The 57671-nt window shown below is 68.7% G+C and carries 51 protein-coding genes (2 of these 51 cut by a window edge); 29 read left to right on the top strand and 22 right to left on the bottom strand.

Annotated features, from left to right (window positions below):
• From BLP38_RS08640 to BLP38_RS08605, 8 genes are all read left to right on the top strand, one after another.
• Positions 1-756, top strand: the 3' portion of a protein-coding gene (locus BLP38_RS08640; RefSeq protein ID WP_091356052.1) for a BMP family lipoprotein. Its footprint begins 369 nt before the window's first position; only the last 756 of its 1125 coding nucleotides appear in the window; its start codon lies off the left edge, out of view; its stop codon occupies positions 754-756.
• Positions 757-867: 111 nt separating this feature from the next.
• Positions 868-2382, top strand: a complete 1515-nt coding sequence (locus tag BLP38_RS08635; protein WP_091356050.1) for an ABC transporter ATP-binding protein — start codon at positions 868-870, stop codon at positions 2380-2382.
• Positions 2379-3689, top strand: coding sequence for an ABC transporter permease (locus BLP38_RS08630; RefSeq protein ID WP_091356046.1), 1311 nt, complete (start codon positions 2379-2381; stop codon positions 3687-3689). Before BLP38_RS08635 ends, BLP38_RS08630 begins: the two co-directional genes overlap by 4 nt.
• Positions 3686-4972, top strand: coding sequence for an ABC transporter permease (locus BLP38_RS08625; protein ID WP_091356042.1), 1287 nt, complete (start codon positions 3686-3688; stop codon positions 4970-4972). Before BLP38_RS08630 ends, BLP38_RS08625 begins: the two co-directional genes overlap by 4 nt.
• A gap of 50 nt (positions 4973-5022) precedes the next feature.
• Positions 5023-5421, top strand: coding sequence for a cytidine deaminase (locus BLP38_RS08620; protein WP_018188778.1), 399 nt, complete (start codon positions 5023-5025; stop codon positions 5419-5421).
• Positions 5418-6710: a thymidine phosphorylase gene (locus BLP38_RS08615; RefSeq protein WP_091356039.1), complete on the top strand. Its 1293-nt coding sequence runs from the start codon at positions 5418-5420 to the stop codon at positions 6708-6710. Before BLP38_RS08620 ends, BLP38_RS08615 begins: the two co-directional genes overlap by 4 nt.
• Before the next feature lie 23 nt (positions 6711-6733).
• The gene (locus BLP38_RS08610) at positions 6734-7849 is read left to right on the top strand and encodes an adenosine deaminase (protein WP_091356035.1); all 1116 of its coding nucleotides are present in this window, start codon (positions 6734-6736) and stop codon (positions 7847-7849) included.
• Between the two features lie 156 nt (positions 7850-8005).
• The gene (locus BLP38_RS08605) at positions 8006-8914 is read left to right on the top strand and encodes a hypothetical protein (RefSeq protein WP_091356032.1); all 909 of its coding nucleotides are present in this window, start codon (positions 8006-8008) and stop codon (positions 8912-8914) included.
• A gap of 70 nt (positions 8915-8984) precedes the next feature.
• Here the strand turns inward: BLP38_RS08605 and BLP38_RS08600 are convergent, their stop codons facing one another.
• From BLP38_RS08600 to BLP38_RS08570, 7 genes are all read right to left on the bottom strand, one after another.
• Complete coding sequence (locus tag BLP38_RS08600; protein WP_091356029.1) at positions 8985-9743, bottom strand: alpha/beta hydrolase; 759 nt, start codon at positions 9741-9743, stop codon at positions 8985-8987.
• Entirely contained in the window at positions 9740-10903 is a 1164-nt protein-coding gene (locus tag BLP38_RS08595; RefSeq protein WP_091356025.1) for a mannitol-1-phosphate 5-dehydrogenase, read from the bottom strand. The genes BLP38_RS08600 and BLP38_RS08595 overlap by 4 nt, the downstream gene beginning before the upstream one ends.
• Positions 10900-11340: a PTS sugar transporter subunit IIA gene (locus BLP38_RS08590; RefSeq protein ID WP_091356022.1), complete on the bottom strand. Its 441-nt coding sequence runs from the start codon at positions 11338-11340 to the stop codon at positions 10900-10902. Before BLP38_RS08590 ends, BLP38_RS08595 begins: the two co-directional genes overlap by 4 nt.
• Positions 11341-11419: 79 nt before the next feature.
• Positions 11420-13045, bottom strand: coding sequence for a PTS mannitol transporter subunit IICB (locus BLP38_RS08585; protein ID WP_091356019.1), 1626 nt, complete (start codon positions 13043-13045; stop codon positions 11420-11422).
• A gap of 29 nt (positions 13046-13074) precedes the next feature.
• Positions 13075-14742 (bottom strand): phosphoenolpyruvate--protein phosphotransferase, encoded by a 1668-nt coding sequence (gene ptsP / locus BLP38_RS08580; protein WP_091356016.1) that lies wholly within the window; start codon positions 14740-14742, stop codon positions 13075-13077.
• 7 nt (positions 14743-14749) lie between these two features.
• Positions 14750-15025, bottom strand: coding sequence for an HPr family phosphocarrier protein (locus tag BLP38_RS08575; protein ID WP_091356012.1), 276 nt, complete (start codon positions 15023-15025; stop codon positions 14750-14752).
• Positions 15022-15351 carry a PTS sugar transporter subunit IIB gene (locus BLP38_RS08570; RefSeq protein WP_065569862.1) on the bottom strand — a complete coding sequence of 110 codons (330 nt, stop codon included), beginning with the start codon at positions 15349-15351 and terminating at the stop codon, positions 15022-15024. The genes BLP38_RS08575 and BLP38_RS08570 overlap by 4 nt, the downstream gene beginning before the upstream one ends.
• 140 nt (positions 15352-15491) lie before the next feature.
• Between BLP38_RS08570 and BLP38_RS08565 the strand changes: the two genes are divergently transcribed.
• A complete protein-coding gene (locus BLP38_RS08565) occupies positions 15492-17384 on the top strand; it encodes a BglG family transcription antiterminator (RefSeq protein WP_091356009.1) in 1893 nt (630 codons plus the stop codon).
• Positions 17385-17822: 438 nt separating this feature from the next.
• Here BLP38_RS08565 and BLP38_RS08560 read toward each other — a convergent pair whose 3' ends face one another.
• Genes BLP38_RS08560 through BLP38_RS08550 form a run of 3 tightly spaced genes read right to left on the bottom strand, consistent with a single transcriptional unit; the run spans position 17823 to position 20886 of the window.
• The gene (locus BLP38_RS08560; protein WP_091356006.1) at positions 17823-18398 is read right to left on the bottom strand and encodes a GNAT family N-acetyltransferase; all 576 of its coding nucleotides are present in this window, start codon (positions 18396-18398) and stop codon (positions 17823-17825) included.
• The gene (locus tag BLP38_RS08555; RefSeq protein WP_091356002.1) at positions 18395-20059 is read right to left on the bottom strand and encodes a phospho-sugar mutase; all 1665 of its coding nucleotides are present in this window, start codon (positions 20057-20059) and stop codon (positions 18395-18397) included. The genes BLP38_RS08560 and BLP38_RS08555 overlap by 4 nt, the downstream gene beginning before the upstream one ends.
• Entirely contained in the window at positions 20056-20886 is an 831-nt protein-coding gene (locus BLP38_RS08550; protein WP_091355999.1) for a purine-nucleoside phosphorylase, read from the bottom strand. The genes BLP38_RS08555 and BLP38_RS08550 overlap by 4 nt, the downstream gene beginning before the upstream one ends.
• Positions 20887-20979: 93 nt before the next feature.
• Here BLP38_RS08550 and BLP38_RS08545 point away from each other — a divergent pair, with 93 nt between their 5' ends.
• On the top strand, positions 20980-22431 hold the full coding sequence (locus tag BLP38_RS08545) for an NAD(P)H-quinone dehydrogenase (protein ID WP_165971384.1): 1452 nt from the start codon (positions 20980-20982) through the stop codon (positions 22429-22431).
• A 10-nt stretch (positions 22432-22441) separates the two neighbouring features.
• Here the strand turns inward: BLP38_RS08545 and BLP38_RS08540 are convergent, their stop codons facing one another.
• The 3 genes from BLP38_RS08540 to BLP38_RS08530 form a co-directional block, all read right to left on the bottom strand.
• Entirely contained in the window at positions 22442-22888 is a 447-nt protein-coding gene (locus BLP38_RS08540; RefSeq protein ID WP_091355991.1) for a hypothetical protein, read from the bottom strand.
• A gap of 42 nt (positions 22889-22930) precedes the next feature.
• A complete protein-coding gene (locus BLP38_RS08535) occupies positions 22931-24712 on the bottom strand; it encodes an acetyl/propionyl/methylcrotonyl-CoA carboxylase subunit alpha (protein WP_091355986.1) in 1782 nt (593 codons plus the stop codon).
• 81 nt (positions 24713-24793) lie between these two features.
• A complete protein-coding gene (locus BLP38_RS08530; protein WP_091355983.1) occupies positions 24794-25450 on the bottom strand; it encodes a Maf family protein in 657 nt (218 codons plus the stop codon).
• A 41-nt stretch (positions 25451-25491) separates the two neighbouring features.
• Between BLP38_RS08530 and BLP38_RS08525 the strand changes: the two genes are divergently transcribed.
• From BLP38_RS08525 to BLP38_RS08510, 4 genes are read left to right on the top strand one after another with little or no spacing between them, the layout of a single operon-like run.
• Complete coding sequence (locus BLP38_RS08525; RefSeq protein WP_091355980.1) at positions 25492-26772, top strand: class I SAM-dependent RNA methyltransferase; 1281 nt, start codon at positions 25492-25494, stop codon at positions 26770-26772.
• 16 nt (positions 26773-26788) lie between these two features.
• Complete coding sequence (locus tag BLP38_RS08520) at positions 26789-27445, top strand: response regulator transcription factor (RefSeq protein WP_091355977.1); 657 nt, start codon at positions 26789-26791, stop codon at positions 27443-27445.
• The gene (locus BLP38_RS08515; protein ID WP_091355975.1) at positions 27435-28649 is read left to right on the top strand and encodes an ATP-binding protein; all 1215 of its coding nucleotides are present in this window, start codon (positions 27435-27437) and stop codon (positions 28647-28649) included. Before BLP38_RS08520 ends, BLP38_RS08515 begins: the two co-directional genes overlap by 11 nt.
• Positions 28646-29722, top strand: coding sequence for a hypothetical protein (locus BLP38_RS08510; RefSeq protein ID WP_091355971.1), 1077 nt, complete (start codon positions 28646-28648; stop codon positions 29720-29722). Before BLP38_RS08515 ends, BLP38_RS08510 begins: the two co-directional genes overlap by 4 nt.
• Positions 29723-29947: 225 nt before the next feature.
• On the opposite strand, the gene BLP38_RS08505 is transcribed toward BLP38_RS08510, so the two are convergent.
• Complete coding sequence (locus BLP38_RS08505; protein WP_091355967.1) at positions 29948-30175, bottom strand: acyl-CoA carboxylase epsilon subunit; 228 nt, start codon at positions 30173-30175, stop codon at positions 29948-29950.
• Entirely contained in the window at positions 30172-31761 is a 1590-nt protein-coding gene (locus BLP38_RS08500) for an acyl-CoA carboxylase subunit beta (RefSeq protein ID WP_425312251.1), read from the bottom strand. The genes BLP38_RS08505 and BLP38_RS08500 overlap by 4 nt, the downstream gene beginning before the upstream one ends.
• Before the next feature lie 138 nt (positions 31762-31899).
• Between BLP38_RS08500 and BLP38_RS08495 the strand changes: the two genes are divergently transcribed.
• The 9 genes from BLP38_RS08495 (at position 31900) to BLP38_RS08455 (ending at position 41437) form a co-directional block, all read left to right on the top strand.
• Complete coding sequence (locus BLP38_RS08495; RefSeq protein WP_091355959.1) at positions 31900-32682, top strand: biotin--[acetyl-CoA-carboxylase] ligase; 783 nt, start codon at positions 31900-31902, stop codon at positions 32680-32682.
• Positions 32683-32763: 81 nt separating this feature from the next.
• Positions 32764-33318 (top strand): PH domain-containing protein, encoded by a 555-nt coding sequence (locus tag BLP38_RS08490; protein ID WP_091355954.1) that lies wholly within the window; start codon positions 32764-32766, stop codon positions 33316-33318.
• A gap of 54 nt (positions 33319-33372) precedes the next feature.
• A complete protein-coding gene (locus BLP38_RS08485; RefSeq protein ID WP_091355949.1) occupies positions 33373-34500 on the top strand; it encodes a 5-(carboxyamino)imidazole ribonucleotide synthase in 1128 nt (375 codons plus the stop codon).
• A gap of 97 nt (positions 34501-34597) precedes the next feature.
• Entirely contained in the window at positions 34598-35065 is a 468-nt protein-coding gene (purE, locus tag BLP38_RS08480) for a 5-(carboxyamino)imidazole ribonucleotide mutase (RefSeq protein ID WP_091355943.1), read from the top strand.
• A gap of 25 nt (positions 35066-35090) precedes the next feature.
• Positions 35091-36551 carry an LCP family protein gene (locus BLP38_RS08475; RefSeq protein WP_091355939.1) on the top strand — a complete coding sequence of 487 codons (1461 nt, stop codon included), beginning with the start codon at positions 35091-35093 and terminating at the stop codon, positions 36549-36551.
• A 34-nt stretch (positions 36552-36585) separates the two neighbouring features.
• Positions 36586-37695 (top strand): glycosyltransferase, encoded by a 1110-nt coding sequence (locus BLP38_RS08470; RefSeq protein ID WP_091355936.1) that lies wholly within the window; start codon positions 36586-36588, stop codon positions 37693-37695.
• Between the two features lie 92 nt (positions 37696-37787).
• Entirely contained in the window at positions 37788-39689 is a 1902-nt protein-coding gene (locus tag BLP38_RS08465; protein WP_091355933.1) for an SH3 domain-containing protein, read from the top strand.
• 132 nt (positions 39690-39821) lie between these two features.
• Positions 39822-40685 carry an ABC transporter permease gene (locus BLP38_RS08460; protein WP_091355930.1) on the top strand — a complete coding sequence of 288 codons (864 nt, stop codon included), beginning with the start codon at positions 39822-39824 and terminating at the stop codon, positions 40683-40685.
• Positions 40685-41437, top strand: coding sequence for an ABC transporter ATP-binding protein (locus BLP38_RS08455; protein ID WP_091355926.1), 753 nt, complete (start codon positions 40685-40687; stop codon positions 41435-41437). Before BLP38_RS08460 ends, BLP38_RS08455 begins: the two co-directional genes overlap by 1 nt.
• A 36-nt stretch (positions 41438-41473) precedes the next feature.
• Here BLP38_RS08455 and BLP38_RS08450 read toward each other — a convergent pair whose 3' ends face one another.
• Together BLP38_RS08450 and BLP38_RS08445 are read right to left on the bottom strand one after the other, a co-directional pair.
• Positions 41474-42412 (bottom strand): glycosyltransferase family 2 protein, encoded by a 939-nt coding sequence (locus tag BLP38_RS08450; RefSeq protein ID WP_091355923.1) that lies wholly within the window; start codon positions 42410-42412, stop codon positions 41474-41476.
• Positions 42413-42488: 76 nt separating this feature from the next.
• Positions 42489-44321 carry a hypothetical protein gene (locus BLP38_RS08445; protein WP_091355920.1) on the bottom strand — a complete coding sequence of 611 codons (1833 nt, stop codon included), beginning with the start codon at positions 44319-44321 and terminating at the stop codon, positions 42489-42491.
• 209 nt (positions 44322-44530) lie between these two features.
• Between BLP38_RS08445 and BLP38_RS08440 the strand changes: the two genes are divergently transcribed.
• The 4 genes from BLP38_RS08440 (at position 44531) to BLP38_RS08425 (ending at position 48494) form a co-directional block, all read left to right on the top strand.
• Positions 44531-45661 (top strand): glycosyltransferase family 2 protein, encoded by a 1131-nt coding sequence (locus BLP38_RS08440; RefSeq protein ID WP_091355915.1) that lies wholly within the window; start codon positions 44531-44533, stop codon positions 45659-45661.
• Positions 45662-45764: 103 nt separating this feature from the next.
• Positions 45765-46910 (top strand): UDP-galactopyranose mutase, encoded by a 1146-nt coding sequence (gene glf, locus BLP38_RS08435; protein ID WP_091355912.1) that lies wholly within the window; start codon positions 45765-45767, stop codon positions 46908-46910.
• A gap of 50 nt (positions 46911-46960) precedes the next feature.
• Positions 46961-47740 (top strand): ABC transporter permease, encoded by a 780-nt coding sequence (locus tag BLP38_RS08430; RefSeq protein ID WP_091355908.1) that lies wholly within the window; start codon positions 46961-46963, stop codon positions 47738-47740.
• A gap of 1 nt (position 47741) precedes the next feature.
• Positions 47742-48494, top strand: coding sequence for an ABC transporter ATP-binding protein (locus BLP38_RS08425; protein WP_091355905.1), 753 nt, complete (start codon positions 47742-47744; stop codon positions 48492-48494).
• Positions 48495-48504: 10 nt separating this feature from the next.
• On the opposite strand, the gene BLP38_RS08420 is transcribed toward BLP38_RS08425, so the two are convergent.
• Complete coding sequence (locus BLP38_RS08420) at positions 48505-49677, bottom strand: glycosyltransferase (protein WP_091355901.1); 1173 nt, start codon at positions 49675-49677, stop codon at positions 48505-48507.
• A 27-nt stretch (positions 49678-49704) separates the two neighbouring features.
• On the opposite strand from BLP38_RS08420, the gene BLP38_RS08415 reads away from it, so the two are divergent.
• Both BLP38_RS08415 and BLP38_RS08410 read left to right on the top strand, forming a co-directional pair.
• Positions 49705-50583 (top strand): NAD-dependent epimerase/dehydratase family protein, encoded by an 879-nt coding sequence (locus BLP38_RS08415; RefSeq protein WP_091355897.1) that lies wholly within the window; start codon positions 49705-49707, stop codon positions 50581-50583.
• The gene (locus BLP38_RS08410) at positions 50580-51503 is read left to right on the top strand and encodes a lysylphosphatidylglycerol synthase transmembrane domain-containing protein (RefSeq protein WP_091355894.1); all 924 of its coding nucleotides are present in this window, start codon (positions 50580-50582) and stop codon (positions 51501-51503) included. Before BLP38_RS08415 ends, BLP38_RS08410 begins: the two co-directional genes overlap by 4 nt.
• An 18-nt stretch (positions 51504-51521) precedes the next feature.
• Here BLP38_RS08410 and BLP38_RS08405 read toward each other — a convergent pair whose 3' ends face one another.
• The 4 genes from BLP38_RS08405 to BLP38_RS08390 form a co-directional block, all read right to left on the bottom strand.
• Positions 51522-54077 (bottom strand): glycosyltransferase, encoded by a 2556-nt coding sequence (locus BLP38_RS08405; protein ID WP_231916602.1) that lies wholly within the window; start codon positions 54075-54077, stop codon positions 51522-51524.
• 581 nt (positions 54078-54658) lie between these two features.
• The gene (locus tag BLP38_RS08400) at positions 54659-55678 is read right to left on the bottom strand and encodes a rhamnan synthesis F family protein (RefSeq protein ID WP_157681083.1); all 1020 of its coding nucleotides are present in this window, start codon (positions 55676-55678) and stop codon (positions 54659-54661) included.
• Positions 55642-56628: a glycosyltransferase gene (locus BLP38_RS08395; RefSeq protein WP_091355882.1), complete on the bottom strand. Its 987-nt coding sequence runs from the start codon at positions 56626-56628 to the stop codon at positions 55642-55644. The genes BLP38_RS08400 and BLP38_RS08395 overlap by 37 nt, the downstream gene beginning before the upstream one ends.
• Positions 56625-57671: the 3' portion of a glycosyltransferase gene (locus tag BLP38_RS08390; protein ID WP_091355878.1), read on the bottom strand. It continues 885 nt past the right edge of the window; 1047 of the gene's 1932 nt are visible here — the last part of the coding sequence; its start codon lies off the right edge, out of view; the stop codon is at positions 56625-56627. Before BLP38_RS08390 ends, BLP38_RS08395 begins: the two co-directional genes overlap by 4 nt.

Here is a 57671-nt window from a genome sequence, read left to right as displayed (position 1 = left end):
GCCAAGGCCAACCCCAACCTGCAGTTCGCGATCATCGACGACTACGCGGACACCGACCAGGACGGCAAGACCGACGCCCCCAACATCAAGCCCCTCGTGTTCAACACGGCCGAGGCCGCGTACCTCGGCGGCTACGCCGCCGCGGCGTGGTCCGCGGAGGCCGGCGTCAACAAGGTCGGCACCTTCGGCGGCATCCAGATCCCGTCCGTCGCGGTCTTCATGGACGGCTACGCGCTCGGCGTCGAGAAGTACAACGAGGACAAGGGTGCGGACGTCCAGCTCTTCGGCTGGGACGTCGCGGGCCAGAAGGGCGCCTTCACCGGCGGCTTCGACGCCAACGACACCGCGAAGCAGACGGCGCAGTCCGTCCTCGACCAGGGCGTCGACGTCATCCTCCCCGTCGGCGGCCCCATCTACAAGAGCGCCGCGGCCGCCATCACCGACAGCGGTGACGACACCCTCATGCTCGGCGTCGACACCGACCTCGCCGTCGCCGACACGAGCGTGACCGACGTCACGCTGGTCTCGATCATGAAGGCCATCGACGTGGCCGTCTACGACACCACGGTCGCCGCCTCCACCGGTGAGTTCGACGCCGCGCCGTACATCGGCACGCTGGAGAACGAGGGCGTCAAGCTCTCGAGCTTCCACGACTTCGAGTCGAAGCTGCCCGCCGGTCTGACCGACGAGCTCGCCGCCCTCCAGAAGGCGATCGTCGCGGGCGACATCACGGTGGAGTCGAAGAACTCGCCGTGATCTGAACGACACACACTCGGGGCGGGCGGCGTGCAGCTGCCCGCCCCGAGTGCCGTTCACTCCACATTCGTTGGCGGGTGCTTCCTGACACCCGCCGGATAGGGTTCTCGTATGAAGCTCGAGCTCCGCGGAATCACCAAGAGATTCGGCAGCCTCGTCGCCAACGATCACATCGACCTCGTGGTCGAGCCGGGGGAGATCCACGCGCTCCTCGGTGAGAACGGCGCCGGCAAATCCACACTCATGAACGTCCTGTACGGCCTCTACCGCGCAGATGAAGGCCAGATCCTCCTGGACGACGTCGTCCAGAACTTCCGGGGTCCCGGCGACGCGATGGCCGCCGGGATCGGCATGGTGCATCAGCACTTCATGCTCATCCCCGTCTTCACCGTCGCCGAGAACGTCATGCTCGGGCACGAGAAGACGAAGGGTCTCGGACGGCTCGACCTGGCTCAGGCCCGCGACCACGTCCGCGCCGTCGCGGACCGCTTCGGTTTCCAGATCGACCCCGACGCCCTCGTCGGCGACCTCCCCGTCGGTGTCCAGCAGCGGGTCGAGATCATCAAGGCGCTCTCGCGCGATGCGAAGGTCCTCGTCTTCGACGAGCCGACCGCCGTCCTCACGCCGCAGGAGACCGATGAGCTCATGGGCATCATGCGCCAGCTGCGCGACGAAGGCACCTCCATCGTCTTCATCACCCACAAGCTCCGCGAAGTCCGCGAGGTCGCGGACCGCATCACGGTCGTTCGCCTCGGCAAGATCGTCGGCACGGCGTCGCCCACGGCGACGAACGCCGAGCTGGCCTCTCTGATGGTCGGTCGCGCGGTCGAGCTCACCGTGCAGAAGGAGCCTGCGAGCGTCCGCGAGGGCGGCCTCGAGGTGCGCGACCTCCGCGTCCTCACTCCCGGAGGCAGCATCGTCGTCGACGACGTCTCGTTCGACGTCCGCCCGGGAGAGATCCTGGCCGTCGCCGGCGTGCAGGGCAACGGTCAGACCGAACTGGTCGAGGCGATCGTCGGCCTCGCAGCCCGCACCGAGGGCTCGATCCGCCTCGACGGCACCGAACTGGTGGGCAAGAGCGTCCGCAGCATCCTCGATGCCGGGGTCGGTTTCGTTCCCGAAGACCGCAAGGAGGACGGCCTGGTCGGCGGCTTCTCCGTCGCCGAGAACCTGATCCTCGACCGGTCGACCGACCCGGCGTTCTCGCGCGGAGGTACCATCCGTCGCGCTGAGCTCGACGCGTTCGCCCGCGCCCGCATCGAGGAGTACGACATCCGCACGCGCGGACCGGAGACCCCCGCAGGCACCCTCTCGGGCGGCAACCAGCAGAAGGTCGTCATCGCTCGCGAGATGAGCCGCGACCTCAAGCTGTTCGTCGCCGCGCAGCCCACGCGCGGCGTCGACGTCGGTTCCATCGAATTCATCCACAAGCGCATCGTCGAGACCCGCGATGCCGGCATCCCCGTCATCGTCGTCTCGACCGAACTCGACGAGGTCACCGCCCTCGCCGACCGCATCGCGGTCATGTACCGAGGCCGCGTCGTCGGCATCGTTCCCGGGGACACACCCCGCGACACCCTCGGCCTGATGATGGCCGGCGCAACCGACCCGGAGGTGGCTGCATGAGCGGCACCACGCCCGGCGCCGCCGACGCGGCGCACCCCGCCACCCAGTTGCCGACGGCCAGCGGTCCGCTGACGGGGGAGAAGGAGCCGAAGGAGACGTCCCGGACGGACGTCTTCTTCCGCGAGCTCATGCGCGGCAGCGCGGTGACCACGATCCTCGCCGTCGTCCTGGCGCTGATCGTCGGCGGCATCCTCATCGCCGTGACGAACGAGGACGTCGAGGAGGCCAGCGGATACTTCTTCGCGCGCCCCACCGACACCATCGTCGCCGCATGGAACGCCATCTACAACGGCTATGAAGCCTTGTTCCGCGGCGCCGTCTTCAACCCGCGCGTCACCGACTTCGCCGCGCAGATCCGGCCGTTGACGAACTCGCTCGGATTCGCAGCCCCCCTGATCGCCGCGGGCCTCGGCGTCGCGCTCGCGTTCCGCGTGGGCCTGTTCAACATCGGTGCGCGCGGCCAGATGCTCGTCGGTGCGCTCTTCGCCGGGTTCTTCGCCTTCAACCTGGATCTGCCCCTGCTGGTCCACCTGCCGATCACGTTGCTCGCCGGCATCCTCGGCGGAGCGATCTGGGGCGGGCTCGTCGGCCTGCTGAAAGCACGCACCGGCGCGCACGAGGTGATCCTCACGATCATGCTCAACTACGTCGCGTACTACCTGCTGCTGTGGATGCTGCGCACCCCGGGCCTGCTGCAGGCGGAGGGGACCAACCAGCCGCAGTCGCAGCCGACTCCCGCGAGCGCGCAGTTCCCGGACCTCCTCGGTCCGATGTTCCCGCAGCTGGACTGGGGTTTTGTCATCGTCGTCATCGCGACCCTGTTCGTCTGGTGGCTCATCGAGCGCTCCAGCCTGGGCCTGCGCATGCGCGCCGTGGGTGAGAACCCTCACGCCGCACGCGCGGGTGGCATCAACGTCGAGCGCATCTACGTCTACGCCATGGTCTTCGCCGGCGGCCTCGCAGGCCTCGCGGCGATGAACCAGATCCAGGGCAACGTGACGACCGGCTTCGCCGCGACCATCGACGCCGGTATCGGCTTCGATGCGATCACCGTCGCACTCCTCGGGCGCAGCCGCGCGTGGGGGACCTTCGCCGCCGGCATCCTGTTCGGCGCCCTCAAGGCGGGGTCGTTCTCGATGCAGGCGCAGGGCATCCCGGTCGACATCGTGCTCGTCGTCCAGTCGCTCGTCGTCCTCTTCATCGCGGCGCCGCCGCTGCTGCGCGCCGTGTTCTTCCTGCCCAAGACCGAGATCGAGAAGGCGGACAAGGCGCGAGCCAAGGCCGCGAAGAAGGCGGTGTCGGCATGAGCGCTCCTGCTCCCGCACTCGAATCCGACGGCACGATCCAGCTGGACGTCGTCAAAGAACGGCACATCAAGGTGCCCCTCGTATTCGGTGTCGTCGTCGTCCTCATGGCACTGCTGTTCCTGCTGGTGCCGCGCGGCGTCACCACGACGTTCCGACTCGGCGACGCGACGTCCTCCATCGCGGTCCCCGACCTCGCCGTTCCCACGGGCGCGACGAGCTGGGTGATGGTCGTCATCCTGGTGGCGCTCGCAGCCCTCGCCGGGTGGAACGCCTGGAACTACCGCCGGACGCCCCTCTGGCTGACCACGGCCTTCGCCGTGATCGCCGTCGTGGCATTCATCGTGTGGGCGGCCGCCGGGGGGATCTTCCCCGTCACGAGCCTGCTGTTCGGTGCCGTCTCGCTGTCGGTCCCGCTCGTGTTCGGCGCTTTGGGCGGTGTCATCGGCGAACGCGTCGGTGTCGTCAACGTCGCCATCGAGGGGCAGCTGCTCCTCGGCGCGTTCTCGGCGGCCCTCCTGTCGAGCATCACCGGGAACCCCTTCGTCGGCCTGTTCGGCGCGATGATCGGTGGCGTCCTCGTCTCGTTCGTCCTGGCGGCGTTCGCGATCAAGTACCTCGTCGACCAGGTGATCGTCGGTGTCGTCCTCAACGTCCTGGTCACGGGCCTGACCGGCTTCCTGTACGGGGCGCTGCTCGTCCCGAACGAGGACACGCTCAACCAGCCCGAGCGCTTCGGTCGCATCGAGATCCCGCTGCTGAGCGAGATCCCGATCATCGGTCCGGTCCTGTTCAACCAGACCTTCATCGTGTACCTCATGTACATCACCGTCGCCGTCGTCTCGTGGGGTCTGTACCGCACGCGCTGGGGCCTGCGCCTCAGGGCCGTCGGCGAGCACCCGCAGGCCGCCGACACCGTGGGCATCAAGGTCAACATGACGCGGTTCTGGAACGTCTCGCTCGCCGGTGCGATCGCCGGCATCGGCGGCGCGTACTTCACGCTCGTCTCGGTGCCGCAGTTCGGCAAGGAGATGACCGCAGGACTCGGCTTCATCGCTCTCGCGGCCGTCATCTTCGGACGCTGGGACCCGATCCGCGCGACACTCGCGGCGCTCCTGTTCGGCTTCGCGACGAACCTGCAGAACCAGCTCACCGTGCTGGACACCCCCATCCCCAGCGAATTCATGCTCATGCTGCCGTACGTCGTGACGATTCTCGCGGTCGCCGGTTTCGCCGGCCAGATCCGCGGGCCCGCGGCAGCGGGCAAGCCCTACATCAAGGGCTGACACGGGATGCCGCGACCCGCGGCATCCGCTCATCTACAGAGGAAGAAGTCGTGACCGACATCGATTGGGACGAGCTGCGTTCGGCAGCCGTCGAGGCCATGGAGAAGGCGTACGCGCCGTACTCCCGTTACCGAGTGGGCGCCGCGGCGCTCGTGAGCGACGGGCGGATCGTGACCGGCTGCAATGTCGAGAACGCGTCCTACGGCGTCGGCCTGTGCGCCGAATGCGGGCTGGTCGGGAATCTCCACATGACCGGCGGCGGCGAGCTCGTCGCCTTCGTCTGCGTCAACAACGACGGCGAGACGATCATGCCGTGCGGACGCTGCCGGCAGCTGCTCAACGAGTTCGCGATCCCCGGGATGCTGCTCGAGACCGTCTCGGGCATCCGCACCATCGACGAGGTCCTGCCCGACGCGTTCGGGCCCCGCGACCTGGAGGCGGCCCGATGAGCGCGGTCGAGGCGTTCGACGCCGTCGACGTCATCCGCACCAAGCGCGACGGGGGAGCCGTCCCCGAGGACGCGCTCCGCTGGATGATCGACGCCTACACGCGGGAGTACGTCGCCGACTCGCAGATGGCCGCGTTCGCGATGGCCGTGCTCCTGAACGGCATGAGCCGCGACGAGATCCGCGTCATGACCGACGCGATGATCGCGTCGGGGGAGCGGATGAGCTTCGCCGGCCTCGGCAAGCCGACCGTCGACAAGCACTCCACCGGCGGCGTGGGCGACAAGATCACGCTGCCGCTCGCGCCCCTCGTCGCCGCGTTCGGTGTCGCCGTGCCGCAGCTCTCGGGCCGCGGCCTGGGCCACACCGGGGGCACGCTCGACAAGCTCGAGGCCATCCCCGGGTGGCGCGCAGCCCTCAGCAACGACGAGATGGTGGCGCAGATGCGCGACGTCGGCGCCGTCATCTGCGCTGCGGGGTCGGGCCTCGCCCCGGCCGACAAGCGGCTCTACGCGCTCCGCGACGTCACGGGCACGGTCGAGGCGATCCCGCTCATCGCGTCGAGCATCATGTCGAAGAAGATCGCCGAGGGAACCGACTCGCTCGTCCTCGACGTGAAGTTCGGTTCCGGCGCCTTCATGCAGGACGTCGACAAGGCCCGCGAACTCGCCCGCACGATGGTCGCCCTCGGCACGGACTCGGGCGTCGCGACCACGGCGCTGCTGACCGACATGAACACGCCCCTCGGTCTCGCCATCGGCAACGCCAACGAGGTTCGCGAGTCCGTCGAGGTGCTCGCCGGCGGCGGCCCCGCCGACGTCGTCGAGCTCACCGTCGCCCTCGCGCGCGAGATGCTCGCTCTCGCCGGCCAGCCCGACGCCGACGTGGAGGCCGCCCTGAAGGACGGCCGCGCCATGGACTCGTGGCGCCGGATGATCCGCGCGCAGGACGGCGACCCGGATGCCGCGATGCCGGCGCCCCGCGAGACCCACACCGTCACCGCGACGGAGTCCGGCGTCGTCACGCGGCTCGAAGCCCTCCCGTTCGGGATCGCGGCCTGGCGCCTCGGCGCCGGACGCGCCCGCGCGCAGGACCCCGTCATCCACGCCGCCGGCATCGACCTGCACGTGCAGCCGGGCGACACGGTCACCGCCGGACAGCCGCTGTTCACCCTGCTCGCCGACGATGACAAGCGCTTCGGGCGCGCCGCCGAGGCGCTCGAGGGTGCCTGGGAGATCGGTGCGGAAGCCCCGGCATCCACCCCGCTCGTCCTCGAGCGCATCACCGCCTGAAACCCTCACGACAGGACTGCACAATGGCCATCGATCAGCACGGTGACGCGAACCTCGAGGGCGTCTCGATCCGCTCTCTCCCCAAGGTGTCGCTGCACGACCACCTCGACGGTGCCCTGCGCCCGCAGACGATCATCGAGCTCGCCGATGAGGCGGGTGTCGAGGTTCCCGAGACCGCGGCCGACGACCTCGCCGACTGGTTCGAGGACCAGTCGGATTCGGGCTCGCTCGTCGAGTACCTGAAGACGTTCGACCTGACCATCGCGGTCATGCAGACCCGCGACGGACTGCGCCGCGTCGCGAAGGAGTTCGTCGAGGACCTCGCGGCCGACGGCGTCATCTACGGCGAGGTGCGCTGGGCTCCGGAGCAGCACCTGGGCGGCGGCCTCAGCCTCGACGAGGTCGTAGAGGCCGTGCAGGAGGGCATCGAGGAGGGTGAGGACTCGGTCGAGGGATCGGGCCGCGACATCCGCGTCGGCCAGCTCATCAGCGCGATGCGTCACACCGACCGGTCGCTCGAGATCGCCGAGCTCGCCGTCCGTCACCGCGGACGGGGCGCCGTCGGGTTCGACATCGCCGGTCCCGAGGCGGGCTTCCCGCCGTCGAACCTGCGTCCGGCGTTCGACTACCTGGCCTCCGCCTTCTTCCCCGCCACGGTGCACGCCGGAGAGGCCGCCGGTCTCGACTCGATCCGCTCCGCGCTGGTCGACGGGCGCGCGCTGCGCCTGGGACACGGTGTGCGCATCGCCGAGGACCTCGACGTCGTCGAGCAGAAGGGCGAGGAGGTGCAGGTGCGCTTCGGCGACCTGGCCCGCTGGGTGCGGGACCGCGAGATCCCCCTGGAGCTCTCGCCGTCGTCGAACCTTCAGACCGGTGCGATCGCGGCGTGGGGCACGCAGCTCGAGGACCACCCCTTCGACCTGCTGTACCAGCTCGGCTTCGCCGTCACCGTGAACGTCGACAACCGCACCATGAGCCGCACGTCGCTGACGCGTGAGCTGAAGCTCCTCGCGGACGCGTTCGAGTACACGCTCGACGACCTCGAGGCGTTCCAGCTGAACGCTGCCGCGGCCGCCTTCCTCACGATCGAGGAGCGCGAGGAGCTCATCGAGCTCATCGGTGAGGGCTTCTCGGCCTGACGACTTGTCGAGGTCCCGATCGGGCCGGGTATGGCGCGCTCATACCCGGCCCGATCGGGACTTCGGTCTTCCTCCCCAGGGCCGCCGCCGCGAGCGCCGTCCCCGAAGGGCGGTCAGGCGTGACTCCGAGCGGATGCCGTCGGTCACGCTTCCCGGATGCGACGACCGCGACCTCTCCCCGAACACCTGCAGGACCGCGCGTTCGCGGTCCGGGATGCGCGGGCGGCGGGCGTCTCCGCCGGCCGGCTCGATGCGGATGACCTCGCCGTCCCGTTTCCCGGCGTCCGTGTCCCGGCCGGGGGAGACGTCGACTCGCTGTCGGCGCGGGCGACGCACTTCGCGCAGCGCATGCGGCCAGGGCAATTCTTCAGCCACAGCACGGCCCTTGCCCTCTACGGAGTCCCCATGCCGTCCGATCGCCGCTCGCATCTGCTCCACGTCGCGGCGCATCGGCCTGATCGCGAGCCGCGCGTCGCGGGCGTCGTCGGTCATCGCCTCGGTCAGCGCGCACCCGACATCCGCGTCGTCGGCGGGCTGCGCGTCGAGCATCCGGTGAAGGCGTGGCGTCACGTCGCATCGTGGTGGGGTCATACCGAGCTCGTCGTCGCCGGGGACTTCCTCGTCGGACGACGGGGGTTGCTCACCCTCGACGATCTGACACGCGAGGTGGTCACGGGATCAGGCCGCGGACAGGCAGCGCTCGAGTCGGCGCTGGCTGACGTCCGTGTCGGAGCCGAGTCGCCGACCGAGACCCGGCTGAGGCTCGTCCTGTGTGCCGCAGGGATGCCGGAGCCGCTCCTCAACCCCGTGATCACCGCGCCGGACGGGCGGTTCGTCGCCCGCCTCGACCTCGCCTATGCACCATGGCGGGTCGCAGTGGAGTACGACGGGCGCCAGCATGCGGAGGACCGTGCGCAGTTCGAGCGCGACGCGGACAGGTGGAACGACATCCGCGAGCAGGGGTGGGTACTCGTCCGCATCCTCCGGCACCATCTGCAGGGAGACGGGCGGGCCGCGGTGCGCATGGTCGCGAGCGCGCTCGAGCGGGCGGGGTGGGCGCCGTGACGCACGAGGTCCCCATCCGGCCGGGAAACCAGGGCGGATACCCGGCCGAAGTGGGACCTCGTAGCGCAGGTCAGAGGCGGGAGAGGAGGTCCGCGACGGATGCCGTGATCTCGGCCGTCATGTCGGTGTCATCGATCGTGGGGGTGCCGTCACCGGCCTGGGGGCCGTAGTCGCCGAAGGAGGCGTGCGAGGCGCCGGGGATCTCGACGAACTCGGCGTCGGCGGGCAGCATTCCGCGGGAGTCCTGGATCTTCTCGGGCGTCGACAGCCCGTCTTCCGAACCCGAGATGCTCAGCACCGGCAGCCCGGAGTCGGCGAGGTCGTTCGCGCAGTACGAGGCGAACAGCACCAGGCCGTCCGCGTCCGGCGCGAGCTGACACGCGCGCACACCGCCGAGGGAGTGGCCGCCGACGAGCCAGGTGCCGACGCCGGGCGCGGCATCGGTGAACGTCGACAGGGGCCGGGGATCGAAGAAGGCGAGGTTCAGCCACGGGCGGGTGATGACGACCGTCATCCCGTCCTCGGCGACGAGCCCCGAGAGCTTCGCCTCGTAGGCCTCGGCGTCGACCTTCGCGCCGGGGATGAAGACCAGCCCGGCGGTGCTCTCCCCGGAGGCCGGCGACATCACCACGTTGCCACCGGTGTCGGACACGGCGACCCGGTCGTCCTCGCGCACCGAGGCGAGCGGTCCGGCCTCAGCGCCCATGACGCCGACCTGGCTCCAGATCACGATGCCGACGATCCCGGCGACGAGCAGCCCCGCCACGGACAGCAGCACGATCGAGACGATGCGCCGTGCCCGGGAGCGGGGCCGCTTCGACGCGCTCACGCGCTGTAGACGCCGAGGTCGGTCTGCCGCTGGGCGACCTGCTCCTGCACGCGTGCGAACAGGGGGTGGGCGGGCTCGAGACCGGTGACGGATGCCGTGAAGGCCGCGGCATCCTCCGTCCTGATGCGCTCCTGCAACTCGACGGCCTGCGGGTCTGCGGCGTCCTCGAACCGAAGCGCGGCGGCGATCGCGGCGATGAGCCCGTCGACGCCGAGACCACTCTCGGCAGCGGCGGAGGCGGGTCCGACGAAGCGCTCGTGACGCGACAGCTTGCGCAGCGGCTGGCGGCCGACGCGCTGCACGGTGTCGGGCAGGGCCTCGTTCGAGAACCGCTCGAGAATCGTCGCGCGGTACTCGGCGAGCTCGGCCGGGTCGAGCCCGTGCGCGGCCGCGAGGAACGCGGAGGTCTCCTCGAGGGCCTGCTCGACCTTGCTCCGGATGCCGGGGTCCGCCAGGGCGTCGGAGATCCGGGTGATCCCCGCGGCGGCACCGAAGTAGGCGGTCGCGGCGTGTCCGGTGTTGACCGTGAAGAGCTTCCGCTCGATGTAGGGGGCCAGGTCGTCGACGAAGTGGGCGCCGGGGATGTTCGGCAGGTCGTCGCCGAACGGGCCGCGCTCGATGGCCCACTCGAAGAACGGCTCGACCGTCACGTCGACGCCAGCGCCCTCGGGTTGGCCCGGGACGATGCGGTCGACGGCGGTGTTGGCGAACACGGCGCGTGTGGAGAGGTCGCCCCACGCATCACCGGCGAGCTTCTCGATCTCGCCGCGGAGGGTGTCGGTCGCGCCGATCGCGTTCTCGCACGCCATGACCTGCAGCGGCTTCGCGTCGGCGGAGCGACGGGCGAGTCCCTCGAGGATGTGCGGCGCGACGAACGGCAGGATGCTGGGTCCGACGGCGGTCGTCACGACGTCGGCCGAGGCGACCTCGTCGGCCACGGCGTCGGGATCGGCCTGGCTGTTGATCGCCCGAAAGCCGGTGACGGTCTTGTCACCGCCGCCCGGTCCGACCTCGTGAACGGTGTACTCGGATGCCGCGTTGATCGTCTCGACGAGGGTCGGCGCGACGTCCGAGAACACGAGCTCGTAGCCGCCCTCGTGCAGGAGCAGTCCGACGAAGCCGCGCCCGATGTTGCCGGCGCCGAAGTGGACGGCTTTCATGCGTTGTTCACCGTCGCGAGCAGCTGGTAGAGCTCTTCGGGCGTCTGCGCGGCCTTGAGCTTCGCGACTTCGTCGTCCTCGGAGAACAGGAGTGCGATCTGCGACAGGATCTCGAGGTGCTCATCGCCCTTGCCGGCGATGCCGACGACGAACGAGACGTGCTCGCCGCCCCAGTCGACGCCGCCGTCGTAGCGGACGAACGAGAGCGCCGAGTCGAGGATCGCTTCCTTGGTCTCGTTGGTCCCGTGGGGGATTGCGAGCTCGTTGCCCATGTAGGTCGAGACGGCGACCTCGCGCTGCTGCATCGCGTCGAAGTAGGCGCTCGTGACGGCGCCGGCGGCCTCGAGGATGTCGGCGGCCTCCTTCATGGCCTGTTCCTGGCTGACGGAGCCGGAGTGGATGCGGATCTGGCCGAGGGTGAGGACTTCGCGAGCCATGACGTTCTCCTTCTGAGGGGGTGGAAAAAAGGATGCTGCGGGGTCGGGACCATTGTTCCCGACCCCGCAGCGCTGTGCATCAGGCGTCGCCGCGCTGGCGACGCACCATCTCGACGACCTCGTCGTACTTCGGCGAGTTCATGAAGTTGTCGACCGAGACGTGCATCGAGTCGGGGGTGACTCCGCGTGCACGGTCGGTCAGCTGCTGCTGCGTGATGACCAAGTCGGCCGACGGGTCGAGGTTCGCGATCGCCTTGTTGGTGACCGTGACGCCCTCGACGCCCGCCTTCTTGAACTTGTTGCGGAGCACGCTCGCGCCCATCGCGGACGATCCCATGCCGGCGTCGCATGCGAACACGACGTTCGTGATCTCGCGCTCGGCGACAGCGGTGCCGGCAGGGGCGGATGCGGCGGCTGTCGCCGTACCCGAGCCGCGGAGGGCGTCCATCGCGGACGAGGACTTGCCCTTGTTGGCCTCGGTCTGAGCGATCGCGGCGTCGAAGGTGTCACCCTCGGCGGCGAGGTCGCGCTTGCGGGACGCCCGCAGGATCACAGCGGTGATGAGGAACGTGACGACAGCTGCGACGACGACGGATGCGTAGACGACGAGCAGGTTCGGCACGCCGGCTCCGATCGCCGCGGCCGTGACCGCGATGATGCTGCCGGGAGCGGCGGGGAACTGGAGTCCGCCGTTGAACAGCATGTTGACGGTCACACCGCTTGCGCCACCGGCGATCAGCGCGAGGATCGTGGCGGGCTTGCTCAGCGCGTACGGGAAGTAGATCTCGTGGATGCCGCCGACGAACTGGATGATGGCGGCGCCCGGTGCGGAGGCCTTCGCCTGCCCGACGCCGAAGAACGTGAACGCGAGCAGCAGGCCGAGGCCCGGGCCGGGGTTCGCCTCGATGAGGAAGAGGATCGACTTGCCGGCATCCTCTACCTGCTGGAGGGCCAGCGGCGTGAACACACCGTGGTTGATGGCGTTGTTGAGGAAGAGCACCTTCGCCGGTTCGACGAAGATCGACAGCAGCGGCAGCAGGCTGAGCGACACGAGCCAGTCGACGATCCCGCCGAGCAGTCGGCCGATTCCGAGCATGAGGGGACCGAATGCGAAGAAGCCGAAGATCGCGAGGAGCATGCCGAGGATGCCCGCGGAGAAGTTGTTGACGAGCATCTCGAAGCCGGGCTTGATCTTGCCGTCCCACAGCTTGTCCATCTGCTTCGTGACCCACGCGGCGAGCGGACCCATGATCATCGCGCCGAGGAACATCGGCTGGTCGGTGCCGACGATCACACCCATGACGGCGATCGTCGCCACGACACCACCGCGGGCGTCGTAGACCATCCGACCCGCGGTGTTCGCGATCAGAAGGGGCAGAAGGTAGGTCACCATCGCCCCGACGATGCCGACGTAGCCCGTGTAGGGGCCGCTGTCGCTTGCGGTCAGCGCGGTGCGTGCACCTTCCCAACCGATGGCGGAGACGTCGCCGCCGCCGCCGAGGATCTCCGCGACCGGGAACCAGTGCCAGCCGAAGGGGCTGTTGGCGCCGAAGAACCCGTCCGGGATGAAGAGCATCGTGATGAAGCCCCATGCGATGAACGCCGCGATGTTGGGCATGATCATGCCCGACAGGAACGTTCCGAATCGCTGCACGCCGACGCGTGCGCGGCTTGCGCCGCGTGTGGCTGTTGTCGCCGTTGACATGTGCTGTGTCTCCTTTTGTGTGCCGCGGTTCATGCGGCCGTGTGCTGTGCTGCGGCTTCCTGGGCCGCGGCTCGGGCGGATGCCGCATCGGATGCGGCGAGGGCTGCTTCGGCGATGCGCTTCGCGTCGTCGAGGCTGTGGTGCAAGAGGGTGGCGCGCACGTCTGCGAGCGCCGTCGGTGCCATGGAGAGCGTCGTCGCGCCGAGGCCGACGAGGACGACCGCGAGCAGCGGGTCGGCTGCGGCTTCGCCGCAGATGCCGATCGGCTTGCCGGTGACGCGTCCGCCGTCGCCCGTCGCCTTGACGAGCTGCAGGACGGCGGGATGCCACGGGTCCTGGAACGACGAGACCGAACCCAGCAGCCGATCGGCCGCCAGCGTGTACTGCGTCAGGTCGTTCGTCCCGATCGAAGCGAAGTCGGCGTGGGCGAGGACCTTGTCGGCGAGCAGGGCCGACGAGGGAACCTCGACCATGACGCCGGCGGTCTTGATGCCGTACTCCTTCGCGAGCGTGACGAAGTACTCGGTCTCCTCGACGGTCGACACCATCGGAGCCATGACCCAGAGGTCGGCCTCGGTGGCGGCATCCGCGTTGGCCAGGGCGGTGAGCTGCTCGCGCAGGATGTCCTCGCTGGCGCGGAGGGCGCGGAGGCCGCGGAGGCCGAGGGCCGGGTTCTCCTCGTGCGCGTCGTTCAGGAAGGCGAGCGGCTTGTCGGCGCCGGCATCCAGTGCGCGAACGACGACCTTCTTGCCGGGGAACGCCTGCAGCAGCTCGGTGTACGCCTTCGTCTGCTCCTCGACGGTGGGTGCCTGCGACGAGCTCAGGAAGAGGAACTCGGTGCGGAACAAGCCCACGCCCTCGGCGCCGAGCTCGACGGCCTTCGCGGCGTCCTGCGGCTTGCCGAGGTTCGCGAGCAGCGGCACGGCGGTCCCGTCCGCGAGCGCGCCAGGCGTGACGGGCGCGTCCGCCGCGGCGGCGCGGTCCGCCTCGCGGCGCTCGGCCTGCGCGATGTCGTCGTCGGTCGGCTGGGTGGTGACGACGCCGGCTGCGGCGTCGACGACGACCGTCTCGCCCTCGGCGAGGTCGGCTGCACCGCGGACGCCGACGACGGCGACGATGGACTTCTCACGGGCGAGGATCGCGGTGTGCGAGGTCGGCCCGCCCTCGGTCGTCACGAGCGCGAGGACCTTGTCGAGGTCGAGGAGCGCGGTGTCGGCGGGAGCGAGGTCCTTGGCTACCAGGACGAAGGGATGCCCCGGGTCGGGGACTCCGGGAGCGGCGACGCCACGGAGGTGCGCGATGACGCGCTGGGCGACGTCGTCGAGGTCGGCGGCGCGCTCGCCGAGGTAGCCGCCCATCGCGGAGAGCGTGTCACGGAACGACGCGAAGGCGTCGAAGACGGCGAACTCGGCGGTCTTGCCGGCGCCGATGCGGTTCGTGACCTCTTCTTCGAGCGCCGGGTCCTCGGCCATCATGGCCTGCGCCTCGAGGACCTCCTGCGCGGCGCCTCCCGCGGTCTCGCCGCGCTGCTCCAGCTCGCGTGCGACCGCCTCGATCGCGGCGCGGACGCGCGCGGTCTCCTCGTCGGCGCTCTGTGCGCTCTTCTCGTCCTTCGGCGCGGGCAGCGGCTCCGCCATTCGTGCGATGGGGCCGTGGCTCACGCCCAGGCCGATTCCTACTCCTCGAAGCTCAGTCATGTGTCCCTCAGGCGTCGTGGTCGGTGGTCAGAAGTTCGGTGAGGGCGTCGAGCACCTCTTCGGCGTTCGCGCCGTCTGCGGTGAGCGTCACGTAGTCGCCGTTCTCGGCGCCGAGCGAGATCACGCTGAGGATGCTGGCCGCGTTGACGGCTCCGCCGGATCCCTTCGAGATCGTGACGGGGATGCCGGCATCCTTCGCGGCCTGCGCGAACATCTTCGCGGGGCGGGCGTGCAGGCCGTTGGAGGAGCCGATCCTCACGGTCCGGCTGGCCGGTGCGCTCATCGCGGGGTCCTTTCACTGCGGTCGGCGTCCATCGCCGCCGTCACGAGGGCGAGCGTGCGGGTTCCGTCACGATCGCCGAAGACGTCCTCCGGCAGGAGAACGGCGCGCGCCTGTCGGGTGGCGGCATCCCGTTCGATGTCGGAGAGGGCGGAGGCGAGGTGCGGACCCACGAGCACCACGTCGCCGGCGTCGGCCTCCGTGGCGACCATGCCGGGCACTCCCGCGCGGACGAACAGGTCCCTGCCTTCGCGCTGTGCGGCGTGCCGCAGACGCTGGGCGACGAACGTGCTCGACGCACCGGCGCCGCAGACGACGAGGATCTTCATCGATCCGCCTCCTTGTCTCCTTGTCATTCTCATCCGACTCCCAGGAAGGGACAACCAGCCGTTCTTCCGCGGGGGAGGAAACCCCCTGGTCCCGCAGATGGTTGACTGGACGGGTGAGCCGGGCGAGACAGGACCAGGTCATGGCGCTCCTGATCCGGGATGCCGCGTGGCGGACGGCCGGCGAGCTCGCCGACGTGGTGGGAGTCACGCCCCGCAGCATCCGTTCCTACGTCGCCGCCCTCAACGCCCGCGTGCCGGACGGCGATGCCGTCGAGTCCGGGCCCTCCGGGTACCGCGCCGGGTCCGGGGCGTCGGGAGCGCTGCGGACGGTCACGGAGGAGACGCCGCGCGATCGCCTCCACCGCCTGGTCCGCCACCTCTTGGACGCGTCGGACGGCGTCGACGTGTACGCCGCGGCGCAGCGGTTCCACGTCAGCGAGGCGACGCTGGAGGCCGACCTCGGCCGGGTGCGCGCACTGTTGAGCGGGACGCAGCTCACGCTGGAACGATCCGCCGAGCGCGTCCGGTTGTCGGGGACCGAGATGGCGCAGCGGCGCCTGCTCAGCCGGCTGGTGCACGACGAGATGGAGCAGGGGGCCTTCGATCTGAGGTCCCTGCGACGCGCCCTGGGCGAGAGCACGGCCGAGACGAGCAGTCTCGGGGCGTTCAAAGCCGAGCTGGTCGCCGGTCTCGGGGACCTCGGATACCTCGTCAACGAGTTCGGGATCGGTGACGTCATGATGCACGTCGCGATCGCCGCCGACAGGGTCGGCCGGGGACGCGGTCTCGACGGCGCCCCCGTGGGCGACTCGGCCGCGCGGTCGAAGATCGCCGAGCTCCTGGACCGGCTCGCGGTCGCCCACCTGGGCGTGCGACTCGGAGACGGCGACCGCGACCACCTCGCCGCGCTCGTACAGACCCGCGTCGTCGCCCCCGGCGCCGCCGAACCCGACGCGGTCATCCGCGACCGCCTCGACGCCGACGTCGAAGCGGCGGTGCGCGGGATCGTCGCGCGAGCGGCATCCGACTTCCTCGTCGACATCGACCACGACGATTTCATCCTGCGGCTGTCGCTCCATGTGCAGAACCTCCGCCAGCGCGCGCAGGACCAGGCATGGTCGCGGAACGCGCTGACGCGTTCGCTGAAGTCCAGCTATCCGATGATCTTCGAGGTGGCGGTCTTCATCGCCGAGCAGCTGCGCTCCGTGGTCGGCGCGCCCCTCCACGAGGACGAGATCGCATACATCGCGATGCACGTAGGCGGCCGGCTCGAGCGTTCCCGTCAGTCCGCGCGGCTCCTCACAGCGACACTCGTCTGCCCGGGGTACTACGAGATGCACGAGCTGCTGCGAACGAGCATCGACCGGGCCCTCGGACGTGAGATCGAGGTCGTCGCCGTCGAGACCCGCGTCGACCCGGACTGGGAGGGTCTCGACACCGACCTCGTCCTCACGACCATCGATCCGCCCGAGCCGTCCGACCGGGTCGTGCGGATCCAGCCCTTCCTCACCGAGCCGGACGTCGAACGGGTGCAGCAGGCGGCCGCCCGCGCACGCCGTGCGCGACGGCTCGCGGGGCTCCGCGCCGAACTCGAGCGCTACTTCTCGCCCGACGCCTTCGTCCCGCGGCTGCCCGCCGACGCCGACGAGGAGACGGTCATCCGCGGACTGGGCGGGCTGCTCGCGGCGCAGGGCGTCATCAGCGAGGAGTACGTCGATCGCACGCTCGAGCGTGAGCGGATCTCGTCGACGGCTTTCACCGATGCGCTCGCCGTGCCGCACGCGATCGCCATGACCGCGACCCGCACGGCGATCGCCGTCGGCCTCGCCGACCCGTCGGTCCGGTGGGGCGACGGGCGCGTGCAAGTCGTCGCGATGGTGGCGTTCTCGGAATCGGACCGCGAAGCTTTCCAGACGGTGTTCGAGCAGCTCGTCGAGGTGTTCAGCGAACGCGACAGCGTGCAGCGGATCCTCCGACGCGGAACGAGCTTCGCCGGCTTCCTCGACGAGCTCGTCGCGGTCGTCGACGGTTGATCAGCCCGCGAGACGCGCGTCGAGTCCCATCCGGCTTAGCGCCGCACGGTGACGGTCTTGTAGCAGTACGAGTACCAGGCAAGAAGGCCTCCCGTCAGGTTCCCTGCCGGCTTGGCGCAGAAGCCAGACGTTCTGCGATAGGTCGTATCTGTGTAGCAGTCAGACCATCCGCTGACGGTGTAACAGTAAGACCTAGAGCTCTCCTTGACCCAGGTCTGCCCGGTCGGGTTATACGGGACGGCTTGCGCGGGAGCTGCGCCGATCATCCCGGCGAGGAGTAGCCCAATCGTCACCGTCGCAGTCGCAACAGTCCGACGAAGACCTCGCCGCGATGCGTTTGACCGATTTGCACTAGCCATCCTTGCTCCCCCTTTGGGCATACGAAACTCCCGTCCCCACGCTAGCGCGGACGGGAATATCCAACAAGAGAACGGCTGATCAATCCGCGAGGCGCGCGTCGAGTCCCATCCGCACGCCCGGCCACTCGTGGGGGAGGATCGAGTACACGACGGTGTCGCGCATCGTCCCGCCCGGTCCGATCCGATGGTTGCGCAGCACGCCGTCCTGCCGGGCGCCGAGCCGTTCGATCGCCGCGCGGGACTGCCGGTTGTGCCACGAGGTCCGGAACTCGACCGCGATCGCTTCGCACGCCTCGAACGCGTGGCCGAGCAGCAGCCGCTTCGCCGTCGTGTTCACCTCGGTGCGCTGCACGTCACGCGCCAGCCACGTGTACCCGATCTCGACGCGGCGGTTGTCGGCGTCGATGTCGCAGAACGTGGTCATGCCCTGCGGCCTGCCGTCGACGACGACCGCGAACGGATTCATCCGGCCGGCGTCGCGCTCGGCGAGGCGTCGCGCGATCTCGTCGGGGACGGATGCCGGGACCGAGGTGTACCAGGCGTACTCGAGCCCCTCGCGGGCCGCCGTCAGGGCATCGGCATGCGACGCGTCCAGCGGCACCAGCTCGACCCGGCCACGACGGAGCGTGACCGGGTCGGTCAGTGCGGTGGTCATGCCTGCGCCGCGTCGAGCAGGGTGCGCACGCCGCCGTCGACGGCAGTGAGCCGGTCCGCCGCGTCGTCCGCGGATTCGCCGCGCACGTCGAGATAGGCCTTGAGCTTCGGCTCGGTGCCGCTCGGCCGGATGATGACGCGCGATCCGTCCTCGAGCCACAGGCGCAGGACGTCGCCGCGGGGCGAGCCCTCCGGTGCCGTGAGCAGGTCCTCCATGCGGTCGACGGCGACCGAACCGATGGATGCCGGGGGCGCCGCGCGCAGCGCCGTCATGATGCGGCCGATCACCGAGACGTCGTCGACCCGGAGCGAGACCTGGCCGCTCGCGAAGTGCCCGAAAGTGGTGGCGGACTCGTCGAGCAGGTCGCCGAGCGTCCTGCCCTCCTCACGTGCCTCGGCCACGAGGCCGAGGATCGCGACCGCCGCCGAGATGCCGTCTTTGTCGTGGACCGTGCCCGGGTTGACGAGGTAGCCGAGCGCCTCCTCGAAGCCGTAGACGAGGCCCGGGGCGCGGGAGATCCACTTGAATCCGGTGAGGGTCGCGGTGAAGTCGAGGCCGTAGTGCTCGGCGATCGTCTGGAGACCGGGCGAGGACACGAGCGAGCATGCGAGGGTTCCCGAGGTGGCGGTGCGGGCGGCACGCCAGCCGAGCAGGAGCCCGACCTCGTTGCCCGTCAACCGGCGCCAGCCGCCGGGGGCCGCGGCATCCGGGATCGCGACGGCGAGCCGATCGGCGTCGGGATCGTTCGCGACGATGAGCTCCGCACCCGCCTCGCGAGCGGTCTCGAACGCGAGGTCCATCGCGCCGGGCTCTTCGGGATTCGGGAACGCGACGGTCGGGAAGCGGCCGTCCGGCGCGATCTGCGCCGTGACGACCGTCGGTGCGGGGTAGCCCGCGGTCTCGAGGACGCGAGCGAGCGTCTCGTGCCCGACGCCGTGCATGGCCGTGTAGACCCAGTTCAGTCCTGCTGCACCGGCCGGTGCGGGGGCCACGAGGGCTGTCGCGGTGACGTAGGCCTCGACGACCGACTCGTCGGCGATCTCGTAGTCGCTCGAACGGGGCACCGAGCCGAGGTCCGCACGCGCGGCGACCTCGTCGATGCGGGCCGCGATCTCGGCATCCGCCGGCGAGACGATCTGGGCGCCGTCGTCGTCGCCGCCGAGGTAGACCTTGTAGCCGTTGTCGTCGGGCGGGTTGTGCGACGCCGTGACCATGACGCCAGCCGAGACGCCGAGGTGGCGCACGGCGAAGGCGAGGACGGGAGTCGGCAGCAGGCGGGGGAGGAGGATCGCGCGGAGCCCCGCACCGGCGAAGATCTCGGCGCTGTCCCGGGCGAACACGTCGGAGTTGCGGCGTCCGTCGTAGCCGATGACCACGGAGGGCGTCTCGCCGCCGGCGCGCTCGCGGAGGTAGGCCGCGAAGCCGGCCGCCGCCTGGCTCACGAGCACGCGGTTCATGCGGTTCGAGCCCGCACCGAGCGCACCCCGAAGGCCCGCGGTGCCGAAGGCCAGGCGGGTGTCGAAGCGGTCATGCAGGTCGGCGGTCGCGGTGGCGTCGCCCGCCTCGGCGCGCGAGAGCAGATCAGCGAGCTCCGCGCGGGTCGCCTCGTCCGGGTCCTGCGCGAGCCACTGCCTCGAGGTCTCGAGGACGCCCTCGCTCACAGGACGCCGATCACGCGTGCGAGCAGGTCCGAGATGACGGGCTCGGCGTCGCGGCCGGCCTCGAGGACCTCCTGATGGCTGAGCGGGGTCGACTGGATGCCGGCGGCCAGGTTCGTGATCAGCGAGAAGCCGAGGATCTCCATGCCCGCCTGGCGGGCGGCGATCGCCTCGAGCGCCGTCGACATCCCGACGATGTGCCCGCCGATGGCCTTGGCCATCTGGACCTCGGCAGGGGTCTCGTAGTGCGGCCCGCGGAACTGGCAGTAGACGCCCTCGTCGAGGCTCGGATCGATCGTGCGCGCGAGGTCGCGCAGGCGCGACGAGTACAGGTCGGTGAGGTCGATGAAGGTCGCGCCTTCGAGCGGCGAGTCCGCGGTGAGGTTGATGTGATCGCTGATGAGGACGGGCTGCCCCGGCGACCAGGACTCCTTGATGCCGCCGGCGCCGTTGGTGAGCACCATGATCTTCGCGCCGGTCGCGGCGGCGGTCCGCACGCTGTGCACGACCCGGCGGACGCCGTGGTTCTCGTAGTAGTGGGTGCGCGCACCGATGACGAGGACGCGCTTGCCGTCGTGCGTCAGGATGCTGCGGATCGACCCGACGTGGCCCGCGAGGGCGGGCTTGCTGAAGCCGGTGACCTCCGTCGCGTCGAGCGTCGCGGTGGTCTCGCCGATGAGCTCGGCGGCCTTCCCCCATCCGCTGCCCAACGTCAGGGCGATGTCGTGGCGTTCCACACCGGTGAGGCGGGCGATGTCGGCTGCGGCGGTGTCAGCGACCTCGAACGGGTCGATGGCGGGATCGTCGAGCGGGTGGGTCTCCTCGTGCATGCTCCCACTCTAGGAAGCGCCGACGCGCTCGGCCACACGATGCGTTTCGCGGCGCGGCGCGCGAACCCCCGCCGGCCTGGAAGAATGATCCACATGTCTGTGAGCTTCGAGACCACCCAGAGTGTCGCGATCATCGGGGGCGGCCCCGGCGGATACGAGGCGGCTCTCGCAGCGGCCCAGTTGGGCGCCGAGGTGACCCTCGTCGAGCGCGCGGGCATCGGCGGCTCGGCCGTCATCACCGACGTCGTGCCGTCGAAGACCCTGATCGCCACAGCGGACGCGGCCGTCGCGATCCGCGGCGCATCCGATCTGGGCGTCCAGCTGTTCGCCCGCGGCGACAGCGGCAAGCCGCTCAAGCCCGAGATCGCCATCAACCTGGGCGCGGTCAACAAGCGCCTGCTCTCGCTCGCCCGTCAGCAGTCCGACGACCAGCGCGCGCAGTTGGTGGATGCCGGTGTGCGCATCATCTCCGGACACGGCCGCCTCGACGGCACGCACGCCGTCGTCGTCTCGACCGGCCCCGGCGGAACCGACTTCGACCGCGTCGAGGCCGACACCCTCGTCGTCTCGGTCGGTGCCTCGCCCCGTGAGCTGGACAGCGCAAAGCCCGACGGGGAGCGCATCCTCACGTGGACGCAGCTCTACAACATGACGAGCCTTCCCGAACACCTCATCGTGGTGGGCTCGGGTGTCACCGGCGCCGAGTTCGCCGGCGCCTACATGAACCTCGGCTCGAAGGTCACGCTGATCTCGAGCCGCGACCAGGTGCTGCCGGGTGAGGACTCCGACGCGGCGGCCGTGATCGAGAAGGTCTTCACGCGCGGCGGCATGGAGGTCCTCTCGAAGTCCCGTGCCGAGAAGGTCGAGCGCACGAAGGACGGCGTCGTCGCGACGCTGTCGGACGGGCGCACCGTCGAGGGCAGCCACTGCCTCATGGCGGTCGGTTCCATCCCCAACACGGCGGGCATCGGTCTGGAGGATGCCGGGGTCCAGCTCACCGACTCCGGCCACATCCAGGTCAACCGCGTCGCGCGCACCTCGGTCCCGAACATCTACGCCGCAGGAGACTGCACCACCTTCCTGCCGCTCGCCTCGGTCGCTGCGATGCAGGGACGGATGGCGGTCTTCCACGCGCTCGGCGACACCGTCATCCCGCTCGAGAAGCACCGCGTCACGGCCAACATCTTCACTGCTCCCGAGATCGCGACGGTCGGTCGTCAGGAGCGCGATATCGAGTCGGGCGCCGTCAACGGCACCGTTCACAAACTCCCTCTCGCCGCCAACGCGCGCGCCAAGATGATGGGGGTCAAGGACGGCTTCGTGAAGATCATCGCCCGCGAGGGGTCGGGCACCGTCATCGGCGGTGTCATCGTCGCCCCGCGCGCCTCCGAGCTGATCTACCCGATCGCCATCGCCGTCGAGCGGCGCCTCACGGTCGACCAGCTCTCCCGCGTGTTCGCGGTGTTCCCGTCGCTCGCGGGCAGCATCACCGACGCGACCCGCGCGATGCACCAGGTCGCCCGGGACGAGGACACCTACAGCTGATCCGCGCGCCTCAGCCGGCGGTGACGGCGGTCACGTACAGATACGTCGGCATGGGCGCAGTCCCCGACGCCGATACGGCCCGCGCGTAGGCGTCGCCGAAGCGGATGCGGTGCGGCTCGGTGTCGCAGACGATCTGTTCCGTCAGCGTCAGCTGTCCGCCGTCGGCGGTCATCAGGTTCACGGTGACGGAGGCCGTCACATCGTCGCCGCCGTAACACCGGGCATCCGCTCCGATGATCTCCGCCGGCTTCGCGAAGTCGGTGCGCACCTCGGCCGAGCTTCCCGGGCCGACCTTCATCCCCACGGCGGCGGCGGCAGCATCGCCGACGGACTCATCGTCGACGGCGGCGAACCACGCGCTCGCGGCGTCGACATCGACGGTGGGCGTGCCGGAGCATCCCGAGAGGAGGAGCACAAGCGCAAAGACGGCGATCACCGGCGCACGCAGAATGCTCATTCGCACACCCTAAGGGCGGATGCTCCTGCGCGTACAGTTCCGTCAGGAGATGGTGAGGAGCTGGTGCCCGGCCGAGACGGTGGCACCCGCCTGAGCGTTGATCGCGCCGACGACGCCGTCCTTGTGCGCCTGGATGGGCTGCTCCATCTTCATGGCCTCGAGGACGACGACGAGGTCGCCCTTGACGACCTGCTGCCCCTCTTCGACGGCGATCTTGACGACGGTGGCCTGCATCGGCGACGCCACGGAATCGCCGCTCGCTCCCGAGACCGCGGTCGATGCGTGGGAGCGACGCGAGGGCGGGACCGCGACGGGCCGCCCGACCGCGGCCGGGGCCTGGGTGAGGCGGTCCGGCAGGCTCACTTCGAGGCGCTTCCCGGAGACCTCCACGACGACCGTGTGCCGGCTCTCCGGCTCGGCGGCGGGTCCTGCCTCGCCGTCCCACGCCGGGATGTCGTTGTCGAACTCGGTCTCGATCCAGCGCGTGAAGACGCCGAACGTGCCGTTCTCGCTGGTGAACGCGGGGTCCCGCACGACCTTGCGGTGGAACGGCAGGACCGTCGGCATCCCGGCGACCTCGAACTCGTCGAGCGCGCGACGCGAACGTTCGAGCGCCTCCTCGCGGGTGCGTCCCGTGACGATGAGCTTGCCGAGGAGCGAGTCGAAGGCTCCCGAGACGCTGTCGCCGGCGGTGACGCCGGAGTCCAGACGCACGCCGGGGCCGCCGAACGTCTTGAAGACGTGGATGTCGCCCGGGGCGGGGAGGAAGCCACGACCCGGGTCCTCGCCGTTGATGCGGAACTCGAACGAGTGGCCGACCGGCTCGGGGTCGGCGTAGTCGAGGGTGCCGCCTTCGGCGATCCGGAACTGCTCGCGGACGAGGTCGATCCCGGTGACCTCCTCGGAGACGGGGTGCTCGACCTGGAGTCGCGTGTTCACCTCGAGGAACGAGATGGTGCCGTCTGCTCCGATGAGGAACTCGCACGTGCCCGCACCGATGTAGCCGACCTCCTTGAGGATGGCCTTCGAAGCGGAGTAGAGGATCTCGTTCTGCTCCGCGGTGAGGAACGGGGCGGGTGCCTCTTCGACGAGCTTCTGGTGGCGGCGCTGGAGCGAGCAATCGCGGGTCGAGACCACGACGACGTTGCCCTCGGCATCCGCGAGGCACTGCGTCTCGACGTGACGCGGCTTGTCGAGGTACTTCTCGACGAAGCACTCGCCGCGGCCGAACGCGGTGATCGCCTCACGGGTCGCCGACTCGAAGAGCTCCTCGACCTCGTCGAGCTCGCGCGCGACCTTCAGGCCGCGGCCGCCGCCGCCGTAGGCCGCCTTGATGGCGATCGGAAGGCCGAACTCCTTCGCGAAGGCGACGACCTCGTCGGCGCCGGCGACGGGACCGGGCGTACCCGGCGCGAGCGGGGCGCCCACCTTCTCTGCGACGTGACGCGCGGTGACCTTGTCGCCGAGCGCCTCGATCGCCTCGGGGGACGGGCCGATCCAGATGAGGCCGGCGCCGATCACGGCGCGGGCGAACTCCGCGTTCTCGGCGAGGAAGCCGTACCCGGGGTGCACGGCGTCGGCGCCGGAGCGCCGGGCGACCGAGAGGATCTTCTCGATCGACAGGTAGGTCTCGGCGCTCGTCGCTCCGGCGAGGGCATAGGCCTCGTCGGCCAGGCGGGCGTGCATCGCGTCGCGGTCCTGGTCGGCGTAGACCGCCACCGAGGCCTTCCCCGAGTCGCGTGCGGCACGGATGATGCGCACCGCGATCTCGCCGCGGTTGGCGATCAGCACTTTCGAGATTCGGGAGGTCACGCTCTCAGGCATGGCTTCGAGCCTACCCACGTGGATGCCGGGTTCTTTGGATCCCTCGCACAAAGTCACGCGGGATTCATGTCGCAGAGTCCACTACGGCGTGGTCGCCCCGGTCCGGTTCCACAGCGCCGTCCACTCCACCCCGAGCTCGCGGACCAGGCGGCGCAGCGTCGACAGCGACATCCCCACGACGGTGGACGGGTCGCCCTCGACACGCTCGATGAATGCGCCTCCGAGGCTGTCCACCGTGAAGGCGCCGGCCACCAGGAGAGGCTCTCCCGTCGCCACGTACGCGTCGATCTCGGCATCCGTCACATCCGCCGCGAACGAGACGGATGCCGCGGCCACCGCGTGCGCCTCGGTGAGGGTCCCGCCGGGGCCGACGAGGAACACGCTGTGGCCGGAGTGCAGGACCCCGGTGCGTCCGCGCATCGACTGCCACCGCGCGCGAGCCGCCTCGGGCGCGTACGGCTTGCCGAGGATCTCGCCGTCGAGCTCGAACATGGAGTCGCCGCCGATGACGAGTCCCTCGAACCCTTCCGCGGCGAGCGTCTCAGCGACGTCGGCGGCCTTCCGCCGCGCGAGGAGGAGGACGTGTTCCTCCGGCGGCAGGGTGCGCGCTTCGGACGCCTCCGTCGCGGCGATCACGGCCTCCTCGTCGACCTGCGGCGCCCTCGTCGCGGGTTCGATGCCGGCCTGGCGCAGGAGCATGAGGCGGGCGGGGGAGGTGGAGGCGAGGCAGACGCGCATGCGGACCACGCTAGCCGCGAGCGGTGTGACAGCATCGGAGGATGCAACCCGGAGACCTCCTCGACCTCGACATCACGGCCGTCGCGCACGGCGGCGTCTTCGTGGCCCGCCACGAGAACCGGGTCGTCTTCGTTTCGGACGCGATCCCCGGCGAGCGCGTCCGCGTCGCCCTCACAGACACGAAGAAGTCGTCGTTCTGGCGCGGTGACACGGTCGAGGTGCTGGATGCCTCGCCTCACCGCCGTCCCCACGTGTGGACGCCCGCCGACGTCGAGACGCCTCCTGCAGATCGGCCCGGCGGTGCGGACTTCGGCCACATCGCCCTCGACCACCAGCGCGAACTCAAGGCCGAGGTCCTGCGTGACGCGCTCGCCCGATTCGCGGGCTCGACGGCACCCGTCACCATCGAGCCGCCGACTGCGCAGACGAAGGGCGACCGTGTCGTCGAGGAGTCTCCCGACGGGACGGGGTGGCGCACGCGGGTGAGCCTTCACGTCGACGAGGACGGACGTATCGGCCCCTTCGCTGCCCGGAGCCACCGCGTCATCCCCGTCGAGGAGATCCCGCTGGCGACCGCCGGCATCAACCGCGCGATGTCCCGTCGGCAGGGCGGTTCGCCCGGCCGACTCGACCTCGTCCAGCCGGCGGACGGCCGCGTCCGCGTCATCCCCCGCCCCGAGCCCAGTCGCTCGCGTCGTCCCGGCCCCGTCGATCCCGCCGCGCGAGAGGTCGTCGTCGAGACGGTCGGCGATCGGGAGTTCCAGGTGGATGCCGGTGGTTTCTGGCAGGTCCATCGCCTCGCGGCGGGCACACTGCACGACGCCGTCGCCGATGCGGTCGCCGGATCCGTGGACCCGGAGGGCTGGCACCTCGATCTCTACGGCGGGGTCGGGCTCCTCGCGGCGTCCGTCGCGGGCGTCGGCGGCCCGGCGACCCGGATCACCTCCGTAGAGTCCGACGCGCGGGCCACCGAGCACGCCGGCGAGAACCTGGCCGCGTGGATCGGCGCCCGAGCCGAGACCGCCCGCGTGGATCGCTGGCTCGGTCATCTCGTGGACACCGCCACACCCGCTCAGCGCGCGAGGCTGTCGCGGGGCACCGTGGTCCTCGACCCGCCGCGGGCGGGCGCCGGGAAGGACGTCGTCGAACGACTCGTCGACCTCGCGCCCGAGCGGATCGTCTATGTCGCCTGCGATCCCGTCGCACTCGCGCGCGACCTCGGAACCTTCGCCGCCCACGGGTACACGACGCCGTCCGTCCGCGCGTTCGATCTGTTCCCTCACTCGCATCACGTCGAGGCGATCGCCGTCGTGACGCGCTGACGGATAAGGTGAGCGCATGATCCGCGTCGCCCTGATCGACGACCACGAATCCGTGCGGCTCGGCCTCGAGGCCGCCTGCAGCCGCACGGGCGACATGCGTGTCGTCTTCTCGGGGGAGAGCGTCTCGGCCTACCTCGATTGGCGGACCCTCACGCTCGAGCAGCCCGCCGATGTCGTCGTCCTGGATCTCACCCTCGGCGACGGCGCGACGGTGACGGAGAACGTCACCCGTGTCGTCCAGGACGGCTCGCCCGTCATCATCCACAGCGTGGCGGACCGCCCCGCCGCGGTTCGGGAGGCGCTCGTCGCCGGTGCCGCCGGCGTCGTCAGCAAGGCGTCGCGCATCGACGAGGTCATCTCCGCCGTCGACACCGTCGCGCGAGGCGAGTCCCTCGACAACGTCGAGTGGGCGTCCGCCATCGACGGCGACCGCGCCTTCGCCGATGCGCAGCTGTCCTCACGCGAGCGCGACGTGCTCCGGTTGTACGCCGCCGGACTCCCGCTCAAGACCGTGGCGGAGCGGCTGGGCGTCGCCTACTCGACCGCGAAAGAGAACATCACCCGCGTCCGCGTCAAGTACGTCGAGGTCGGGCGGCCCGCCCCGACGAAGGTGGATCTCCTCCGGCGCGCGATGGAAGACGGCCTCGTCGCAGAGGACTCCGGTGGCGCCTGAGGTCGCGACGACCGGGATGCTGACGATCCCGCCCGATTCGACCTTCTTCTCCCGCGAGCGCGTCGAGCGCATCCTCGCGTTCGTCGTCGCTGTGGGATCCGCCGTGCTGGGGGTCCAGGCGCTATTCCACGCGATCGGATCGGTGCAAGAGGATCCCACCTGGAACATCGCCCTCACCGCGGCGACCTTCGGACCCCTGATCCTGATGGTCGCGGCCGGGGTCGCCGGGCGCTTCTACCGCCCCCTCGCCGCCATCCTCGCGATCGTGTTCCCGCTGGTGCTGCTGGCCTGGCCGGTCGCGACAGCCGGGCGCTCGGCATCCGCTGCAGGAGAACCCTGGGTCTGGTATCTGCTGAACGTCGCGACGGTGGCCACGGTGCTCGTCTTCCCGCTGATGCTCCAGTACGTCTGGTGCGCCCTGGTGCCGGTCCTGTACGGCATCGCCCGACTCATCCAGATCGGGGCGGACGTCGAGAACGTCATCCAGGTGTCGCGCCAGGTCGTCTACGCCATCATCCTCGCCGTCGTCATGACGATGATCGGCTGGATGCTGCGGCTCCTCGCCGAGCGACTGGACCGGACGCGCGAAGAGGCGGTGCGCTCCTACGCCGCGGCAGCAGCTGCGGATGCCGTCGAGCAGGAGCGCATCTCGGTGGCGGCGCTCATGCACGACAGCGTCCTGGCGGCGCTCATCGCGGCGGAGCGCGCCTCGACTCCGCGCGAGCGCGACCTCGCGGTCGGGATGGCGCGCGACGCCCTCACGCGACTCGCCAACGCCGACCGTGAGGCGGAGGAAGGCCCCGACGAGCCTGTCGAGCCGATGTTCCTGGTCGACGGCATCCGCGAGGCGGCGCTCGAACACGACGTCGACATCGACCTGCGGATCGCGATCGACCCCCGGGCGCAGACCCTGCCGGGTCGCGTCGCGCGCGCGCTCGTGCTTGCGGCGGCGCAGGCGGTCGTCAACGCGATCGAACACGCCGAGAGCGCAGGCCTGCACGCGGAAGTGACAGCGGACGATCGCCGCGTCGTGGTTCGCGTCATCGACGCCGGGGAGGGGTTCGACGTCCACGCGGTCCCCGAAGACAGGCTCGGCATCAGCGGATCGGTCGTGGCTCGTGTCGCCGCTGTCGGCGGCCAGGCGAAGGTGCGCAGCTCCCGACGCGGCACGATCGTCGACCTGCGGTGGGAGTACCCCCGATGAACATGCGTGTGCACACCGGACTCTCGATCGTGGCTGTCGTCTTCACGGCGTATCTCGCCGTGGGCGGGCTCGTGTGGACATCTCCTGTGTCGCAGCCGGCCCTGTTCATCGCGGCTCTGTCGCTCTACCTCGTGACGACCTGGCTCTGCGTGTTCTGGGACTTCGCCCCGCGTCTCGCGGGAGCAGAGCCTCGCCGGGAGGAGGCACCCGAGGGTGCCCCGCCCCGCGGGACGTCGCTGCCCCTCTGGCTGTGCATCCTGGTCCTCGCGACCACCGTCCTCGTGCCGCTGGCCACCTGGTCAGCCGTCGACGAAGGCGCGCGGCTCCAGCCGTTCGCGACGTGGAGCCTCGGCGGGATCGGCGCCCTCCTCACGATCATCACCGTCCGGCGGAGGCCGCTGTACGCCTGGATCGGCGTCGTCCTCCTGGGTGTCTCCTCCTCGCTGTGGATCGGCCTCCCGAACTCACTCGCGCTCGGAATCGTGGGGGCCGCCGTCTGGGTGGTCGTCGCCCAGCTTCTGACGGGCCTCGTCGACCGTGCCGCGGTCGACACGGCCGAGCTGACCGGCATCCAGCGTCGCTCCTTCGAATGGCTCGCCAGCCAGGAGGGGCGCCGGCGGGAGCGCCGGGTGCGCGTGCAGCAGGCTCTCGCCGTCGCCGGCCCTCTCCTCATCCGCACCATCGAATCCGACGGCGACCTCGAACCCGAGGAGCGCGAGCGCGCGCGCCTCGCGGAGGGGTCGCTGCGCGACGAACTGCGCGGGCCTCGACTGCTCGACGAAGCGGTGCGGGCGCGGCTGCAGCAGGCGCGTCTGCGCGGGAGCACCGTCACCGTGCTGGACGAGGGCGGACTGGATGCCGTGAGTCCCGCCGCGCTCGAGCGGATCCGTGCCGATCTCGCCGAGGCTCTGGCAGGAGCGTCGTCCGAGCGCATCTACATCCGCACGTCGCCGCATCCGCGCGTGGCGGTCACTGTCGTGGGTCGTTCACGCCGCCGGGAGGACCCGGACGGCGACGAGGTCGTCGACCTGTGGCACGAGATCGCGCATCCGCGTCCCGCGCTCGACCGCTGAGTCTCGCGTGAGCGAGGCCCCGGGAGCGGGAAGAGAAGAGGCGAGGGGCGGCGAAGCCGCCCGCCCCTCGCCATGCGAGTGGTTACCCGAAAACCGACCCGCACATGCCGATCCGCGCTCTGAGGGATACGGATCGACAGAACGCAGAAGCGTTCCAGCAGTATTAGTCTGACTGATCGTCAAATGCGTGTCTGTAGGTACTTTGGGGGACACGCCCGGTGGCGCTCAGCCCGCCCAGCGTCCCCACGGTACGTCGCGCCGGATGCCACGGTGGATGCCGCGACCGGAGGCCCGCCACGCCGAGACGGCCGGATCATCCGCGACGGCGGTCTGCTCCTCACGGACGAGGGCCTCGCTGACGACGGCGACCACGGCAGCCAGCTCTTCGGGGCTCGCGTCGCCGCGTCGCACCTGCAGCGGTGCGGCGGTCGCGGTGTCGTCGGGCAGACTCACAGCGGGATGTTCCCGTGCTTCTTGGCGGGCTGGCTCGCACGCTTGCCGCGGAGGGCGCGCAGCGCCTTCGCAACGGCGACGCGGGTCTGCGCCGGCTCGATGATCCCGTCGAGCTCGCCGCGTTCGGCGGCGAGGAAGGGGGAAGCCACGTTGTAGGTGTACTCGTTGGCCAGCCGCGTCCGGACGGCGGCGACGTCCTCGCCGGCCTCCTCGGCGCGCTTGATCTCGCCGCGGTACAGGATGTTCACCGCGCCCTGTCCACCCATGACGGCGATCTCGGCAGTGGGCCACGCGAGGTTGATGTCGGCGCCGAGTTGCTTGGAGCCCATGACGATGTACGCGCCGCCGTAGGCCTTGCGCAGGATCACCGTGACGAGGGGAACGGTCGCCTCCGCGTACGCGTACAGCAGTTTCGCGCCGCGACGGATGACACCGGTCCACTCCTGGTCCGTGCCCGGCAGGTAGCCGGGGACGTCGACGAGGGTGAGGATCGGGATCGAGAACGCGTCGCAGAAGCGCACGAAGCGGCTGGCCTTCTCGCCGGCGTCGATGTTCAGCGTGCCGGCCATCTGCGACGGCTGGTTCGCGATGATGCCGACCGTACGTCCCTCGATGCGTCCGAACCCGATCACGATGTTCGGCGCGAACAGCGGCTGGACCTCAAGGAACTCGCCGGCATCGACGATGTGCGAGATGACCTCGTGGATGTCGTAGGGCTGGTTCGGCGAGTCCGGGATGACGGTGTTCAGCGCGCGGTCGGAGTCGGTCGTCTCGAACTCGAATCCCGACTCGTAGCCCGGGGCGTCCGACATGTTGTTGTCGGGAAGGAATCCGATGAGGGTGCGCGCGTAATCGATCGCGTCGTCTTCGTCCTCGGCGAGATAGTGCGCGACACCGGAACGGGTGTTGTGCGTGTGAGCGCCGCCGAGCTCCTCCATGCCGACGTCCTCGCCGGTGACGGTCTTGATCACATCGGGGCCCGTGACGAACATCTGGCTGGTCTTGTCGACCATGATGACGAAGTCGGTGAGCGCGGGCGAGTAGACGGCGCCGCCGGCGGCAGGCCCCATGATGAGGGAGATCTGGGGGATGACGCCCGAGGCCGCGGTGTTCAGGCGGAAGATCTCGCCGTACTTGCCGAGCGCGACGACGCCTTCCTGGATGCGGGCACCGCCGGAGTCGAGGATGCCGATGATCGGGATGCCGCTGCGCAGCGCCAGCTCCATGACCTTGATGATCTTCTCGCCGGCCACCTCGCCGAGCGATCCGCCGAAGGTCGTGAAGTCCTGCGAGTAGACGGCGACGGTGCGGCCGTGGATGGTCCCCGTGCCGGTGACGACGGAGTCGCCGTAGGGCCGGGAGCGATCCATGCCGAACGCCGTGGTGCGGTGTCGGACGTACTCGTCGAGCTCGACGAACGAGCCGGGATCGACGAGCATCTCGATCCGCTGACGGGCGGTCAGCTTCCCTTTCGCGCCCTGCTTGGTGCGGGCGGTCTCCTCGGCGGAGACGACGGCTTCTTCGTAGCGTGCACGCAGGTCGGCGATCTTGCCGGCGGTCGTGAACAGGTCGGGCTGATCGGTCACGCGTTCCACCCTAGCGAGCGCATCCGCGGCAGCGTTGGATAGGGGCGACAACGGCACGGCGGATCCGCTGTGGCATCCCTCAGGGGAACACCTGTCAACCCGCGAGAGCGGGGCCGCCTCTCCGCTTATGGTGGCGGCATGTCGATCCCCGAGAACGGTTACCCCCGCGCGGCCGAGGTCAGCCCCCGCCTCCACATCGCACAGAGCGTCGACTCGACGAACAAGAAGCTCCTGAAGGACGCGTTCGATGACCCGGACGGGCATCCGCACCTGTCCGTCGTCGTGACCCGCGACCAGCGCGCGGGCCGCGGTCGACTCGATCGGACCTGGGTCACTCCGCCCGACTCCGCGCTCGCGATCTCGGTGCTTCTTCGCGTCGAGGCGGTCCCGACCTCGGACCGCGGGTGGATCCCGCTCGTGGCAGGGGCGGCCATGGCGAACGCCGTCGGAGCGCAGTTGGAGGGTCGCGAGGTTGGTCTGAAGTGGCCGAACGACGTCCTCGTGGGCGGGCTGAAGATCTGCGGCATCCTCGCCGAGGTCATGCCGGGCGACCCGCATGCCGTCGTCGTGGGCGCGGGCGTCAACACCCGCATGACCGCCGCGGAGCTCCCCGTGCCGACAGCCACGTCCTTCGCCGCACTCTCCCGCACCGCCGACGAGGACCGCCTCCTCGCGGACTACCTGACGAGACTTCGCGACGGGATCTCCGACCTCGCCGTGGGCGGGACTGCGGCGGGCCTCGCGACGAAGGCGGTCCGCAACGCGTGCACGACCATCGGTGCGGAGGTCTCCGTCTCGCTCCCCGACGGTGCGACGCTCATCGGGTCCGCGCGGGGCATCGATGACGAGGGTCGCCTCATGGTCGAGGCCGCCGGAGTCACCCATGTCGTCTCCGCGGGTGATGTCGTCCACGTGCGGTGACAGTGTCGAGGGACGCGGTCACTCCCCACGACCCGGGCGCGTCGGCGGGAGACTGTCGGCGCGTCGCGTCATGATGGTTCTGTGAGCCAGCCGACCGCGTATCCCGGACGTCCGCGCACGCCCGCGCCCGGGACGGCCTCACCGGAACTCGTGGTCGCGCGCCTGCGCCGCCACGCGCGTCGGATGTTCTTCCCCGCGCTCATCCTCGTCGCGACGGCGGGAGCGGCCGGATACTTCGCCGGCAACCTGCCCGATCCGTTCGAGGAGTGGATGCTCTGGGCGGCAGTGGCCCTGGTCTTCATCCTCCTCGTCGTCATTCCCTACCTCCGCTGGCTCTCGCACACGTACACCGTGACGACGCGTCGCGTCATCGAACGGGCGGGGCTGATCAACAGACGTCGCACCGACATCCCGCACGCGCGGGGCTACACGATCTCGGAGCGCCGGGGTCCGGTTCAGCGGATGTGGGGGAGCGGCACCCTCACCCTCGCCAACGGGGTCGATGAGCCGGTGCGCCTGATCGACATCCCCTCCGTCCGGCTCGTCCACGAGACCCTGTCGGACCAGGTCGAGGTCAGTCAGATCCTCGCGCACCGCGACTCCCACAGCATCCCGGTCATCGATTCCGACGGCTGAGCGCCGCACGCGCCCACGCGGATGCGCGAGGATGGTCTGGACGGGAGGAGCAGCATGGCACTGCAGGTCGGAATCGTCGGAGGCGGACAGCTCGCGCGGATGATGATCGCGCCCGCCGTGGAGATCGGCATCGATGTCCGGGTGCTGGCGGAGCAACCCGCGATGTCGGCGGGACTCGCCGCCACGGCCGTGGGCGACTACCGCGACCTCGACACGGTCCTCGCATTCGCGAAGGACGTCGACGTCATCACGTTCGATCACGAGCATGTGCCGCAGGACGTCCTCCGGGGCCTCGTCGCCGCCGGCGTCGCCGTGCATCCGGGCCCCGACGCCCTCGCGTTCGCGCAGGACAAGATCGACATGCGGACGAAACTCGCCGAGTTGGGTCTGCCCCAGCCGGACTGGGCTGCCGTGACGGATGCCGCATCCCTCGACGCATTCATCGCCGACCACGGCGGCCGCGCTGTCGTCAAGACTCCGCGCGGCGGGTACGACGGGAAGGGGGTTCGCGTCGTCTCGCGCGCTGCCGATGTCACCGAGTGGATGGACGGTCTCGAGGAGGGCGCCGCCCTCCTCGCCGAGGAACTCGTGCCCTTCACCCGTGAGCTCGCCCAGCAGGTCGCCCGGCGCCCCTCCGGGGAGCTCGTCGTGTACCCGGTCGTCGAGACCGTGCAGGAAGGCGGGGTGTGCGCCGAGGCGATAGCGCCGGCGCCGAGGTCCGCGGGCCGTCTCGCCGACGTCGCCGCAGAGATCGGAGAGGCCATCGCCACCGGCCTCGGTGTGACCGGGATGCTGGCCGTCGAGCTCTTCCAGACGGACGACGAGCGGCTCCTCGTCAATGAGCTGGCCATGCGTCCGCACAACAGCGGCCACTGGACCCAGGACGGCGCGATCACGAGCCAATTCGAGCAGCACCTGCGTGCGGTGCTCGACCTTCCTCTCGGCGCCACGGCGCTGCGCGCACCCCACGCCGTCATGGTCAACATCCTCGGCGGTCCGTCGCAGGGCTCGCTCGGCGACCGCCTGCCCGCCGCGCTCGCCGCCCACCCCTCGGCGAAGGTGCACACGTACGGCAAGGACCCGCGTCCCGGCCGCAAGGTGGGCCACATCAACGTGGCCGGGGACGACCTGGACGAGATCGTCTACGAGGCGCGGGCGGCGGCGGCGTTCTTCCTCGATTGATCCGTGCCGTTCCGGGGTTCTCCAAGCTCCCGCACCTAGCCTTGGTCGAGTGAACCGCCCCCTCCACTCGTCCTCCGCCCCCCTGATCGGCGTCGTGATGGGGTCCGATTCGGACTGGCGCATCATGTCGGACGCCTCGCAGGTGCTGACCGACTTCGGCATCGCCCACGAGGTCGAGGTCGTCTCGGCCCACCGCACGCCGGACAAACTGCTGCGTTACGGGCGCGAGGCACGCGACCGCGGGCTGCGGGCGATCATCGCCGGAGCAGGCGGGGCGGCGCACCTCCCCGGCATGCTCGCATCGGTCACGACGCTCCCGGTCATCGGAGTCCCGGTGCAGCTCGCCACCCTCGACGGCCTCGACTCGCTCCTGAGCATCGTGCAGATGCCGGCCGGTATCCCTGTGGCGACGGTATCGATCAACGGCGCGAAGAACGCCGGGCTCCTCGCGGTCCGTCTGCTCGGCTCGTCCGAGCCTGCCGTCGCGGATGCGGTCGCCGCATACGCCGCGGACCTCGAGGTGCAGGTCGAGGAGAAGAACCGGCGTCTCAAGGACTCCCTGTGACCCGCCCCGGCCTGGGAGGCATGCGATGAGCGTCCTCAGCCCGTCGCGCGTCCCGACGTCCGCGCCCCGGGGTCGCGCCCTCGTCGAAGAGCAACCGCTTCGCCACCCCGACGTCACCTCGACGCGTGTCATGTCGCGGCGCGCGTGGTGGCTCGTGGCATCCAACTTCCTCCTCCCTGGCTCCGCGCAGACCCTGGCCGGCAATCGCAGACTCGGTCGCGTCGGGCTCATCGCGACGATCGCCATGTGGATCGTGCTCGCGGCTGCTGTCCTCCTCGGGCTCATGTGGCGCTCGATGCTGACGTCGATCATCGCGTCGGACTGGACGCTCACCGCCGCGCAGGTGCTGCTCTGGGCGTACGCGCTCCTGTGGGTCGTCCTGACGATCGACACGCTTCGACTCGTGCGCCTCCGTCGCGTGCCCGGTCGCACGCGCGCGGGAGTGGTCGTCGTCGCCCTCGTGCTGGCCCTCGTCCCCGCCTCCGCGTCCGTGTACACGGCGCAGTCCGTCATCGCTCCGCTCCAGTCGGGGCTGGGGATCTTCGCCGACGGACCGAGCGTTCCCCCGTCCGACGGTTACTACAACTTCCTCCTCCTCGGGGCCGACAGCGGCGAGGGGCGGGACTCGATGAGATTCGACAGCATTTCCGTCGTCTCCGTCAACGCGGACTCGGGTGCCGTCACGATCTTCGGCATCCCGCGCGATCTGCGCCACGTTCCGTTCTCCGAGGGCCCTATGCGCGACCTCTACCCGGAGGGCTTCGAGGGGCAGAACTCGCCGACCTGCGGATGGACGTCGGGAATCAACCAGCTCACGAACGCCGTCGAGGCGTGCCGGACCGACAAGGGCGACAGTCTCTACCCGGACGCCCGGAAGCAGAACTCCACCCCGGCCGTCGAAGCGACCAGGGACGCCGCCGAGGGGATACTCGGCATCGACATCCCGTACCACGTCTTCATCGACATGCACGGTTTCGCGGATCTCGTCGACGCGCTCGGCGGAGTCACCATCACGGTCCGGGAGCGTCTTCCCGAGGGCGGCGGCCCGAGCTATCACAACCAGCCCGCGGAGGACTGGGCGACGGGCTGGATCGAGAAGGGCACGCAGCACATGGACGGCGACACCGCGCAGTGGTATGCGCGGTCCCGCTACACCACCAGTGACTGGGACCGGATGCGGCGTCAGCGCGAGCTGCAGACTGCGATCCTCGACCAGGCGACCCCGTCGACGGTCCTCAGCCGGTTCAGCGGGATCGTCGCGGCGGGCAAGAACCTCGTGCAGACCGACATCCCGGACTCCCTCCTGCCCTACCTCGTCGACCTCGCCGCAGACGCCAAGGGGCAGGAGATCCAGGATCTGGAGTTGACGCCGAAGGGCGTGAACATCGACCCCGAGAACCCCACCTCTGCCGATTGGGAGAGGATCCGGGGCATGGTGCACGACCTGCTGCACCCGCCGACCCCGACGCCGTCCACGGCGCCATGACACCCCGCACCGTGATGCCCGAGGGAGAGCACCGATGACGACGACGCTCCGTGTCGTGTTCGATCCGTCCGCCCCCGGCATCGGCCCCGACCTCGCTGTCGCGGCGCGCGAACTCGCCGCCGGTCTGGTGGCGACAGCTCCGAGCGGGTGCGAGGTGCGGGCCATCGTGCCGAGCGACGGCGGGGACGTTCCGCAGGTGTCGCAGGCCGTGGCCGGTGTCGACCGCCTGCCCGTCGGGTCGGCGGCGGCATCCGCCCTGTGGCGTCGAGGCCTCCGCGCGGGTGCGGGTGACGGTCTCATCCACTCTCCGACGCTCGCGGCACCCCTGGTGCGCCACGACCGCGTCCACGATCACGACCAGACCGTCGTCACCCTGTGGGATCTGAAGCCGTGGGAGAGTCCCGACGAGTTGTCCCGAACGGATGCAGCCTGGTCCCGCGCGATGCTCCGCCGAGCTGTCCGCCACGCCGACGCCGTCGTCGTGCCTACGCACGAGCTCGCGCGTCGAGTTGCGGAGCTCGCGCCGCTGGGGGATCGTCTGCGGGTCATCTCCGGCGCCCCGTCTGCGGACCTGAGGGTGCCGAGCGACGAGGTCGGTCGGCGTCGCGATCTCACGCTCCCCGATGGGTACGTCCTCCTCTCCGGATCGACCGCGCCATCGGACCGTCTCCGCACCGGATTCGAAGCCATCGTCCGGTCGGGGCGCGACACGGCCGTCGTCGTGATCGACGCACCGGAGGGGCAGGAGCCGGAGGTGGCGGAACTGGCCGCGGCAGCGGGCCTTCCCGAGCGGCGTCTGCACGTCCGTGGCTCGCTGGATGCGCCCGACCGTGCCGCGGTCATGGCTGGCGCCGTCGCGTTCCTGGCGGCGGCTGACTCGAGCGCGTTCCCGTGGCGGACGTTGGACGCGCTGCGCCTCGGCGTGCCGATCGTCGCCGCCGACAGCGCGACGCACCGCGAGTTGCTCCTCGACGGCGCCACCTTCGCGGCGGGGGATCCTGGCTCGCTCGGGGACGAGCTCGCCGGCGCGCTGTCGTCGACCTCGACCGTCGAACGCCTGGCCGTCCTCGCCGCCGATCGGGGCCGTGCGTTCAGCTGGCTCGGCGCCGCGGAACGGGTCTGGCAGCTTCACGCCGAGTTGTGACGTCGTCTGTGAACGCGTCGTGATCGGCGTGTCGGAGTCCTCGTATCCAGGCTCGACTGGTATCAGGGTTCAACTTCAGTAACACTGTTCACATGAGTCTCACATCTGCCGTGCCCGAACGCTCGCTTCGGCGCATGGCGATGCTGCTCGTGGCGGTGCTCTCGCTGGGTGTTCTGATGGCCGTCGCGCCCACGTCCGACGCGCGTGCGGCCGAGCTCCCGTCCTCCATCACCGACGGCGGATACATCATCAGCGACCGCGAGTTCTTCAACGGAGGAGCGATGACGGCTGCGCAGGCGCAGTCGTTCCTCGAGGCGAGGGTCCCCTCCTGCAAAGCCACCACGGGGCCGAACTGCCTGCGTGGATTCAAAGCCGACCTCCCCGCCAAGGCGAAGGACGCGTACTGCGACGCGATCGCGGCCAAGAAGGGTGCACGCGCGTCCGAGATCATCGTCGCCGTCGGCAAGGCCTGCGGGATCAGCCCGAAGGTCATCCTGGTCATGCTCCAGAAGGAGCAGGGCCTCGTCACGTCGACCAAGCCGACCGACTGGAGCTACCGCGCCTCGATGGGCATGAACTGCCCCGACACCGCGCCGTGCAGCGCGGCATCCGCCGGCTTCATCAACCAGGTCTACCTCGGGGCGCGCCAGCAGCAGGTCTACGCGAAGAACCCCACGCGGTACGGCTACCGAGCCGGGCAGGTCAACACCGTCAAGTGGCACCCCGACAGCGCGTGCGGGACGTCGAAGGTCTTCATCAAGAACCAGGCGACCGCGAACCTCTACATCTACACGCCGTACCGTCCCAACATCGCGGCCCTGGCGGCCGGGTACGCGCAGGGAGACGGCTGCTCGAGCTACGGCAACCGAAACTTCTACAACTACTACGTGCAATGGTTCGCGCCCGAGGTCTCGCCGCATGACTCCGGTGCCGCCGCCCGGGTCGACGCCTGCACGGTCCCGGTCGACGCCGACATCGCCGCCGGTTCGGGGACCGCGACCCTCACCGTGGCCTCGACCGCCCGGCGCGCGCCGGTCGCGACCTGCGCGACGGGTGCTCAGAACGTCGCCAAGGGCGCCACGTTCACGGTTACCGGCACCTACGGATCCTGGGTCCGCGTGGTCAGCGGATCGAACCGTCTCTGGCTGCCGAAGACGTCAGTCAAGGTGACGTCCGGAACGCCCGCGGCCGGTGCGTGCGCCGTTCCCGCGGAATCGAGTGTCGAGAAGGCGACGGGCACCGTGGTCGTGACGGCCGACTCGCTCAACGCTCGTAAGGCACCGTCCACGAGTTGCGAGACGGATCGTCGTTCCCTCACCAAGGGGCAGATGTTCGAGCGCACCGCGATCTACGGGGTCTGGTGGCGCCTGCGGGTCGGAGGCGCCGACTACTGGGCGCACAGCGACTACCTGAACGTCCAGTCCGTGGCAGTGAAGGCGTTCTCGCGGGGTCCGTTGCATGTGCGGTCGTCGGCGGGTGGGAGTGGTTTGGTTCGCACTTTGGCGACGGGTGATGAGGTGACGGTCCTTCAGGTGGAGGGTTCGTGGTCTCAGGTGCAGGCGGGGTCGTCGTCGGGGTGGGTTGAGTCGCGGATGTTGGCGTCGTCGAAGCCGTCGCTTCCGGTGACGAGTGTGATGCAGACGTCGGGTTCTGTGGTGTTGCGTTCGGTGATGGCTGATGGTGGGGCGGCTGTGCGGACGTTGGCGTCGGGGACGAAGGTCACGGTGGTGGATTCGTCGGGGTCGTGGCGTGCGGTGACGGAGGGGTCTTCTGCGGGGTGGGTTCCGGCGTCGTCGCTGGTGAAGCCTGCTGTGGTGACGACGAAAACGACCACGGCGGCTCTCAATCTGCGCGCGGAGCCATCAACGTCCGGTCGCTTGATCACAACCCTCCCGAAGGACACTCGGGTCAGCGTGCTCGAGGTGCAGGGTACGTGGAGCCAAGTGACTGCCGGTAGCTCGATCGGGTGGGTCAGCGGCGAGTACCTGCGTTGACGGACGACGCCTCGCGCCGCGACGCTGAGCGAGCCTTCAGCGTTGCGCCGACGGCCCCCGTGTAGTCTTTCCTACGGCCTGAGCGGCCTCGCGGCCTGGTCCCAGAGCGCGACAGACGACCGAACGACTGCAGTGAGCAACGCAATAGATCTCAGCGATTACGACGTGCCCGGGCGGGGTCGTGGCATCCTCGACGTCATCCGATGGCGCTATCTCCTTTCCCTCCTGATTCAGAAGGGGACGGCGACGCGGTACCGGAATTCCGTCCTCGGCTGGACATGGTCTTATGTCAAGCCGGCGGCGCAGTTCGCTGTCTACTACTTCGTGATGGGCATCATCCTGGGGCTCCACCAGAACGTGCCCAACTTCGCGATCTACCTCTTCTCCGGTGTCGTGATGGTGAACCTTTTCAACGAGGCCTTCACCAACGCCACTGACTCCATCGTCGCCAACGGATCGCTGGTGCGGAAGATCTATTTGCCGCGCGAACTCTTCCCGCTTGCGGCGACGATCGGCGCGATGATCCACTTCTTGCCGCAGGCTGCCGTCCTCGTGCTGATCTGTCTCATCGTCGGCTGGACACCGAGCCTGCTCGCGATCGGCGCCGGGCTCCTCGGCATCCTCTTGGTTGTGGTGTGGTCGTTCGGCCTGGGGCTCTTGTTCGCCGGCGTGAATGTGCGTTTCCGTGACGCCCACAACTTCGTGGAGATCATCCGCACGTTCTCGACGTGGACGTCGCCGGTGCTCTACACCTGGGTCTACGTTCAGACGGCTATGCCGTCGTCGCTCTTCCACATCTTCATGTCGAACCCGCTCACCGTCGCCGTCGAGCTCTTCCACGTCGGATTCTGGGACGCCACGGTCGACAACGGGCACGGTCTGCCCCCCCACTTTCCCGTGTACGTTCTCGCCTCGCTCATCGCCTCGCTCGTCGTGCTGATCGCGGGTCAACTCACCTTCCGTCGCTTCGAGCGCTCGTTCGCCCAGGATCTCTGATGACCGCACCTATTGCCCAAGAGACGGCTCAGCGGCCGTCCATCATCGTCGACCACGTCTCCAAACGGTTCCTCCGCCGCAATTCACATTCGTTCAAGGAAGCTTTCGTCGGCTGGGTCAAGGGCAAGAAGGTGCGCGCGGACACGTTCACGGCCCTCGACGACATCAGCATGCAGGTCGGCGAGGGTGAGTCGGTAGCCGTCCTCGGGCTCAACGGATCGGGCAAGTCGACAACCCTCAAACTCGTGTCAGGCGTTCTGGAACCTGACGTAGGAAGGGTGTTCACCCGGGGCCGCGTCGCAGGATTGATCGAAGTCGGGGCTGGTTTCCACCCCGACCTCACTGGCCGGGAAAACGTCTATCTGAATGCTGCAATCCTCGGGATGTCCCGCACGGAGATCGATGCACGCTTCGACGACATCGTTGCATTCTCCGAGATCGGTGAGTTCATCGATCAAGAGGTGAAGCATTATTCGTCCGGTATGTTCATGCGCCTCGCCTTCTCTGTCGCCATCCACGTCGACGTCGACATCCTGCTCGTTGACGAGGTGTTGTCTGTCGGGGATGCTCCGTTCCGCGCGAAGTGCGCAGAGAAGATCAAGGAGCTCACTGCGCGCGGGATCACCATGCTCGTCGTCAGCCACGATCAGAACATGGTGCAGCAGCTCTGCGAGCGAGGCATCGTCATCGCCAAAGGCAAGAAGGTGTTCGACGGTCCGATCGCTGAGGCGGTGGCCATCCTTCGAGGTTGACCGGGGGCCGACACGTTGTCCGATTTCCTCGTCGCGTCAGCGCCGCCGGATCCGACGCTTTACTGCCCGGAGGAGCCCGCGGGGGCCGAGGTCGTCACGCAGGCGGGTCTCGACCTCTGCAAGATGGCCGCGGACGCCGTTCTCCACGTCGACGAAACGCTGGTCGATGAACTTTGTCAGGTAGAGCACCAGTCCGGTCCCGTTCGCCTGGACGTACTCGCGGAGCGCGGCGTCGCGAATACGTGCGTCCACAGCGCGGTGCAGGTCGCCTGAGTCGATCACGCTGTTGCCGTCGGCGCCCGAGCTTCCCGTTCGCTGACGCCACTGCACGGCAGGTGCGCCCGGAAGGTACTCCAGCTCCTCGTGCGTGAGCACCTTGAGGTTGAAGGCCCAGTCGCCGACGACGGGGAGCGAGTCGTCGTAGAGCCCGTGCTCCTCGTGCAGCCTCCGGCGGTAGACGAACCCGATCGGCACGAAGCGGTTGAACAGGAGTGTGTCGGAGAGCGACGGCGCCGTCAGATGCTCCTGGAACACCTCTCGGCGTTCTTCCGAGAACCGATCGCCGTCCCTGGTCTCCCACACGATCTCGATCCGGGAGACGACTCCTGCGCGAGTGGGATGAGCGTCCAGGTAGTCGGTCGCCCGCTGGAGGAAGTCGGCGTCCCACGTGTCGTCGTCGTCGTGGAGGACGAGGAGTGCGGCGCGCGCGGCGAGCACACCGGCGTTGGCGCTGCGCCAGCGGCCGCGGGGTTCGGGCGAGTCGATCACCGTCGTCCGGGCGCGGAAGGCATCGTCTCGCGCTGCGACCAGGCCCGCAACAGTTTCGGGGTCACCGCCGTCGTTGACGATGATGCACTCCCACGAGGCCAAAGTCTGGGCCGCGATGTCCGCCAGAGCGCGCCGCAAGTAATCCGGGCGGTCTTTCGTGCGGACGATGATCGACACATCGGGGTCGTCGACTCGGGCGTCGGTCATTGCGACATCTCCTTCTCGTGAGGAAGACGCACTCTCATCGCGACAGGGCGTCCACGCAGGTGGCGGGGGTCACGGCTCACTCGCCGTGGATGGCATCCAGTTCAGCGGGGGTGAGGAGACGCCCCTTGGCCTTGAGCTCATCCTGCACCGGCCCGGGGAGCACCCAGAGGCGATAGATGTAGTCGACACCACCGTCGTAGGCGAGCGCCCCGAGGGAATCCGCCTCAGGCCAACGGTCGCAGGAGACGACGAACGGAGTATCCGGCTTGTCTCCCTTTGCGATCTGGACGAGGTGGACGACGCGCGGCGAGAGCCAATAGGGCAACCAGTTCGTCATCTGGTGGACGGCGAGGGAGGAGTCGCGACAGCTTCGGTCGAAATCGACCTGGAGCAGGTCGTCACCCGGAAGGACCCGTTCGGCGTCTTGGACCGCTGCCGTGACCCTGGCCGGGTAATCCCGTGACTGCGACGGGTCGGCCGCGACGGACATCCCCGCGATGACGATGGTTCCGAGGACCACGAGTGTCCGAGGTCGTGTGCGCAGAAGGAGGAAGGAGGCGACGCTCAAGACGACGAAGATCGAGGCGTACAGCCAGAACCGGTTCTGGTTGGTGAACGACGGGACCAGCGGAAGCGGGAACGGCTGGCCGGTGGGGAAGAAACGATCCCAGGTGAGGATGGCGGCGGCGTTGGCGGGCCCGTCCAGGTTGCCCCAGGTCGGTACGTTCGGTGCCACCCAGAAGACGACGACGGCACACGTGGCAAAGGTCACTCCGAGCGCGGCGCCGATGACCGGCCGACTCAGCGCCCGGAGCAGCGCTACGAGGGCCACCACCACGATCAGGGTCGCGATCGGATCCAGATAGCGCGTGTAGATGCTGGCGTCGAACCGGACGCCGGGCACCGGACGGAGGAACGGGGAGTCCGCCCACGACGCGACGCTGATGAGGACGGTGATGAGGGTCAGGCCGACGAGGAAGCCACCGATCCCGACGTGGAGCGCGCGCACTTCCCGCCAGGCCCAGATGACGATGATCAGCAGACCGACGCCGAAGAGGCCGGCCGTCCCGACGAACTGCGCCCAGATCTGAGTGGCGGTGACGCGGACGATGTCGCCCGGCGTCGCGGAGAGGAGCCCGGAAACGAGGTTGTCGCCCTGGCTGAACTTGTTGAGGAGGACGGCCTCATGAATCCACGCGGCAATCTGCCTGACCGCGACGAAACCCGCTCCGAGGAGGACGAGGCCCCACAGGGCTTGACCGATGTTCCGCCGGAAGAAGAGGACGAGCCACACCGCCGCCACCACAACGAAGGTGAGGGCACGGGCGTGCACGAAGAAGGTAGCGGTGACCGAGAGGGAGAACAGCGTCATCCGACCCCACGTCGGCTGTTGCCAGAGAGCCACCGCTGCAAGCAGCATCCACGCCATGAAGAAGACCAGCGGCTTCTCGGAGAGGACGTAATCGGCGTTCACGACGCGACCGGGCAGGCACATGGCCAGTCCGCCGATCGCGACACCCTGCCAGAAGGTGACGCCCAGCCGCTTCGCGGTCAGGGCGAGCGGGATGATGGTGGCCACTGCGATCGCGTTCCCCAGGACGATCGCGATGAAGTAGACGGCCCCGGCATCGTGCGTGAACCACCAGATGGGGGCCATGATGAACGACCAGCCCGGGTAGTAGCCGGCACCGGTCATCGGGGTGACGTTGTGGTCTCCGGAGATCCACCGAGCCATCTGCAGGACATGATTCTCGTCCCAGGGCGTGCGGGGAGCGATGGCGCTGCGTGCCACCTGCCAGTGCAAGGCTATGCACACCGCCACGATCACGAGCGCGGCAATCCGCCAGAAGAGCGGATGTGCGGCGGGGGAGCGTCCCGCCTCGCCCCGGCGGGTGAACGCGGCGGGCATGGCGATGGTCTCTAGGGCCACGAAACGTATCTCTTCTCTTCGGGGGCGTTGTCCCGGAGCCATGTTAGCCGCGGAGTCGGGACCGGACCTGGAAGCGCTCTCGTGCGCCCACGGAGGCGATGGAGGTCCCGCCGGTAGACTGACGGGGTCGCACGATCGGGGGACGCTCCGGTGAGGTGCGAGGCCGTGACTACGAAGGAACCAAACCGATGCGCCTGTTCGTGCAGATCCCCTGCCTCAATGAGGAGCAGACTCTCCCTCTCGTCCTCGCCGGCATCCCCAAGGAGATCCCCGGAATCGACGAGATCCACATCCTCGTCGTCGACGACGGGTCGAGTGACCGCACGGTGGAGGTCGCCCGTTCGCTCGGGGTCGAGCACTTCGTGTTCCACACGCGCAATATGGGCCTTGCCCGGTCGTTCCGAGACGGCGTCGACTACGCCCTCCAGCACGGCGCCGACATCGTCGTCAACACGGACGGCGACAATCAGTACCCCCAGGAGCGCATCGCAGATCTGGTTCAGCCGCTTCTGCGCGGCGAGGCCGACATCGCGATCGGCGACCGCCAGACCAAGACGATCGAGCACTTCTCCGGTTTCAAGAAGGTGATGCAGGGCGTCGGCAGCTCCGTCGTCAACTTCGCGGCCGAGACGGACCTGCCGGATGCCGCGAGCGGCTTCCGTGCGTACTCGCGCGAATCGCTCATCCGACTGAACGTCGTGACGCAGTTCAGTTACTGCATGGAGACGATCATCCAGGCGGGCAACAAGCGACTTCGCATCGCGAGCGTGCCGATCAAGACCAACCCCAAGACGCGGGAATCGCGTCTGTTCAAGAACATTTTCCAGCACATGGCCCGCTCCGGTCAGGCGATCATGCGCAGCTACATCATGTTCAAGCCGCACGCGGTGTTCCTGACCCTCGCCGTGGTCTTCGCCATCGGGGCGCTGGTGCCGTTCGGTCGGTTCCTGATCCTCACCTGGTTGGGGCTCGCCGGTGAGCACATCCAGTCGCTCATCTTCGGTTCCGCGATGCTCGTGGGTGCGCTGCTGAGCGTCGCGCTGCTGGTCATCTCCGACATGCTCCGGACGAACCGGACCCTGATGGAGGATGCCCTCGAGCGCATCAAACTCGTCCAGTACTCGCCGGAGCGTCTGCTCGATCCGAACGACGTCAGCGATGCGGACATCTCCCGCCACCCGTCCGTCCCGCTCGCCCCGCACGCGGCGGGCGTCGCACCCGTCACGGGCGGTGTACCGATCGCGGGGGCGCGGATCGCGCATGAGGAGTCGGTCGGCGTCGTCGACGACGACCCTGCCGAGGCCACGCGCGTCCGGTGATTGCCGCACCGCACGGTTAGTATGGGTCGCCTGTGACTGCGCGCCGTCGATGGCGCGGGAAGCGACTGTGAGCCTCCGGCTCGAGAAATGAAGGTATCGGAACATGGATCTGCTCGTCGTCGGCTCAGGGTTGTTCGGTCTCACGATTGCCGAGCGTGCAGCGGAGGCAGGACGCAAGGTCACCATCATCGACCGTCGCTCCCACATCGGCGGTAACGCGTACAGCGAGAATGAGAAGACGACGGGGATCGAGGTGCACCGTTACGGTGCGCACCTCTTCCACACGTCGAACGCCCAGGTATGGGAGTACGTCAACCGATTCACGAGCTTCACCAACTACGTGCACCGCGTCTACTCGACCCACGCCGGTCAGGTGTACGCGCTTCCGGTCAACCTCCACACGATCAATCAGTTCTTCGCCGCGTCCTACACGCCCGACGAGGCACGCGAGCTGATCCGCGAGCAGGCGGGCGAGTTCGACGTGAAATCGGCGCGAAACTTCGAGGAGAAGGGCATCGCGCTGGTCGGACGTCCGCTGTTCGAGGCGTTCTTCCGCGACTACACCGCGAAGCAGTGGCAGACCTCGGCGAGCAAGCTCTCGGGCGACATCGTCAGCCGCCTCCCCGTGCGTTACAACTACGACAACCGCTACTTCAACGACACGTGGGAGGGCCTTCCGACCGACGGCTACACCGCGTGGCTCGAGCGGATGGCCGACCACCGCAACATCGAGGTTCTCCTCGAGACGGACTTCTTCGACGCGTCGCAGCCCTTCAACAAGGCGGCGACCGTCGGCCAGCTTCCGATCGTCTACACCGGCCCGGTGGACCGCTACTTCGACTTCACGGAAGGCGAGCTCGCGTGGCGAACGCTCGACTTCGAAGAGGAAGTCCTCGAGGTCGGCGACTTCCAGGGCACACCGGTCATGAACTACCCGGACGCTGACGTCCCGTACACCCGCATCCACGAGTTCAAGCACTTCCACCCGGAGCGCAGCGACGTCTACCCGACCGACCGCACGGTGATCATGCGCGAGTACTCGCGCTTCGCGACGCGGGCGGACGAGCCGTACTACCCCGTCAACACGCAGGATGACCGTGCCGGCCTTCTGGCGTACCGGGAGCTCGCGAAGGGTGAGAAGGACGTCCACTTCGGCGGCCGACTGGGCACGTACCAGTACCTCGACATGCACATGGCCATCGGATCCGCGCTCTCGATGTGGCGGAACGATTTCAACGGCACGGACTGAGCGCGCCTCGTCGTGCGACCTGAGTCTCTGTTACTCCTGTGCTCAGCCGGATGAGCGGCTCGGGATCAGCGCGTCGACGGTACGTCCACTCGCTGTGGTTGCTGTCGGCGCGCGACCTCCGAGTCCGTTACGCGACGAGCTGGCTCGGTTACCTGTGGTCGATCCTCGACCCGTTGGTGATGAGCCTGATCTACTGGTTCGTCTTCACCCAGGTGTTCGACCGGACCGTCGGCGCGACGCCGTACATCGTCTTCCTCCTGTCGGCCCTCCTGCCGTGGGTGTGGTTCAACTCGACCGTCACCGATTTCACCCGCGCGTTCACGAAGGATGCGCGGCTCGTCAGGTCGACGTCCATCCCGCGGTCGATCTGGGTGAACCGGATCGTCCTGAGCAAGGGCATCGAGTTCCTCCTCGCTACGCCGGTGCTCGCCGCGTTCGCCGTGTTCTCCGGCGCCACGGTGGGATGGGGCATCCTTCTCTTTCCCGTCGGCATACTCCTGCAGACGGCGCTCCTGGTCGGTATCGGCCTCCTCATCGCGCCGCTGTGCGTCCTCTTCACGGATCTCGAGAGGACCACGCGCCTGATCCTGCGCGCGCTGTTCTACGCGTCTCCGATCATCTACGCCCTGGACGACCTACCGGGCGCCTTCGCCACGGTCGGCGCGTTCAACCCGCTCGCGGGCGTGTTCGTGCTGTACCGGACCGGGTTCTTCCCCGACCAGTGGGACCCGTACGCGGTGCTCATCTCGGTCCTCATCACTGTCGCTCTCCTCGTCGTCGGCGCATTCTCGTTCCGCCGACTGGAACGCCCTCTCCTGAAGGAACTCTGAGATGACCGACGAGGCAGTGGCCGTCGCCATCGAGGTCGACGACCTCGGGGTGCGTTTCCGGCGCAACCGCAGGGGCCGGCGCAGTATCAAGGACATGTTCGCGGATGCGTCTCGCCGGTCGCGCCCGGGGGAGTTCTGGGCCCTGCGCGATGTGAGTTTCCGAGTGGATGCCGGTGAGTCGATCGGCGTCGTCGGCAAGAACGGGCAGGGGAAGTCGACCCTGCTCAAGCTCGTCGCGGGTGTCCTCCTCCCCGACGAGGGCAGCGTCCGCGTCCACGCCGGGGTGGCCCCCCTCATCGAACTGACGGGCGGATTCGTCGGCGACCTCACGGTGCGCGAGAACGTCCGCCTGACCGCGGGACTGCACGGGATGTCGGCGGCCGAGGTGGCGGCCCGGTACGACGAGATCATCGCCTTCGCAGAACTGGAGCAGTTCCAGGATGCGCCGTACAAGCACCTGTCGAACGGGATGAAGGTGCGCCTGGCGTTCTCCGTGGTGTCGCAGCTCGATGAGCCGATCCTCCTCGTCGACGAAGTGCTGGCGGTCGGCGACCGAGCCTTCCGCGCGAAGTGCTACCAGCGGATCGACGAACTCCTCGCGGAGGGCCGGACCCTCTTCTTCGTGAGCCACAACGAGAAGGACCTGCGTCGCTTCTGCCGCCGGGGGCTCTACATCCGGGATCACCAACTGGTGGCTGACGGGCCGATCGACGAGATCATCTCTCAGTACAACGCCGACAACCCGATTCCCTGATCGGCCGGCCTCAGCGGCCGAGGACGGTGGAGAGCAGAGCGCGGTACTTCTCGACGGTGGCGGGGATCGAGTACTCGTGTGCGCGGTCACGCGCCGCGTCCCCGAGGCGTCGGCGGAGCGCGGCGTCGCCGTCCAGCCGGGCCAGGGCGTCGGCGAGGGCGCGTTCGTCCTCCGCAGGGACGACGAGACCGGATGCCTCGTCCTGCACGGCCTCGTTGAGGCCGGGGAGATCCGACACGACGACGGCGCGGCCCGAGCCCATCGCCTCGAGAAGAGCGACCGGGAGACCGTCCTGGTCGCCGGACGCCGCCCGCCGGGAGGGGAACGCGACGACGTCGGCCGCGGCGTACCGCTCCATGAGGGAGTCCCGGCCGAGCTGTCCGGCGAAGGTGACGGGGAGCCCGTCCGCCGCGCGGCGCAGAGAGTCCATCTCGGGACCGTCACCGACGATGACCAACTCATAGGCGAGGTCCGAGCGCCGGAGAGCGCGGAGCAGGACGTCGAAGCCCTTCTTCTCGACGAGGCGCCCGACCGCGAGGACGCGGAGCGCCCCGCTGCCGCTGACGGTTTCGACGTCGCTGAGATCGTCCTGCAGGTGGGCGCCCATCGGCATGACGTGAGTGGTCTCGGGTGTGCTGCCGAGCTCGATCGCCTTGTCGCGCATGTCCTGGTTCATCACGGTCACCGCGCGAGCGTTCCGCAGGACCCAGGACTTCGCTGCCCGCAAGGGCTTGGCGCCGAGCGCGTAGAGGTCGCCGCCGAGCGTCGTCACGATCATCGGGACGCGCCCGCCGACCGCTCGCGCAACCACGCCTTGGGGGATGATCCAGTGGGCGTGGACGACGTCCGGACGGAACCGCCGGACTTCGCGCCTGACGGCGATCGCCTGACCGAGGAGGAAGAACGGGACCTGCACGAGGCGGGAACGCCTCGATCGCACGTTCTCGAGGATCGCACCGTCGGCCAGGTCCTCCCAGCGTCGCGGGAAGAAGCGGTAGCGGAACACGTCGACCGAGTCGGAGAGGCGCTCGCGCGGGGCTCCGCCCGGCACCGCGGGTGCGAGGATCCGCACGTCGTGGTCGGAGCCGAGGCCGAGGGCGAGGTCAGCGACGAACGCCGGAGTGCCGTCGCCCGCCCGCGCGGGGAACGTCGATGTCAGAACGAGCACACGGGGCTTGGGCATAGGATGGAAATCCCGACGTAAGGGGCGGTGGCCAAAATCAAAGTGTATGACATCTCGGTTGTCGGGTCCGCAGGATTTCTGGGCTCGGCGGTCGCCCGGATCGCACGTTCCGAGGGTCGGAGTATCGCCGAATTCGGACGCTCTCGCCCGCTCGTGAGCGACGGCATCCTCGCTACCGATGCAGCGTCCAGTGGCCACCTGGTGTGGGCGGCCGGATCGCTCAGCCCGTTGCTGGCTCACGAACGCCCCGATCTCGTCGAGGACGAGCTCGACGACTTCCGCAGTGTCCTCGATGCCGTCTCCGCCGCGTCGCCCGATCAGCACGTCGTGCTCCTCGGCTCGGGGGGCACCGCCTACGACATCCAGGACCCGGCTCCGCACTCCGAGACCTCCCCAGTAGGCCCGTCGTCCGCGTACGGACGGTACAAGCTCGCGCAAGAGGACGTGCTCCGCGCTTCCGGGCTGAGCCACACTGTCCTGCGGGTGGCGAACGCCTATGGACCCGGCCAGAAGGGCGCGCGAGGCCAGGGTGTCCTGGCATTCTGGATGCGCGCGATCCTGCAGGGGGAGTCGATCAAACTCCTCGGTTCTGGGGACGTGGCCCGGGACTACGTCTACGTCGACGACGTCGCTCGAGCCGTGACGGCGGTGGCCGGCACCGACGCCGCCCCGGCGCTTCTGAACGTCGGCTCCGGAGTGCCGACCAGCCTCGATGAGCTGCTGAGCGTCCTGCGGTCGGTCGTCGGCGACAGCCACCCGTTCGACGTCGAGCACCTGCCCGCGCGCGGTGTCGACGTCCCCTCGACGTGGCTGAACGTCTCGGAAGCGGCGCGGACCATCGGCTGGGAGGCTCGCACCCCTCTCGAAGACGGCGTTCGCCTCATGTGGAACTGGCTCGCCGAATGAAGCGGGCGATCATCCGCTGGGCGTTCGTCGCCGTGGCGTTGGTTCTTCTCGTCGTCGCGGTCGTCGCCTCGTGGGACAGCTTCATCGACGCATTGCAGGATCTCGATCTAGGCGTCGTGGCGCTCGCCGCTCTCTGCTGCATCGTCGGACTGTTCGCGAACGGACTGTCATGGCGGGCCATCATGCGCTCCGTCGGTCTCGAGGTCCCGCTGCGCGACTCGACGCGCGTGTTCATGATCTCTCAGGTCGGCAAATACGTTCCGGGTGCGGTGTGGCCGGTTCTCGCTCAGGCGGAATTCGCGCGAGACCACGGGATCTCACGTCCGCGATCGCTCACCGCATCCATCGTCGCCATGCTCGTCGGTGTCGTCATGTCGGGCGTGGTCGGCGTACTCGGGCTCGTGCTCTCGGACCCGACAGCGCTGCTCCGCAACTGGTGGGCGATCGTCGTGGCCCTCCTCCTCCTGGCATGCCTTGTTCCTGCCGTTCTGCGCCGGATCGTCCGTCTCGCCTTCCGAGTGACCCGTCGCAACGAGGAGCCCGTAGCCATCGCGCCCCGCGCACTCGTCGCGTCGGCGGCGTGGTCACTCGTGATGTGGCTGCTGCTCGGACTTCAGGCGTGGCTGTTGCTCGTGCAGCTGGCCCCGGGTGTCGGCTACCCCCTCGCGGCAGGGGCGTTCGCCTTCGCGTGGCTCGTCGGGTTCCTGGTCATCATCGCTCCCGGAGGCCTGGGGGCGCGCGAAGCGGCCCTCGTTCTCGCACTGTCCAGTCTCGTCGGAGCCAGTGCGGCCCTGAGCCTTGCGCTCGTGAGCCGCATCCTCATGACGCTGGCCGACGCGGCCGGCCTCGCGCTCGGCCTGTCGCTGACCACCAGGAAGCAACCACTGCCACGCGGCGATGAGCCCCAGTCGGATCGCTGAGCTCCCTCCCGGGTAAGCTCAGATCCGGTTTTCTTGCGCTGCGGTGCTCCCGGCAAGCTGTTCAACGGCTGCTTCGAGCAGAACTCTCGCCCGCGCGCGGAACGAATGATCGCGTGCGATGCGTTGGGCATGCTGTCGCAGCTCGGATTCAGCGGGGAACACCCCATCGAGGTCGCTCCGGAGGAGATCGACGAGGTCCATCGGAGTCTCGTAGGTGACCACCGCGTCACCGAAGACGTCCGCCAAGCCCTCGACCCGATCGCTGAGGACGCGACCGCCAGCTGCCACGACGTCGAAAACGCGGTTGGAAATGAACCCCTGATGGCGCATGTCGTTCCAGTGGTCATTGAGCACTGCGCCCGCGCGTCCGTAGAGCTCGCCCAGGCTCGCGTTGTCGACATACTCCGCCTCGACATAGCCGTCCGGGAGTATGCCCTCCCATTCCCCTCCGAACACGCGAAGCGGGATTCCGGCGCGGACGGGATAGACGACCGCGGGGCGTGCCACTCCACGACTCTTCCCTACGAACACCACGTCTGAGCGCCGGGGTGTGTCGTTCGGGTGGAAGACCGCTGGATCCGTGCATTGGAGGAGGGGGGTGACGGGGACACCCCACCGAACGCTCACCTGCTCCGACCAGCTGATGGAGGCCGCGAAAACGCGGTCGAACACAGCCGCTTCTTTTCGCGTCACCTGCTCGGGGTGGCTGATGACCCACAGCATCGAGACCCCGCCCGTGACGGGCTCCACATGATCGAGCCCGCGAATGACGAGAGTGACGTCGTCGAGGTATGACGTCGGTCGCGCATCCACGTTGTGATGATCGATGACGACTTCCTGTCCGAGGCTCTCGAGGCCCTTGGCGAGTGACCGTGCGAAGTGCGTGTCTCCCCACGTGCCGCCGACAGGGAACGCCGGCGCGGCGATTCGCAGAGCCCAGCGGAGCCGCGGGAACTCCTTACCCTCGACGACGACGTTACGGCGTGCGCGAACGACGACCGGGTGAAGACGTTTTCGCAGCGACGTGCCGCTCGCGTCTTCCGGGGCGGAGACGCCGAGGAGATGACTCACTTCAAGGCCGACGCGCGAGTAGAGCTCCGCCAGGTCGGTCGGGGTGATCGTCGCCGTCACCGTCCGAATCGCCTGGAGGCTCCCCACGGGGTCGATGGCCTCGAAATCGCTCGCCAAGTCGATCACTCGCATCCTGACGTCAGTCAGGGTCACGAATTCGAATCGTGCATCCTGCTCGCGAAGAGCTACGCACATCGCGGGGAGATCGTATTCGTTGTACAGCAGCGGGTTCAGCCCGCCGATGTCGAGCAGATGGCGGGTTCCTATCGCGAACGTCCGGCCACTGACGGCAGGCACCGTGATTTCCGCACCGAGGCGCTCTGCATCCTCGATTGGGTGGCGGCTGAGGAACTCCATCGGGGCGGTCGCGCGCTTCGCGAACGTCGATCCGGCCGACACGACTGTTCCATCGTCGTGAACGCGGAGCGGTGCGACGACACGGTGTCCCAGGCTGGTCGAGCTCTCCAGGAGCGTTGTCAGCGTTCCCGCATCGAAACGAACCGCTGGTTCGATCACGACGAAACCCTCACGGTCGACGTCCGCGAGCATGCGCGCCACGACGTAGCTGAAGGGCTCCCTCTGCGGGAACAACCGCGCGCGCACCGTGGGGAGACGCTCTTCGAGCGCTTTCGCGAGCGACCACTCCGACGGAGTGGGGGCGATCATGGCGAGCCGGATACTGGCGTCGCAACGCGATGCGAGAGCGGTCAGCTCGGCGAGCTTCTCCTCCAGGAGGGGATCGTGATCGGTCAAAACGATGACGAGCATCACGCCGGGAGACAGGTCTTCTTCGCTGACGGACTCTAGATCGATCACGCTTCGCTGTCGAACCAGCGTGTTCCAACCGAGCGGCTGCGCCACGGAGATCCGATCAGGATCGTCCTCGCGCTCACGGTAGATGGCGCCGAGGACAGGAATGTGGTGGATCTCATGCTGTTCCGCCAACCTGAGCACGACGTCGTAGTCCACGGCTCTCGCCAGGCTCGTATCGAATCCGCCGATGGCTCGGACCGCTTCTGCCCGAGTCACCAGCGTGTTGAGGTCGACGACATTCCCGAGTTCCAGCGCGTCCGCCGAGGCCGGCGCCTCGCGATAGAACCGCTGCCCGTCCCTGTCGATCTCGATGGTGGCGAACGCGGCAACTGCATTCTTCTGCCGCATTCCGACCATCATGTTCTCGAGGAACTGCGGTTCCCATTCGTTGTCGCTGTCCAGGAAGGTGATGAACTCCCCGTTGGCAGCGGCGATGCCGGCGTTCCGAGCAGCGCTGACTCCCTGATGGTCGCGAGCAAGATAGGTGATCCTGGGGTCCCGCTTCGTCAGGAGGTCGGCCAAGACCGGAGTGTCATCCCAGGATCCGTCGTCGACGATGATCAGTTCCCACGATGCCCACGATTGGGCGAGCACCGAATCGACCGAGGTGCGAAGCTGGCCGGCACGATTCCATGTCGCCAGGACGATGCTCACTGTCGGGCGCACGACGTTCGTCGGCCACGCTCCCATAGACGGCTGTCCGCTGAAGTGTCGCCGCAGACGACGCTGCAGTCGCAGTGCATCCGCGGCGCCCCACTCCGCCAGAGAGCGACGCTGGTGGCTGACGACATCCGAGACCCTCACGTCCTCGCTCTCGATGCCCGGAACGCGAAGGTCAGGATCGTGGGTCCAGCGCTCCCACACATGGCCGACTGGTCCTGACGGATGATCCATGGACTCGGGATGACGCCGTGCGTACTCGACCACATCCCAGAGGGGACTCACTGGCGTGTTCCAAGAACGCGTCCACAGATAGTCATAGGCAGGCGAGCGATCGCCGCCGCCGTGTCGCCGACGCAGCGTTCGATCGTCCAGGAGGGGGTTGATCGTCAGTCCAGCGTGCTGCCCGTAGGTCACGTAGTGTCGAGCCGCGTCCTCGCCTGAGATCGACTCGGTTCCGAGCTGCGCGGCGTAGAGTCCGGTGTCCACGAGCCCTGAATGCAGAAGCCGGCGCATCCGACGGTAGGGATCCGTCTTCTCGAAAGCCGAGCGCAACGGAGGAACCCGTCGGAACTCGCGAACGACGCTGACGATGGCTTCTTTGGCGGAGTTCATTCCTTCAACCCTCGTGATCTCTGGCGCCTGTAGCCGACTGCGCGTGCCGTTATGGGGTCCAATCGAGCAGAGCCGGAGTTCTCCAAGGGTCGGCCGGGATATACGTGCGCGGTCTCATCCATGTAGGAACGCACGCCCGCAAAAGCATCGGGGAACTCCTCCTCGCACAGAGCGAGCAGCTTCGCGGAGTCGAGCCAATGGGGGTCGTAACGCAGGGTGTCGAACTTCACGAGAGGATACCGCGCGCGATCGAACACGAAATCCGCGAAGTCGGTAGCCCAATTGAGGCGATTGCTCTCCTCGGGATCCCGAGCATGACGGATTCGGAAGTGATCCTCGAACCCGGCGAAATGGGCGGGGAACGCGCGGCGCCGGCGAAGAAGCCAATGGACCCCGCGCCTGTTGGCGAGATGCCGTTCCGCCGTCGTCGGTTCGAAGTACGAGCCGAGCCGAAACCCGGAAGCCATCATGGCGCGGCTGATCCCGAGTTCCTGGCCCATGATCGCGGACGTACGGTCTGCGGCAGGTCGGAAATCGGACCAGAACCGATGGAACGCCTGCGAGCGCAACGCAGCCTTCGTGAAATGCAGGAAGTAGCTCTGGATGTGCTCCGTGTGGCGCCACGACTTCGTCAAGCCCCAGACCTCGACGGGCCGCTCGGCCATGCTCGCCATGACGGGTTCGAGGTCGTCGATGACGCTGACGTAGGAGTCGTTCGTCAAGAGCAACTCGTCGTAGTCGGCAGCGAATCCGGTCATCTCGAGTGATTGATGCCAGGAGCCGAAGTCCTGGCCGAGGTTCGACCTCTCGACCAGGTCGGCTCGCTTAGTGATCTGATCTCGCGCGTCGTCGCTCAGACGGCTTGTGGATGCCACTATGACCCGATCGAACGACCGCGCCAGCATATCCAGCTGGCGCGTCACATGCGGGGCGAGTTCCCCTCGTGCGTCGAAGTGCGCGACGATAGCTAGACGCCGCGTCATCGGTTGCTCGCCAGAGGAGGCATGGGCTGCCACGTGCGGTCGCGCGAGATGCGTCCGCCGTCGCGGAGCCCGCGAACGAGGTTGCTCGTGCCGCGGACCGTCCGCTCGACGAAAAGCAGGCGGATCAGTTCCTTGCCGAACGTCAGCGTCGTGCCGAGACCGAAGAGCACGGGGTTGTAGACGCCGTGGACGCGGTAGTACTGCTTGATGAGGGCGCGATTGCGCATGATGTAGTAGCGGTACGCGTTGCTCGACGCGTTCATGTGCCGGATGCCCATGTCCCACTGCTTGATCTCACGTGTGCGCCGCAGGACGAATTCGTCGACGATGACGGATGTCGTGTGCTGTGAGGCCAGCCATCCGTAGACCTGATCGTCCCAGTAGATGAAGAACCGCGGGTCGGGGAGGCCGATTCGCTCGACGATGTCGCGGTGGATGAACATCCCCTCGAAGCATCCCGAGTTCATCTCCTTGTAGCCGGATTCCGTGAATCCGGCAGGAGCGAACGGGATCGGGATCCCCATGCGCTCTGCTACGCGGTACTGCCAGTAGAACTCGCTGCCGTCGTAGTCGTAGCGGCGGCCCTGGATGCTCCGGAACCGGGGCGCCCAGCGCCCCATCTTCGCCAGTCCGTCGGGGAGGACCTCGACGTCGTCGTCCATCAGCCACATCCATGTGGATCCGAGCTCGTAGGCGACGCGCATGCCTTCGCTGAATCCACCGGACCCACCCGTGTTGGTCTCGAGGCGTCGATATACGAGCTGCGTCCCGAGCTTCTCGCGGAAGGACTCGACAACCTCAGCCGTGTCGTCCGCCGAAGCGTTGTCGACGACGACGACGTGCCCCGGCTTCGGGTCGAGCGACGTCAGACTCGTGAGGAGCCGGGTCAGCAGGTGAGAACGGTTGTACGTGACGATGGCGATCGTCGCGGAGGCGGGGTCGAACGTCTCCTGTGCCGACGGGCGCCGCTCCGAGGCGTTCACTTGTTCTCTTCGAACACGCGGCGCCAGGCCTCGGGTGAGACCAGGCCGGGGAGCGCCTTGCGATACTGCGCCGCCAGCTTGGCCCACCGGCGCTGCAGACGCCGGTGGAGGATCACGCTCTCCACCAGCTGCTTGCGGAACAGTGCGCGGTTGCGGGTGTAGATCTGCTTTCCGCTGCCGTCGGCGGCGCTGACGAGCACGCTGTCATACCGGGGGATACGCCACCAGTTCGCGTCGCCCTTGCCGAACTCCACCTCGGGAGTACGAAGGTTGACGCTCTTCGGAGTGTGGAACCAGTGCGACGCGAGCGAGACACCGGTGAATACACGGAGGAGGATGCCGGTCGGGCTCGATGACGTGTCCTTCACCCTGTCACGCTCGGCGCGGCGGGGAACACTGAAGACCTGACGGCCCTTGCGGGAGCGCAGGATCGCGTCGACGTCCTTGTGGACCGTCGTCTCGGGGAAACGCGAGGCGGCCGCCCGAGCGGCGGGCATGGCCGTGTCCAAGGACCGGAACATGTGGGCCGGGCCCGACAGGACGTCTCGGAGGGCGGCGGCGCGCAGGTGCGTCGGGTAGTACTGCATCATCATCAGATGCTTGATGTCGACGCGGCGGCTGTGACGGATGAGCGTGCCGCCGCGCGGCGTCTGGGAGTGCAGGAGGCCCGCCACCACCCGGTTGCGCACGTGGAAATACGCCTGCCAGTCGATCGCGTCGTCTTTGCCGAGCCATGACACGTGCCACAGCGCGACGCCCGGCAGCGAGACGGTGGCGTACCCCGCCTCACCCGCGCGGAGGCAGTACTCGGCGTCGTCCCACTTGATGAACGCCGGCAGGGAGAGGCCGATCTCGCGAACGGTCTCCATGGGGATGAGGCACATCCACCAGCCGTTGTAATGAGCATCCATCCGCATGTGCAGCGTCGGCGTCTGTCGCAGGTTCTGGGCGCCGAAGTCGTGCGGCATCCGCTCCTGGAACAGGTTCCGCCACATGAAGGGCTTGTCGTCGACGACCTCGGCCCACGCGTGGAGCTTCGGGCG

The sequence above is a fragment of the Microbacterium sp. LKL04 genome, assembly GCF_900102005.1.
Classification (GTDB): Bacteria; Actinomycetota; Actinomycetes; order Actinomycetales; family Microbacteriaceae; genus Microbacterium.
The sequence above is the reverse complement of the archived record's forward strand: the minus strand, read 5'-3'. Positions and strand labels throughout refer to the sequence as shown.

Excerpts from the sequence above, each read along its gene's own strand:
- BLP38_RS08635 (WP_091356050.1), top strand. The coding sequence starts at position 868 with ATGAAGCTCGAGCTCCGCGGAATCACCAAGAGATTCGGCAGCCTCGTC.
- BLP38_RS08630 (WP_091356046.1), top strand. The coding sequence starts at position 2,379 with ATGAGCGGCACCACGCCCGGCGCCGCCGACGCGGCGCACCCCGCCACC.
- BLP38_RS08625 (WP_091356042.1), top strand. The coding sequence starts at position 3,686 with ATGAGCGCTCCTGCTCCCGCACTCGAATCCGACGGCACGATCCAGCTG.
- BLP38_RS08615 (WP_091356039.1), top strand. The coding sequence starts at position 5,418 with ATGAGCGCGGTCGAGGCGTTCGACGCCGTCGACGTCATCCGCACCAAG.
- BLP38_RS08610 (WP_091356035.1), top strand. The coding sequence starts at position 6,734 with ATGGCCATCGATCAGCACGGTGACGCGAACCTCGAGGGCGTCTCGATC.
- BLP38_RS08605 (WP_091356032.1), top strand. The coding sequence starts at position 8,006 with ATGCGACGACCGCGACCTCTCCCCGAACACCTGCAGGACCGCGCGTTC.
- BLP38_RS08595 (WP_091356025.1), bottom strand. The coding sequence starts at position 10,903 with ATGAAAGCCGTCCACTTCGGCGCCGGCAACATCGGGCGCGGCTTCGTC.
- BLP38_RS08590 (WP_091356022.1), bottom strand. The coding sequence starts at position 11,340 with ATGGCTCGCGAAGTCCTCACCCTCGGCCAGATCCGCATCCACTCCGGC.
- BLP38_RS08585 (WP_091356019.1), bottom strand. The coding sequence starts at position 13,045 with ATGTCAACGGCGACAACAGCCACACGCGGCGCAAGCCGCGCACGCGTC.
- ptsP (WP_091356016.1), bottom strand. The coding sequence starts at position 14,742 with ATGACTGAGCTTCGAGGAGTAGGAATCGGCCTGGGCGTGAGCCACGGC.
- BLP38_RS08575 (WP_091356012.1), bottom strand. The coding sequence starts at position 15,025 with ATGAGCGCACCGGCCAGCCGGACCGTGAGGATCGGCTCCTCCAACGGC.
- BLP38_RS08570 (WP_065569862.1), bottom strand. The coding sequence starts at position 15,351 with ATGAAGATCCTCGTCGTCTGCGGCGCCGGTGCGTCGAGCACGTTCGTC.
- BLP38_RS08565 (WP_091356009.1), top strand. The coding sequence starts at position 15,492 with ATGGCGCTCCTGATCCGGGATGCCGCGTGGCGGACGGCCGGCGAGCTC.
- BLP38_RS08560 (WP_091356006.1), bottom strand. The coding sequence starts at position 18,398 with ATGACCACCGCACTGACCGACCCGGTCACGCTCCGTCGTGGCCGGGTC.
- BLP38_RS08550 (WP_091355999.1), bottom strand. The coding sequence starts at position 20,886 with ATGCACGAGGAGACCCACCCGCTCGACGATCCCGCCATCGACCCGTTC.
- BLP38_RS08545 (WP_165971384.1), top strand. The coding sequence starts at position 20,980 with ATGTCTGTGAGCTTCGAGACCACCCAGAGTGTCGCGATCATCGGGGGC.
- BLP38_RS08540 (WP_091355991.1), bottom strand. The coding sequence starts at position 22,888 with ATGAGCATTCTGCGTGCGCCGGTGATCGCCGTCTTTGCGCTTGTGCTC.
- BLP38_RS08535 (WP_091355986.1), bottom strand. The coding sequence starts at position 24,712 with ATGCCTGAGAGCGTGACCTCCCGAATCTCGAAAGTGCTGATCGCCAAC.
- BLP38_RS08530 (WP_091355983.1), bottom strand. The coding sequence starts at position 25,450 with ATGCGCGTCTGCCTCGCCTCCACCTCCCCCGCCCGCCTCATGCTCCTG.
- BLP38_RS08525 (WP_091355980.1), top strand. The coding sequence starts at position 25,492 with ATGCAACCCGGAGACCTCCTCGACCTCGACATCACGGCCGTCGCGCAC.
- BLP38_RS08520 (WP_091355977.1), top strand. The coding sequence starts at position 26,789 with ATGATCCGCGTCGCCCTGATCGACGACCACGAATCCGTGCGGCTCGGC.
- BLP38_RS08510 (WP_091355971.1), top strand. The coding sequence starts at position 28,646 with ATGAACATGCGTGTGCACACCGGACTCTCGATCGTGGCTGTCGTCTTC.
- BLP38_RS08495 (WP_091355959.1), top strand. The coding sequence starts at position 31,900 with ATGTCGATCCCCGAGAACGGTTACCCCCGCGCGGCCGAGGTCAGCCCC.
- BLP38_RS08485 (WP_091355949.1), top strand. The coding sequence starts at position 33,373 with ATGGCACTGCAGGTCGGAATCGTCGGAGGCGGACAGCTCGCGCGGATG.
- purE (WP_091355943.1), top strand. The coding sequence starts at position 34,598 with ATGGGGTCCGATTCGGACTGGCGCATCATGTCGGACGCCTCGCAGGTG.
- BLP38_RS08475 (WP_091355939.1), top strand. The coding sequence starts at position 35,091 with ATGAGCGTCCTCAGCCCGTCGCGCGTCCCGACGTCCGCGCCCCGGGGT.
- BLP38_RS08470 (WP_091355936.1), top strand. The coding sequence starts at position 36,586 with ATGACGACGACGCTCCGTGTCGTGTTCGATCCGTCCGCCCCCGGCATC.
- BLP38_RS08465 (WP_091355933.1), top strand. The coding sequence starts at position 37,788 with ATGAGTCTCACATCTGCCGTGCCCGAACGCTCGCTTCGGCGCATGGCG.
- BLP38_RS08455 (WP_091355926.1), top strand. The coding sequence starts at position 40,685 with ATGACCGCACCTATTGCCCAAGAGACGGCTCAGCGGCCGTCCATCATC.
- BLP38_RS08450 (WP_091355923.1), bottom strand. The coding sequence starts at position 42,412 with ATGACCGACGCCCGAGTCGACGACCCCGATGTGTCGATCATCGTCCGC.
- BLP38_RS08445 (WP_091355920.1), bottom strand. The coding sequence starts at position 44,321 with ATGCCCGCCGCGTTCACCCGCCGGGGCGAGGCGGGACGCTCCCCCGCC.
- BLP38_RS08440 (WP_091355915.1), top strand. The coding sequence starts at position 44,531 with ATGCGCCTGTTCGTGCAGATCCCCTGCCTCAATGAGGAGCAGACTCTC.
- glf (WP_091355912.1), top strand. The coding sequence starts at position 45,765 with ATGGATCTGCTCGTCGTCGGCTCAGGGTTGTTCGGTCTCACGATTGCC.
- BLP38_RS08430 (WP_091355908.1), top strand. The coding sequence starts at position 46,961 with ATGAGCGGCTCGGGATCAGCGCGTCGACGGTACGTCCACTCGCTGTGG.
- BLP38_RS08425 (WP_091355905.1), top strand. The coding sequence starts at position 47,742 with ATGACCGACGAGGCAGTGGCCGTCGCCATCGAGGTCGACGACCTCGGG.
- BLP38_RS08420 (WP_091355901.1), bottom strand. The coding sequence starts at position 49,677 with ATGCCCAAGCCCCGTGTGCTCGTTCTGACATCGACGTTCCCCGCGCGG.
- BLP38_RS08410 (WP_091355894.1), top strand. The coding sequence starts at position 50,580 with ATGAAGCGGGCGATCATCCGCTGGGCGTTCGTCGCCGTGGCGTTGGTT.
- BLP38_RS08405 (WP_231916602.1), bottom strand. The coding sequence starts at position 54,077 with ATGGGAGCGTGGCCGACGAACGTCGTGCGCCCGACAGTGAGCATCGTC.